This window comes from Rhodococcus sp. 27YEA6, assembly GCF_044908235.1.
Lineage (GTDB): Bacteria > Actinomycetota > Actinomycetes > Mycobacteriales > Mycobacteriaceae > Rhodococcus_F > Rhodococcus_F qingshengii.
Genome location: NZ_JBIYCY010000001.1, coordinates 224,960 through 282,630, shown reverse-complemented (window position 1 = coordinate 282,630; position 57,671 = coordinate 224,960). Strand labels below are relative to the sequence as shown.

The 57,671-nt window shown below is 62.1% G+C and carries 51 protein-coding genes and 1 pseudogene (2 of these 52 running past the window's edge); 25 read left to right on the top strand and 27 right to left on the bottom strand.

The genetic code is table 11. The annotated features are described in order from the left end of the window. Positions 1-366 carry the 3' portion of a methionine ABC transporter permease gene (locus ABH939_RS01415; RefSeq protein WP_042448389.1) on the top strand. The gene continues 303 nt to the left of window position 1, outside the view, so the window shows 366 of its 669 coding nt (coding positions 304-669); its start codon lies beyond the left edge, outside the window; the stop codon is at positions 364-366. Between the two features lie 4 nt (positions 367-370). Here the strand turns inward: ABH939_RS01415 and ABH939_RS01410 are convergent, their stop codons facing one another. Beyond that, positions 371-1,591, bottom strand: a complete 1,221-nt coding sequence (locus ABH939_RS01410; RefSeq protein WP_404649216.1) for a fatty acid desaturase family protein — start codon at positions 1,589-1,591, stop codon at positions 371-373. Positions 1,592-1,724: 133 nt separating this feature from the next. Between ABH939_RS01410 and ABH939_RS01405 the strand changes: the two genes are divergently transcribed. From ABH939_RS01405 to ABH939_RS01395, 3 genes are all read left to right on the top strand, one after another. Continuing rightward, entirely contained in the window at positions 1,725-2,930 is a 1,206-nt protein-coding gene (locus ABH939_RS01405) for an enhanced intracellular survival protein Eis (RefSeq protein WP_064687715.1), read from the top strand. A 65-nt stretch (positions 2,931-2,995) separates the two neighbouring features. Beyond that, positions 2,996-3,559, top strand: coding sequence for a GtrA family protein (locus ABH939_RS01400; RefSeq protein ID WP_003939753.1), 564 nt, complete (start codon positions 2,996-2,998; stop codon positions 3,557-3,559). 250 nt (positions 3,560-3,809) lie between these two features. Further along, complete coding sequence (locus ABH939_RS01395; protein ID WP_082845730.1) at positions 3,810-4,931, top strand: tyrosine-protein phosphatase; 1,122 nt, start codon at positions 3,810-3,812, stop codon at positions 4,929-4,931. A gap of 65 nt (positions 4,932-4,996) precedes the next feature. On the opposite strand, the gene ABH939_RS01390 is transcribed toward ABH939_RS01395, so the two are convergent. Genes ABH939_RS01390 through ABH939_RS01380 form a run of 3 tightly spaced genes read right to left on the bottom strand, consistent with a single transcriptional unit; the run spans position 4,997 to position 8,333 of the window. Continuing rightward, positions 4,997-5,878, bottom strand: coding sequence for an LLM class F420-dependent oxidoreductase (locus tag ABH939_RS01390; protein WP_151098227.1), 882 nt, complete (start codon positions 5,876-5,878; stop codon positions 4,997-4,999). Further along, the gene (locus tag ABH939_RS01385) at positions 5,875-6,705 is read right to left on the bottom strand and encodes an SDR family NAD(P)-dependent oxidoreductase (RefSeq protein WP_030536994.1); all 831 of its coding nucleotides are present in this window, start codon (positions 6,703-6,705) and stop codon (positions 5,875-5,877) included. Before ABH939_RS01385 ends, ABH939_RS01390 begins: the two co-directional genes overlap by 4 nt. Continuing rightward, positions 6,702-8,333: an AMP-binding protein gene (locus tag ABH939_RS01380; RefSeq protein WP_037128859.1), complete on the bottom strand. Its 1,632-nt coding sequence runs from the start codon at positions 8,331-8,333 to the stop codon at positions 6,702-6,704. Before ABH939_RS01380 ends, ABH939_RS01385 begins: the two co-directional genes overlap by 4 nt. 254 nt (positions 8,334-8,587) lie before the next feature. Between ABH939_RS01380 and ABH939_RS01375 the strand changes: the two genes are divergently transcribed. Genes ABH939_RS01375 through ABH939_RS01360 form a run of 4 tightly spaced genes read left to right on the top strand, consistent with a single transcriptional unit; the run spans position 8,588 to position 12,137 of the window. After that, positions 8,588-10,249 carry a class I adenylate-forming enzyme family protein gene (locus tag ABH939_RS01375; protein ID WP_404649215.1) on the top strand — a complete coding sequence of 554 codons (1,662 nt, stop codon included), beginning with the start codon at positions 8,588-8,590 and terminating at the stop codon, positions 10,247-10,249. Next, positions 10,246-10,716: a nuclear transport factor 2 family protein gene (locus tag ABH939_RS01370; RefSeq protein WP_214926599.1), complete on the top strand. Its 471-nt coding sequence runs from the start codon at positions 10,246-10,248 to the stop codon at positions 10,714-10,716. The genes ABH939_RS01375 and ABH939_RS01370 overlap by 4 nt, the downstream gene beginning before the upstream one ends. A gap of 13 nt (positions 10,717-10,729) precedes the next feature. Beyond that, entirely contained in the window at positions 10,730-11,626 is an 897-nt protein-coding gene (locus tag ABH939_RS01365; protein WP_404649213.1) for a TIGR03619 family F420-dependent LLM class oxidoreductase, read from the top strand. 1 nt (position 11,627) lies between these two features. Continuing rightward, positions 11,628-12,137: a nuclear transport factor 2 family protein gene (locus ABH939_RS01360; RefSeq protein WP_042924821.1), complete on the top strand. Its 510-nt coding sequence runs from the start codon at positions 11,628-11,630 to the stop codon at positions 12,135-12,137. Positions 12,138-12,145: 8 nt separating this feature from the next. Here the strand turns inward: ABH939_RS01360 and ABH939_RS01355 are convergent, their stop codons facing one another. After that, a complete protein-coding gene (locus tag ABH939_RS01355) occupies positions 12,146-12,661 on the bottom strand; it encodes a hypothetical protein (RefSeq protein ID WP_232329918.1) in 516 nt (171 codons plus the stop codon). Between the two features lie 832 nt (positions 12,662-13,493). On the opposite strand from ABH939_RS01355, the gene ABH939_RS01350 reads away from it, so the two are divergent. Beyond that, positions 13,494-14,990 (top strand): DUF222 domain-containing protein, encoded by a 1,497-nt coding sequence (locus ABH939_RS01350; protein WP_270008622.1) that lies wholly within the window; start codon positions 13,494-13,496, stop codon positions 14,988-14,990. Positions 14,991-15,030: 40 nt separating this feature from the next. On the opposite strand, the gene ABH939_RS01345 is transcribed toward ABH939_RS01350, so the two are convergent. Then, the gene (locus ABH939_RS01345) at positions 15,031-15,186 is read right to left on the bottom strand and encodes a hypothetical protein (protein WP_003940615.1); all 156 of its coding nucleotides are present in this window, start codon (positions 15,184-15,186) and stop codon (positions 15,031-15,033) included. A 135-nt stretch (positions 15,187-15,321) separates the two neighbouring features. Between ABH939_RS01345 and ABH939_RS01340 the strand changes: the two genes are divergently transcribed. After that, complete coding sequence (locus ABH939_RS01340; RefSeq protein WP_003940537.1) at positions 15,322-16,146, top strand: mycofactocin-coupled SDR family oxidoreductase; 825 nt, start codon at positions 15,322-15,324, stop codon at positions 16,144-16,146. A gap of 31 nt (positions 16,147-16,177) precedes the next feature. Here the strand turns inward: ABH939_RS01340 and ABH939_RS01335 are convergent, their stop codons facing one another. From ABH939_RS01335 to ABH939_RS01305, 7 genes are all read right to left on the bottom strand, one after another. Beyond that, positions 16,178-16,966: an SDR family NAD(P)-dependent oxidoreductase gene (locus ABH939_RS01335; RefSeq protein WP_003940182.1), complete on the bottom strand. Its 789-nt coding sequence runs from the start codon at positions 16,964-16,966 to the stop codon at positions 16,178-16,180. A 78-nt stretch (positions 16,967-17,044) separates the two neighbouring features. Continuing rightward, the gene (locus tag ABH939_RS01330; RefSeq protein WP_003940283.1) at positions 17,045-17,695 is read right to left on the bottom strand and encodes a PaaI family thioesterase; all 651 of its coding nucleotides are present in this window, start codon (positions 17,693-17,695) and stop codon (positions 17,045-17,047) included. Then, positions 17,695-18,564 carry a MaoC/PaaZ C-terminal domain-containing protein gene (locus ABH939_RS01325; protein ID WP_042448411.1) on the bottom strand — a complete coding sequence of 290 codons (870 nt, stop codon included), beginning with the start codon at positions 18,562-18,564 and terminating at the stop codon, positions 17,695-17,697. Before ABH939_RS01325 ends, ABH939_RS01330 begins: the two co-directional genes overlap by 1 nt. Then, complete coding sequence (locus tag ABH939_RS01320; RefSeq protein ID WP_003940027.1) at positions 18,564-19,766, bottom strand: lipid-transfer protein; 1,203 nt, start codon at positions 19,764-19,766, stop codon at positions 18,564-18,566. Before ABH939_RS01320 ends, ABH939_RS01325 begins: the two co-directional genes overlap by 1 nt. Before the next feature lie 7 nt (positions 19,767-19,773). Next, positions 19,774-21,954 (bottom strand): acyl-CoA dehydrogenase, encoded by a 2,181-nt coding sequence (locus ABH939_RS01315; protein WP_042448414.1) that lies wholly within the window; start codon positions 21,952-21,954, stop codon positions 19,774-19,776. A gap of 34 nt (positions 21,955-21,988) precedes the next feature. Then, positions 21,989-23,152, bottom strand: coding sequence for a steroid 3-ketoacyl-CoA thiolase (locus ABH939_RS01310; protein WP_083057065.1), 1,164 nt, complete (start codon positions 23,150-23,152; stop codon positions 21,989-21,991). A 192-nt stretch (positions 23,153-23,344) separates the two neighbouring features. Next, entirely contained in the window at positions 23,345-23,971 is a 627-nt protein-coding gene (locus ABH939_RS01305; RefSeq protein WP_030536987.1) for a TetR family transcriptional regulator, read from the bottom strand. Positions 23,972-24,124: 153 nt separating this feature from the next. Here ABH939_RS01305 and ABH939_RS01300 point away from each other — a divergent pair, with 153 nt between their 5' ends. Next, positions 24,125-25,657 carry an FAD-dependent oxidoreductase gene (locus ABH939_RS01300; RefSeq protein WP_404649468.1) on the top strand — a complete coding sequence of 511 codons (1,533 nt, stop codon included), beginning with the start codon at positions 24,125-24,127 and terminating at the stop codon, positions 25,655-25,657. A gap of 79 nt (positions 25,658-25,736) precedes the next feature. Here ABH939_RS01300 and ABH939_RS01295 read toward each other — a convergent pair whose 3' ends face one another. From ABH939_RS01295 to hsaA, 7 genes and pseudogenes are all read right to left on the bottom strand, one after another. Continuing rightward, positions 25,737-26,288: a pyridoxamine 5'-phosphate oxidase family protein gene (locus tag ABH939_RS01295; protein WP_404649211.1), complete on the bottom strand. Its 552-nt coding sequence runs from the start codon at positions 26,286-26,288 to the stop codon at positions 25,737-25,739. Positions 26,289-26,318: 30 nt separating this feature from the next. Further along, positions 26,319-27,335 (bottom strand): TIGR03617 family F420-dependent LLM class oxidoreductase, encoded by a 1,017-nt coding sequence (locus ABH939_RS01290; RefSeq protein ID WP_404649209.1) that lies wholly within the window; start codon positions 27,333-27,335, stop codon positions 26,319-26,321. A gap of 1 nt (position 27,336) precedes the next feature. Beyond that, positions 27,337-28,218: an SMP-30/gluconolactonase/LRE family protein gene (locus ABH939_RS01285; protein ID WP_054831431.1), complete on the bottom strand. Its 882-nt coding sequence runs from the start codon at positions 28,216-28,218 to the stop codon at positions 27,337-27,339. 81 nt (positions 28,219-28,299) lie between these two features. Then, a complete protein-coding gene (locus ABH939_RS01280) occupies positions 28,300-28,761 on the bottom strand; it encodes an SRPBCC domain-containing protein (protein WP_050656857.1) in 462 nt (153 codons plus the stop codon). Further along, entirely contained in the window at positions 28,754-29,113 is a 360-nt protein-coding gene (locus tag ABH939_RS01275) for a helix-turn-helix transcriptional regulator (RefSeq protein ID WP_003940373.1), read from the bottom strand. Before ABH939_RS01275 ends, ABH939_RS01280 begins: the two co-directional genes overlap by 8 nt. A gap of 65 nt (positions 29,114-29,178) precedes the next feature. After that, a pseudogene (locus ABH939_RS01270) lies at positions 29,179-30,473 on the bottom strand (glutamine synthetase family protein). 38 nt (positions 30,474-30,511) lie between these two features. Then, positions 30,512-31,678 carry a 3-hydroxy-9,10-secoandrosta-1,3,5(10)-triene-9,17-dione monooxygenase oxygenase subunit gene (gene hsaA / locus ABH939_RS01265; RefSeq protein WP_003940567.1) on the bottom strand — a complete coding sequence of 389 codons (1,167 nt, stop codon included), beginning with the start codon at positions 31,676-31,678 and terminating at the stop codon, positions 30,512-30,514. A 237-nt stretch (positions 31,679-31,915) separates the two neighbouring features. On the opposite strand from hsaA, the gene ABH939_RS01260 reads away from it, so the two are divergent. Genes ABH939_RS01260 through ABH939_RS01245 form a run of 4 tightly spaced genes read left to right on the top strand, consistent with a single transcriptional unit; the run spans position 31,916 to position 34,682 of the window. Continuing rightward, entirely contained in the window at positions 31,916-33,079 is a 1,164-nt protein-coding gene (locus ABH939_RS01260; RefSeq protein WP_058037661.1) for a Rieske 2Fe-2S domain-containing protein, read from the top strand. Beyond that, complete coding sequence (locus tag ABH939_RS01255) at positions 33,057-33,353, top strand: hypothetical protein (RefSeq protein WP_003940353.1); 297 nt, start codon at positions 33,057-33,059, stop codon at positions 33,351-33,353. Before ABH939_RS01260 ends, ABH939_RS01255 begins: the two co-directional genes overlap by 23 nt. A gap of 30 nt (positions 33,354-33,383) precedes the next feature. Further along, a complete protein-coding gene (locus ABH939_RS01250) occupies positions 33,384-34,172 on the top strand; it encodes an SDR family oxidoreductase (RefSeq protein WP_020909164.1) in 789 nt (262 codons plus the stop codon). Positions 34,173-34,223: 51 nt separating this feature from the next. Beyond that, on the top strand, positions 34,224-34,682 hold the full coding sequence (locus tag ABH939_RS01245; protein WP_256519921.1) for a nuclear transport factor 2 family protein: 459 nt from the start codon (positions 34,224-34,226) through the stop codon (positions 34,680-34,682). A gap of 1 nt (position 34,683) precedes the next feature. Here the strand turns inward: ABH939_RS01245 and ABH939_RS01240 are convergent, their stop codons facing one another. Beyond that, positions 34,684-35,478, bottom strand: a complete 795-nt coding sequence (locus ABH939_RS01240; protein WP_081558443.1) for an SDR family NAD(P)-dependent oxidoreductase — start codon at positions 35,476-35,478, stop codon at positions 34,684-34,686. A 214-nt stretch (positions 35,479-35,692) separates the two neighbouring features. Here ABH939_RS01240 and ABH939_RS01235 point away from each other — a divergent pair, with 214 nt between their 5' ends. After that, positions 35,693-36,271 carry a GNAT family N-acetyltransferase gene (locus ABH939_RS01235; protein WP_081558444.1) on the top strand — a complete coding sequence of 193 codons (579 nt, stop codon included), beginning with the start codon at positions 35,693-35,695 and terminating at the stop codon, positions 36,269-36,271. Here ABH939_RS01235 and ABH939_RS01230 read toward each other — a convergent pair. The 6 genes from ABH939_RS01230 to ABH939_RS01205 form a co-directional block, all read right to left on the bottom strand. After that, entirely contained in the window at positions 36,262-36,768 is a 507-nt protein-coding gene (locus ABH939_RS01230) for a ClbS/DfsB family four-helix bundle protein (RefSeq protein WP_064687730.1), read from the bottom strand. The two genes, ABH939_RS01235 and ABH939_RS01230, sit on opposite strands and share 10 nt — an antisense overlap. Positions 36,769-36,855: 87 nt before the next feature. Next, complete coding sequence (locus ABH939_RS01225) at positions 36,856-37,791, bottom strand: alpha/beta fold hydrolase (RefSeq protein ID WP_042448442.1); 936 nt, start codon at positions 37,789-37,791, stop codon at positions 36,856-36,858. A gap of 32 nt (positions 37,792-37,823) precedes the next feature. Next, positions 37,824-38,903 carry a dipeptidase gene (locus tag ABH939_RS01220; RefSeq protein ID WP_007732718.1) on the bottom strand — a complete coding sequence of 360 codons (1,080 nt, stop codon included), beginning with the start codon at positions 38,901-38,903 and terminating at the stop codon, positions 37,824-37,826. Between the two features lie 97 nt (positions 38,904-39,000). Next, complete coding sequence (locus ABH939_RS01215) at positions 39,001-40,395, bottom strand: serine hydrolase (RefSeq protein ID WP_230587599.1); 1,395 nt, start codon at positions 40,393-40,395, stop codon at positions 39,001-39,003. Between the two features lie 217 nt (positions 40,396-40,612). Then, positions 40,613-41,368 carry a histidine utilization repressor gene (gene hutC / locus ABH939_RS01210; protein ID WP_024487384.1) on the bottom strand — a complete coding sequence of 252 codons (756 nt, stop codon included), beginning with the start codon at positions 41,366-41,368 and terminating at the stop codon, positions 40,613-40,615. A gap of 109 nt (positions 41,369-41,477) precedes the next feature. After that, positions 41,478-46,124: an NAD-glutamate dehydrogenase gene (locus tag ABH939_RS01205; RefSeq protein WP_404649207.1), complete on the bottom strand. Its 4,647-nt coding sequence runs from the start codon at positions 46,122-46,124 to the stop codon at positions 41,478-41,480. A 234-nt stretch (positions 46,125-46,358) separates the two neighbouring features. Here ABH939_RS01205 and ABH939_RS01200 point away from each other — a divergent pair, with 234 nt between their 5' ends. The 9 genes from ABH939_RS01200 to hutU form a co-directional block, all read left to right on the top strand. Continuing rightward, entirely contained in the window at positions 46,359-47,528 is a 1,170-nt protein-coding gene (locus ABH939_RS01200) for an acyl-CoA dehydrogenase family protein (protein WP_007732726.1), read from the top strand. A gap of 11 nt (positions 47,529-47,539) precedes the next feature. After that, a complete protein-coding gene (locus ABH939_RS01195; RefSeq protein WP_404649206.1) occupies positions 47,540-48,682 on the top strand; it encodes a CaiB/BaiF CoA transferase family protein in 1,143 nt (380 codons plus the stop codon). 37 nt (positions 48,683-48,719) lie between these two features. Beyond that, entirely contained in the window at positions 48,720-49,382 is a 663-nt protein-coding gene (locus ABH939_RS01190) for an IclR family transcriptional regulator (protein WP_030536970.1), read from the top strand. 119 nt (positions 49,383-49,501) lie between these two features. Further along, positions 49,502-50,293, top strand: coding sequence for an IclR family transcriptional regulator (locus tag ABH939_RS01185; protein WP_007732728.1), 792 nt, complete (start codon positions 49,502-49,504; stop codon positions 50,291-50,293). A 108-nt stretch (positions 50,294-50,401) separates the two neighbouring features. After that, positions 50,402-51,970, top strand: a complete 1,569-nt coding sequence (gene hutH, locus ABH939_RS01180) for a histidine ammonia-lyase (RefSeq protein ID WP_007732730.1) — start codon at positions 50,402-50,404, stop codon at positions 51,968-51,970. Further along, positions 51,967-53,040, top strand: a complete 1,074-nt coding sequence (locus ABH939_RS01175) for a histidinol-phosphate transaminase (RefSeq protein ID WP_404649205.1) — start codon at positions 51,967-51,969, stop codon at positions 53,038-53,040. Before hutH ends, ABH939_RS01175 begins: the two co-directional genes overlap by 4 nt. 16 nt (positions 53,041-53,056) lie before the next feature. Continuing rightward, positions 53,057-54,421, top strand: a complete 1,365-nt coding sequence (locus tag ABH939_RS01170) for an FAD-binding oxidoreductase (RefSeq protein ID WP_054187470.1) — start codon at positions 53,057-53,059, stop codon at positions 54,419-54,421. A gap of 203 nt (positions 54,422-54,624) precedes the next feature. Continuing rightward, complete coding sequence (locus ABH939_RS01165) at positions 54,625-56,061, top strand: cytosine permease (protein WP_003940251.1); 1,437 nt, start codon at positions 54,625-54,627, stop codon at positions 56,059-56,061. A 42-nt stretch (positions 56,062-56,103) separates the two neighbouring features. Continuing rightward, a protein-coding gene (gene hutU, locus ABH939_RS01160) for a urocanate hydratase (protein WP_007732742.1) crosses the window boundary here: on the top strand, positions 56,104-57,671 show its 5' portion. 106 nt of this gene lie beyond the right edge of the window; 1,568 of the gene's 1,674 nt are visible here — the first part of the coding sequence; it begins with the start codon at positions 56,104-56,106; its stop codon lies beyond the right edge, outside the window.

Here is a 57,671-nt window from a genome sequence, read left to right as displayed (position 1 = left end):
ATCGGTTCGGTGCCCTTCTTTGCGCGCGTCGTCGAGAACGCCTTGCGTGAAGTCGATTCCGGACGCGTCGAAGCAGCGCGGTCCATGGGCGCCACCGACAAAGACATCATCACCAAGGTGCTACTGCCCGAATCCGTTCCGGGATTGGTAGCAGGAGCAACCCTGACGGCGGTGATGCTGATCGGCTTCTCGGCCATGGCAGGTGCCATCGGCGCCGGTGGACTCGGCGACTTCGCAATCAAGTACGGCTACCAACGATTCAACACACCGGTGCTGTTCGTCGCAGTCGTGATCTTGATCGTGCTGGTGCAGGCAATCCAGTCGACCGGCGATCTCGTGGTTCGTTCAATGGCGCACAAGCGGTAACTGATCAGCTCGAGACCATCGCGATCGCTGTTCGCAGTCCGCGCCGCTTACCCGTCTGCGGATCGACGCCGAACACTTCCTTGATTCCGCCTCGGATGCGGAACTTCAACTCCGAGTGCGTCTCCGGAGCGTCGTCCGGGGAAGCCGAGAGAAACCTGTTGGGCAGCGACAACTTCCAGATGGTGCGCAGAGTCAATCCGTACTGCTTCCACAGCGGCCCGGTCGTGTACGGGAGGTCGTACTTGTCACACAGGTCGCGCAACGGCACCGCGATTTCCGAGTACCGATTGCTCGGCAGATCCGGGAAGCAGTGATGCTCGATCTGGTAGCAGAGGTTGCCGCTCATGAAGGCCATGACGGGACCGGCATGAAAGTTGGCAGAGCCCAGCATCTGTCGTAGGTACCACTGAGCGCGCGATTCGTTCTCGAATTCCTCGAGCGTGAACTTCTCGGCGCCGTCGGGAAAGTGCCCGCAGAAGATGACGGCGTAACTCCAGTAGTTTCGGATGAGGTTCGCAACGACGTTCGCCGTCAACGTGGTCTTCCACGCGGGGCCGGTCAGGGCGGGGAACAGGATGTAATCCTTCGCCACCTGACGCGCGATCTTCTTACCGACGTCCTTGGCCATCTCCGATTTCTCGGACCACTTCACCTCACCCTTGCGGAGTTTGTCCGTTTCGAGGTGATGCAGTGCCACTCCCCACTCGAAGAGGGTCGCGAGCACAAAATTCGTGATCGGTTGAAAGAGGTAGTCGGCGTGCCACTTTTGATCGCGCGTGACGCGCATGATTCCGTAGCCCACGTCGTTGTCCAGTCCGACGATGTTGGTGAACTTGTGATGGGTGAAGTTGTGCGAGTGCTTCCATCCCGAGGACGGGCAGGTGTTGTCCCACTCCCAGTTGCTCGAGTGAATCTCGGGATCGTTCATCCAGTCCCACTGGCCGTGGATGATGTTGTGGCCGAGTTCCATGTTCTCGATGATCTTGCCGACCCCCAGGAGCGCAGTCCCCAGAATCCAGGCAGGCTTCTTCTTGCTGGCGAACAAGACGATGCGGCCGGCCACCATCAGAGAGCGCTGAAACGCGATCGTCCGCTGGATGTATCGAGCGTCGTGCGCGCCGCGCTTCTCCTCGATGTCGAGCCGAATGGCATCCAGCTCGCGCCCGAGTGCCTCGACGTCTTCCTCGGTCAGATGGGCATATTCCTTGATGTCGGTGATCGCCACAGTGTTTCTCCGTATCGGTTTTCTCCGTGCCGCAGGACTGGTCCGTCGGGCGGTACCCCTGGGAGCCGGTGAGGAAACGTCAGCCCCGATATTCATGTGCGTCTTCACGCAATCTATGCCAGAGTCGATACACGTGAGCCCCGAAAACAAGATCACCATCCGCACCGCTACCGAGAGTGACTGGCCGGCTCTCCAACTACTCGACTCGGTGGGGTTCGGTTTTCACCCGTCTCCCGCGGTCAGCGAACTGACGAAGGCGCTCTACAAGCCCGAGGACATCATCCTCGCCGTCGACGGTGACCTACCCGTCGGCGTGGCCATCGAAATCGACATGGAATTCACCGTGCCCGGCGGACGCCAACTCCCCACGCGCGGAATCACCTGGGTATCCGTCGCCCCGACTCACCGTCGTCGTGGCGTCCTACGCTCGATGTTCACAGCGCTTCATGCCCACATCGAGTCGACCGGAGCACCGCTTGCCGCCCTGACGGCAAGCGAGGCCGGCATCTACAACCGCTTCGGATACGGCCCGGCCACCTTCAGCGAAGGCATCACCCTCGATCGCCGCTTCGCACGATTCCGCCCCGAGGTGCCCGACAACGGTGGCGTGTCCATCGTCGACATCAAAGCTGCCTCGACGCTTCTTCCCGAGATCTACGACCGCTGGCGACTGCAGACTCCCGGCGCGCAGGTCCGTCCGCAACCACTCTGGGACCACATGTTCGCCGACCCGTCGGAGGATCGTGACGGCGCCTCCGGACTGTTCTTTCTGACACACGCGGACGGATACATCGCTTACCGGCACACGAGCGAGGGCCGCGACAGCATCGCCCGGATCGACGAGTTCGTGACGATCACCGAAGATGCGCACGCGGCGCTGTGGCGCACGATCTGCGGCCTCGACCTCGTCACCCGGATCGAGACACGCCAGCATCCTGCCGATCCACTCCGGCTGATGCTCACGGACTACCGCCTTGCCCGGACGACGACGCGCTCCGATCGACTGTGGCTGCGCATCATGGACGTTCCCGCGGCTCTCGAGGCTCGTGAATATGCTGCTGACCTGGACACAGTCATCAAGGTCGAAGATCCGTTCCTGAAGGCCGGCGGAACCTTCGCACTTCAGGTCAAGGGCGGCAAGGCCACCTGTACGGCCACTGACGCGGTGCCTGCGATCACGATGCCCTCTGATGTCCTGAGCAGCTTGTACCTGGGCGAGCACCAGGCCAAGACCTTCGCGGCGGCGCACCGACTCCACGCGTCCGATCCGCAGGAGATCCTGAATTTCGACTTCGCTTTCAACGCGCAGAAGCCCGCAATTCTCGGGTACGGATTCTGATGATCTTGCCGACACGGGCATCGACGATTTGTGCCCTCGGTCGTATTCAGGGTTAGCCTCGAACAATGGCGTTTGTCGAAAAGATGGTCAATAGGCTTCCTGAGCGGGTTCTCGTGCGCGTCCTGCCGCACGCAGAAATGCTCAAGTTCCTGGTGGTCGGCGGCATCGCCTTCATCGTCACCACGGTGCTGTTCTTCGGCATCAAGTGGACGGTTCTGCCTCAGCACCCGGTGACGGCCAACATCCTTGCGGTCCTGATCGCGACGGTTCTGTCCTACGTCCTCAACCGCGAATGGTCGTTTGCGCAGCGCGGTGGTCGACAGCGCCATCACGAGGCCGCTCTGTTCTTCATCGTCGCGGGTATCGGTTTGGCCATCAACCAGGTACCACTCTGGACCTCCCGGTACGTGTTCCATCTGCGTCAACCCGAGGTGTCGGTGTTGATGGAAAACTTCGCGGACTTCATCAGCGGATCGATCATCGGGACCCTGCTGGCGACGGCCTTCCGCTGGTGGGCCATGCGTCGGTACGTCTTCCCCGAAGAAGCCACCGACAGCCAGGTCGTTCTCGACATCGAAGCGACTCCCGGCACCAAGACGCCGACAACCGACGCCACCGCCCTCGACTGACTCCCGGATCGACGCACCCGATCGCTCGCGCTTCGATCAGAGTTCGTCGATTGCGATCAACCCGTCCTGCAGCGCCCGCGCAAGCAGTGCCATCTTTGTCGGCGCGATGCTCCTGAACGGGCTGGCCCATCCCTGATCATCATCGGCGACAAGCACTCCAGCCTGCAGTTTTCCCGCTCTGCACGACACGGTCACGACACAGTGATCACTGGTGCGTAGCCTCCGATTTCCAATTGGATTCGGAGGACCCATGGCTACTTGCAAAACTCGAGTTCTTGCGCTGTCGGCGGCAGGACTCATGCTCGTACTCGGCGCATGCAGCAAGGCCGAGTCGGCGAAAACGCCGACCGACCTCGACGTGACATCAGCGTCCGCCGGACACTACTCACTGGTCTGGGAACACGGCGGCTCGGAAAAGGTGCGTGTATTCGCCGCCACCGACCCGAAAAACCCAGCCGCAGAAGGAAAGGAAATTGGCACGGTCGACGGCTTCTCCACTGAGGTCGACGGCCTCGACCCACTGTCACGCTGGTACTTCGAGGTCATAGACGAGGACGGCACTTCCACCATCGCGTCAACCCGCCACGTGACGCTGCAGGGCGCAGCCAACGTGCGTGATGTCGGCGGATACGAGACAGCCGACGGCCGATCAGTCAAGTGGGGCCTGGTTTTTCGTGGCGACCGCTTGAGCGATCTGACTGCTGACGATCAACAAACGATCGAGAACGCAGGCATCCGGACCGTTGTCGATTTCCGAGGTGACAGCGAGATCGCAAAGGACGGAGCAGACAAGGTTCCCGCGAACGTGAAAGTGGTCAACACGGCAGTCCTGGATGCCGGCACTCAGGCTCTTGCCACAGCGATTACGAGTGCCCTGAAATCTGGTGACCCTGCAATCGTGGAGCAGGTGCTCGGGGGCGGTGAAGCCGTCCGGATCAGCGACACCGGCGCCGTCGACCAACTGTCCAAGCCTGACGGAATGACTGGGTATTCCCAAGCCCTACGGACCATCGCCGATTCCGAGTCCGCAGTCGCTTACCACTGCACGGCAGGCAAAGACCGCACTGGACTGATGACAGCTCTACTTCTCGGCATTCTGGGTGTTCCTGACAAGACCATCGTCGACGACTTCGTCCTGTCGAACACCTACAACAAAGCCAAGAACGAACAGACCTACACGTTTCTGTCTTCGAAAGGAATCGATGTCGATCTGTTGAAACCGTTGATGGAGCAGCGTCCCAGCCAGATTCAGCCAGTACTCGACAAGATTCGCGACCAGTTCGGTGGGTGGGAGAAGTTTTCGCAGGACGTGCTGAAACTTGACGCCGACACGATCGCAAAGCTCCGGAGCAAATTGCTGACCAAGCAATAACTGATCGACGTTCCGACAGCAATGACCGGCAGCCGCTCCGATGGCTGCCGGTCACGCCCGCACTCCTAGTTACTCAGCCCCAGCCGCTTCGAGCATTCGGCCATTTCGTCGATGATCAGTTCCAGCGACGTGCCACGACGACTCGCGGACAGCACGATTCGATCGGCTCCCAACCCGCGTGCCCACTCGAGTTTCGCTTCGTCGAGCCTGGGCAGTGTCGCACCGAGTACCAGCGAGACGTCGGCAGGATCTCGATCTGCCTTCACCGCAGCAGCTTTCATCGCTGCTACGGCCTTGTCGAGATCTTCACCGGCCAGTCCCAGCGGCTGGAAACCGTCACCCAACCGGCCTGCTCGCCGAGCAGCAGCGAGACTATGTCCACCGATGTAGAGCGGAACTCCGGATTCGCGGTGCGGCTTCGGCCAGCTGTACGCACCCTTGAACGAGAAGTAATCGCCGTCGAAATCGACTGCTTCCTTGCCCGCCCAGAGTGAACGCATCACCGCGATGGCCTCATCGGCTACCTTGCCGCGGCGCTCGAAGTCACCGCCGCACGCCTCGATCTCTTCCTTCATCCACCCCAGGCCGAGGCAGATGCGCAATCGCCCACTGGAAAGGCGATCGAGCGTCGCCAATCTTTTGGCGAGCACTACCGGATTGTGATTGGGCAGCACCAGAACTCCAGTGGACAAGCCCAAGGTGGTTGTGGCACCCGCCACGAACGAAAGCAGTTCGAGCGGATCCGGGATGTCGCAGTCATCGGGAAGATGCGATTTGCCGGTCGGAGAATAGGGGTACTCGCTCGCGGTGTCGGCGATGACCACCGAGTGCTCCACTGCCGAGATCTCGTCGAAACCCAGCGACTCGGCCGCACGGGCGAATTGCAGAATCCAATCAGGGTCTCCGCTTCGACCCAGTTCGACCGGAACGACCACGCCGAGCTTCATACCGTTTCCTCCAGTGTCGCCATCAATTTCGGACCATCCACGACGCGACCGAGGTACCGGTCCGCATCGGGATCTGTTGCAAGCCACACCGCCGCTGCAGCGGGTACGGATGCCGGTGTGGCCGCAAATCCGGCGTCCACGATTGCGTCCGCGCCACCACGGGCTTTCCCTGATTCCGTGATGACAAATCCCGGACTCAGGTTGAACGCTTTGATTCCGGCGTCTCGGTACTCGGAGTTGATCGCTCCGGCAATACGTCCGAACGACGCCTTCGACGCGGCGTACGACAGACCCCAACCACCCTCGCCGGGAGGCGCAGGCGGATCCATGGTCGCCGAACCCGATGCCAGATTGACCACTACGCCGTTGCCGCTCTTGATCATCGACGGGAGTATCACCTGGACCAGAGCGAGTTGGTGCAGATAATTCCCGATCGCCATCGCCTGAGCGTCGTCGATCTCGATGTCGAGCACCCGGTCCATGTTTCCGACAGTCTGCGCATAGGCGTTGTTCACCAGCACGTCGACACGTCCCCACTCGGCCAGCACCCGTTCACCGGCGCCGCGGACGGATGCCAGATCGAGCAGGTTCATCGGAACGGCCAATGCGCGCACACCGAAGGACTCGATCTCGGCAACCGTCGTCTCCAGGCTGCCGGGCACCGGAATCACTTGCTCGCCTTGCCTCGTTCGCGGGGCTGCCCGCCCCTCTCCTTCACGAACGGTGCGAGCAGTGATTGCAACGTCGAATCCGGCGCGCGCGAATGCCAGCGCGCACTCTCGGCCGATCCCCCGGGAAGCGCCGGTCACCAGCGCAACTTCACTCACAGGAACCGCGTGCGGCCGTGCGTCTCGAACTCCTTCTCCAGGTTCACCACGTCAGCTTCGGTCATCAACGTGTATTCGGGAGTGCCTCGGCCCACCCAGTGGAACACTGGTTCGTCGGTCCGCCAGCGATCGGCTTGAAGTTCACGTTTGAGTACCTTGTTGGAGCCCGTGACGGGCAGGTCGGTCGAAACGCGAACAAATCGTGGCGCTGCCTTGGTACCCAGATCCGCCTGCGCGGCAAGGTAGTCGGCGAACTCGACCGGATCGAAATCGGCGAGATCGGCGACCTCGATCGCAGCCATGACCTGATCACCCGAACGCGGATCCGGTACCGCGAAGACACCCGTGGCAATCACTTTGGGGTGCCGACGCAGGATGTGCTCGATCATCAAAGCCGAGGTGTTCTCACCGTCGACCCGGATCCAGTCGCCCTTGCGTCCCGCGAAGTAGATGAAGCCGGCCTCGTCGACGTAGCCGAGATCGCCTGTCCAGTACCAACCGTGGCGAATCTTCTCGGCGATCGCGTCTTCGTTCTTGTAGTACCCCTCGAACTTCTTCGATCCGGCCTTGTCGACCATCTCGCCGATGGATTCGTCAGGGTTCAGCACGTGACCGTGCTCGTCGAGAATTGCGCGGGGTCGCTCTTCGCGCGTATCGGGATCGACGATGACGATGTTCTCGCTCGCGGGACGGCCCAGTGCTCCGGCAGGTTGGTTCGGATCGAGCACTACTGAACCGGCACCTTCACTCGAACCGTATCCCTCGAAAAGTTGTGCACCGAAACGACGGATGAACTCTGCCTTGTCCCCCGGCGACGCCTCGGTCCCGAAGCCATGGGTGAGGGTGTTCTCGATGTCGTCGGGCAGTTCCGGCGTCGCCATGAGATACCCCAAGGCCTTACCGACGTAGGTGAAATATGTTGCGCCGTAGAACCGAACGTCCGGCATGAATCCCGAGGCCGTGAACTTACGAACGAGGCAGACTGTAGCTCCCTGCGAAAGGGCCGGCGCCCACAGAGCCATCAACGCGTTGCCGTGGAAGAGCGGCATGCAGCAGTAGCAGACGTCGTCGCGGTCGATGTCGTACTTGGCGCAGTTCGCGTAGGCCAACCGCGTCAGGCGCCCCTGGCTGCACCGTACTGCCTTGGACATTCCGGTGGTGCCCGAGGTGAAGAGAAGCAAGAACAGCGTCGACGCGTCGACACCGAGGTCGATCTGAGGCGACTCGACGTGATGTGCTGCAATCCTGTCCGGGTACGACGCGTCGTCGACCAGGACGAAACGATCTTCGGTCAGCCCGAGGTCCAGGCCGGCAAGCTTCTCGTAGCCTGCTTTGTCGGTGACGATCAGCTGGCAGTCGACGTACCGGACCTCAGCCTCGAGTTCAGCTCCACGCCTGGTCGGATTGATACCGACGATCGTGGCCCCGGTCAGGGCCGCGCCGCCGAGCCAGAACAGGAACTCCGGATCGTTCTCGAGAAGTACTCCGATGTGAAACGGTCCGGGCGCGCGAAGCGACTTCGCCAGCGAGCCGCGCGCTGCGCTCTCGCGCACCACCTCGTCCCAGCTCCAGTCCTGCGTCCGCGTCCGCAGGCCCAGGTGCTGATCACCGAGACGGTCGATCAACATCTGCGCGACGTCCTCGCGCTGAGGAGCTGCAAGAGCTGCATTCGAAGATGCTTCGGTGGCGGTGTTCGTCATCGTGTCCTGTGTCCTAGTCGATATCGGAATGTCGATTACTCCAACTGCGATACGACTCGAACGTATCGACGCCTCAGAGCCGGAACCGTCCCAGTCTCGCTCAGTGGTAACCGCCGCCACAGATATGATTTTCTCGTGAGATTTTGTGACGTGAAAAGCGCCACAATACGAAAGGCCATTCCATGACTGCCCCCGCAGATCCGCAGTTGCTTCTGGACCAGGCGGTCTCACGCCTCACTGGTCCAGGTGGGCCATTCGAGATCGTCGAAGAAGAGGTTCTCGGCACCGTCATGCCTGTGATGAAGAACCGCGGTCACGCCATCGGTGAACTCATCTCGGCATCTCGCGCCTGGGGCGACGGCGACTATCTCGTCACCAGCGATCGTCGAATCTCGTTCACCGAGCATGCCGATTCCGTTGCCGCGCTGGCAACTGCTCTGCGGGACAAGTACGGAGTCCGCAAGGGCGACCGTGTGGGCATCCTCGCTGCCAACACTCCCGAATGGGTCATGACGTTCTTCGCGACGCAGGCGCTCGGCGCGATCGCAGTCGGTCTCAACGGTTGGTGGGTTCCGCGCGAGGTCACTCACGGGATCGAGCTCTCACGTCCGAAGGTTCTGGTCGTGGATGCCAAGCGCGGCGCCGCCCTCCCCGAACTGCCGGCAGACATCACGGTCCTCACCATGGAAGAGGATGTGCCCGCGCTCATCGCGGAGTATGCAGGCTCCGACGTGCCGAGCACCGACATCGACGAGGACGACCCTGCCGTCATCTTGTTCACCAGTGGTACCAGCGGCCGCCCCAAGGGCGCACTCCATTCGCACCGCAACGTGATGGCCGTCGTCGACTACCACAAGTACAGCGACGCGATCGGCGCCGCATTCACCGGCCGTGAGTACGACGCTTCCAAGCCGAGCCCACTGCGTTATCTACTCACCTCCCCGCTCTTCCACATCGCCAGCCTGCACAATCTGGTGGTTCCCCGTCTCGCGACGGGCAGTGCCGTCATCCTGACCGAGGGCGGCTTCGACGTCGACAAGGTGCTCGGGTTGGTCGAACGCGAGCGTGTCACCAACTGGGGTGCTGTCCCCACGATGGCATCGCGGCTACTCGAGCACGGCAACATCGCCAAGTACGACGTCTCTTCGTTGACTGCATTCTCGCTGGCATCCGCGCCGTCGTCGCCCGCGTTCAAAGAACGCCTCAAGGAGCAGGTGCCGTTCGCACGCAATGCTCTGGTCGACAGCTACGGCCTCACCGAATGCAGCACCGCCATTGCGGTCGCCGTCGGCGCCGAACTCGAAGAATTCCCAGGCACTCTCGGGCGTCCGATCATCACCGTCTCGATGGAGATTCGCGATCCCTTCGGCGAATGGCTGCCGGACGGCATCGAAGGTGAAGTGTGCGTACGCAGCCCCTTCGTCATGCTCGGATACTGGGAGAACGACGAGGCGACCGAGTCGGCAATTGCCCCCGGACGCTGGCTTCGCACCGGCGATTTCGGGGTAATCGAGAACGGGCGTCTCCGTCTCACCGGTCGTCGTTCCGACCTGATCCTGCGTGGCGGCGAGAACGTCTACCCCACCGAGATCGAGCAGACGCTCGACGAACACCCAGACGTGATCGAGTGCGCTGTCATCGGCATGCCGCACCCCGACCTCGGCCAGGAAGTGTCCGCCGTGGTTGTCCTGCGTCCCGGAGCCGCCACAACGGAGGCGGAGCTGCGTGATTACGCCGCCGAGCGACTGTCCTACTTCAAGGTGCCGTCGAAGTGGCGCATCACCAGCGATCTGTTGCCTCGCAATGCAACCGGCAAGATGGTTCGGCGCGAGATCACCGTATGACCACGGAGCTGTCACGGATCGTCGCCGAGTCGGCGATCCGTGACCTGCTCTGCGAGTACACGCATCTGATCGATCAGGGCCGATTGCGTGAAGTCGCTGCATTGTTCGCCTCGTCCGACTACGGGCAGTGCGGGCCGGACGGGGTTGCCACCACGCTCATTTCGTCCGACGCCGACGCAGTGTTCGCAGCCTGCAGCGGCTTCATTCGAATGTACGGTGATCCGCCGGTTCCACGAACCAAACATCTGCTGACCAACACGCGAATCGCGGTCGACGGTGAATCAGCGACGGCACTCTCGTACGTCACGGTCATCCAAGGTACCGAAAATCTTGCCCTGCAACCTATTCTGGCGGGGCGCTACTTCGATCGCTTCACCTGCGTCGACGGGTCGTGGCAGTTCAGCTCGAGACTCTTCTGTCTGGACAACATGGGCGAGATGTCCGCGCATGCCAAGCGGGCACTGTAGAGGAACGACGACTGTGGAAATCGGCGTCAACATCTTGGGCCTCGAGGCCTTGTTCGACGGCAAGATTCGCCCGGTTCTGGACTTCGCCGCGCGTGCTGACCGTGCCGGGATCGATCTGATCTGCACCGGCGATCATCTCGGGTTCAATGCCGAAGCACACGCTCAGCGGGTAGCCGAACACAACTTCTTGTTCCCGTTGGATCACCCTTGGTACGAACCGATTTCACTTCTTTCCTCGATCGCCGCAGTGACCGAACGCGCTCGCCTCGGAGTATCGGTTCTGATCGCCACTGTTCGCCCAGCCGCCCTGCTTGCCAAACAGGTTGCAACTCTCGACTCATTGTCCGAAGGTCGAGCCGTCATGGGTTTCGGCGCCGGTTGGCAAGAAGCCGAATACACCGCTACCAACATGCCTTTCGACGCGCGATTCGGGCGCATGGAGGAGGCTGTCGCAGCGTGTCGCGAACTGTGGACCAATGCTCCGGCCACCTTCAAGGGACGCGACTTCGCCTTCGAGAACTACCACAGCCTCCCGCTGCCGATCCAAAATCGCGTACCGGTGCTCTTCGGTTTCGGACCAAGCCGGCGGAACTTCGACCGCATAGCACGCGTCGCCGACGGTTGGACCGTGAACCCGACCGACCTGGGAACGTTCACCGACAGTGTCACATTGCTGCGCAACACATTCGAAGCCCACGACCGCGAGCCGGATACCGCACGTGTGCAAGTGTCTGCGGCGCCGGTTCGGCGCGACAATCGGTCCGTCGACCTCTCGGCAACCGCTGACAAGGTCCTGGACTGGTCCGACCGCGGCGCGTCTGCCGTGGTGCTTCGGCCTGCCGTATTCGATTGCGCTGCCGAAGAACTACCGGAATTACTCGACTGGATGACCAGCATCAAGGAGGCGTGACATGGACCAGGCACTGCAGGATCTCATCGACAAGCAGGCAATTCGTGAGGTGGTTCTGACGTACTGCCGCGGCATCGATCGCCTCGACTTCGATCTCGTCCGCAGCGCCTACCACCCGGACGCGATCGACCATCACACCGGATTCGACGGCACCATCGACGAGTACATCGCCTGGGCCACAACAAAACTCTCCGCGATCGGCGGCACGATGCACCACATCGGCAACCACCTGGTCGAACTGCACGGCGACCACGCGATCAGCGAGGCATATTCGATGTCCACACACTGGGGCGGGCCCGAAGACATCGGAATGATCAACTTCACCAGTGGTGCGCGGTTCATCGACCACATGGAGCGGCGCGACGGCCGTTGGGCGATCAAGGAGAGATGGGCCGTACGCGAGTGGACTCGCTCGGACGAGGGCCGCTTCGTCAACCCCGAAGGGCCTGGTCCGCGTGGGCGTCGAGATGCCTCGGATCCGCTCACCGCACTACGAAGGTCCCTTGAATAATTTGGGGTTCAGTCTGCGAGGTCGAATTCAACTCGCGCTCTCGCGAACAACATGCGGATATCCTTCCCGAACGTGACTGCTGCCGTTCCCAATGCATTGACCGCTGCGGTCAACGGGTCCGATTCGATCGCGTCGAAAATCGCATTGAGAGCGTAGGACGGGACATGAATATTCCCGTGATCGAACGGATTGGACTCCGGTTGCGACGAATGGTCCACTATCTCGATCTTGACTTCCAACTCCACATTGTCGGTCCCCGCACCGAATTCCTCCTCGTGTAGGTGCTCGAATGCCGTTGTGCGATTTCCGAAGGGTTCCGGAAGTTGTTGTCCCACATGCATAGCGTTGAGGGCCGGACGAACCCAATCCCTGTCGGCTAATCCCGCATGCTCATACGCCTGCACAGCGGCCCAAAACGCGAGTCGACGAAGAGTCGCGACGTTCATGCGGACGACCGCTTCGGCAAGTGGTCGGTCCATACGAGCTAGTTCTTTGCCGGACTGGAATCGTTCGAGTTCAGGCATCGGATCTCCTCCCCACTCCTGCCGCTCTCGTTCAGCAGCTTCGGCGCGGAGGTCACTGATTTGCACAACCCTGGACGGCTCGCCGTTCTCGCCGTAAATCGTTATCCATTTCGACTCGATGTCCCGTTGTGGACGAGGAATCGGTTCAGGTATCGGTTCGTCCACAGGAACGCCATATCCCGGCATGTCCCACTGCAGCGATGGCCGCACCTCGTCACCACCTGCAGGCCACATACGCACCCGCCAAACATCTCCGGGTTCCGTCGATCCGGGCCAGCCGTAGTTTACAAAACCGCGGCCGGCAATCTCGACCAGATATGACCCCTCGGGTACATCACAGACAATGAACTCCCCACCCGGAGGTGAATCAAAGCTGATTGACCCCTGCGGACCAACCGTCAGAAACGACTCACTGACCTGCTGCCATTTCTCGCGATCGGATGTGGGTCGGGAGGACCAGACTTCGACCGTTGTATGCATGTTGAAGTTGTTCTGGTGCGGGCTCAGGACAATCACAACTGTGCCGTCACTGTAAGCAGGGCGCGAAGCCATCGCGAGTTCGAGCAGGTCCGTTTCCCTCCCGAAACCGTCATCGTCGCCGTATATGTAAAACTGTCCATAGTCCATGAAGAGCACAAGCGACTGTTCACTGAGTTTCACCGCGTTGTCTGCCACAAGCCGATACTTACACAGTGGCACGACAATCACGTTCGAGTTTCGAATGAACAGGATCCAAAACGCAAGCACAATAAGCATTTCGGCCGATTCGGACTATTCCGACTGATTTGAGAATTCAGTTCGCATCGAACACACATTCGAATAGAATGGATGCATGTTCAACCCGACAACAGAGCTCTTCGGTATCTCAGCACAGCTGACCGGTACCGAAACTGATTGTGCGCTGGTTGATCTCATGACCGATCTGCATGCATGCGAGGCGATGCTGGTCGAACGCAAGCTCGCTGTGATTGCCGAGTTCTTTTCGCGGCGAAGCTCGGAGCATGTCGCCAGTGGTGCGTGGTCGTCGACCGCACACGAGTTGGCGGAGTCGGAAGTCGGTGCGTCACTGACGATGGGTCGCGCGGCTGCCGGCAAGCTGATCGGGTTGGGGTTCTCGTTAAAGACTCGTCTGCATCGCACTCGAGCGGCGATGGCCCGTGGCGAGTTGGATCTGTACCGAGTTGGTTTGATCGATTCCGCGACCGCGAACGTGAAAGACGAATTGATCGACGAGGTGGAACGACTACTGCTCGAGCAGGTTCTCGCCCCACCAGTAGCAGGCGGAACGGGCTTGACGGGAAGGCGACTGACAGCGGCGATCGATCGGATCGTGGCGATGGTGGACCCGGAAGGTATGCGAGAACGCCGACGCCGTGCTCTCACCGATCGGTTCGTCGGAGTCAGCGCTGCCGAGGACGGGATGGCAAAGATCTTGGGAAGCGTTCCGGCAGAACAGGCTCGGGCATTCGACGGCCGACTACGCGAGTTGGCAATGTCGGTATGCCGAAACGACTCTCGAACGTACGAGCAGCGACGAGCCGACGCGCTCTTCGAGTTGACCAACGGATCACAATTCTTGCCGTGCAACTGTGGCCGAGCTGATTGCCCGCAGGATCGTAGCGGTGGTGTTGTCGTTCGTCGGCCCGTGGTTCACGTCGTGATGACTGATTCCACTCTGCACGGTGGCGGCGAGCCCGCCCACCTCGACGGGTACGGGGTGATCAGCGCTGAGCATGCTCGCGATATCGCCCGTGACGCCGTAATTCGAAACGTCCGAGCACCTGCTGATGACGTCGCAGAGCCGGTGCCTGCTTCGGCGCGCGTCTACCGACCGGGCGCCGTTCTCGATACCTGGTTACGGATCATCGCGGGCAGCTGCCAATGGCTGCATTGTGATGTCCCGGCCTGGAATTCCGATCTGGACCACAATGAACCGTTCCATCACGGCGACCCCGAATGCGGCGGTAAAACGGTCGCGTCGAATTTGAGTGCGTTCTGCCGCAACCATCATCGCCTCAAGCATTCCGACCGGTGGCGGTTCACGTCGAACGTGGATCGGACCATGTCGCTGACGTCGCCGACCGGGCATTGTTACCGAACGCGACCCGCAGGATTGATGGCTGGATCGCACGAACCGACACCGCCCCAGGGCGGTCGAAATCGGCGGACCCAGGCGGAGAACAAAGCTGCCCGTATCCAGAGTGAACGCAATCGCCAGCGCCGACGGATACAGAAACGAGCAGAGGAGCACGTTCAATACAAGCGGCGGAAATCACCGCGAGCCCGCCGAGAACCCAACGACTACGGGGACGACCCGCCACCGTTCTGAGATACCGAGCGGTGTCGAGGCGCGCCGACGGGTCGCAGGGTCAGTCTGACGTCGGCTTGGTGCCGTCTTCTGGTGCCGGATCGTCGTCGGCAAGCGGATCTATGGTGTCGACACCTTCGAGGACGGTCAGCTCTTCTTCCGCCTCGGCGAGGAGCCCTTTGGCTTCAGCTTCGACCTTCTTCACCCAATCGGACATCCCGAGCCTCTTCTCTTCCGAAGCGAGTTCCCGCTGTAACTGAACTCAGACTACGTCGCCGGCGACGAATTTCGCCGTCCCCTCGGGTCAGTACTCATGACCGAGTAATCATGATTCACGACGGACGGAGCACGCATGCCCGGACAGTTGGAAGGCAAAACCGCACTGATCACCGGGGCCGCCCGAGGTCAGGGCAGGAGCCACGCCGTGCGATTGGCGCAGGAGGGCGCGAACATCATTGCGCTCGACATCTGCCGTCAGATCGAATCGGTGGCCTACCCGATGGGAACCGCCGACGATTTGCGGCAGACAACAGCAGCGGTCGAGAACCTGGGACGAAGTATCGTCGCGCGAGAAGTGGATGTTCGCGATCTGTCCGCACTGCGAACTGCGGTATCCGAAGGAATTGCGGAGCTGGGCAGCGTCGACATCGTCCTGGCCAACGCCGGTATCGGCATGATGTCCCCGGATATCGACGATGCTCGCGCCTTCCGCGACCAGATGGAGGTCAACCTATTCGGCGTCTGGAATACCGTCCAGGCCGCAGCGCCCGCGATGATCGAACAAGGTACAGGTGGCGCAATAGTCCTTACCGGATCAACTCTGGGACTTGTCGGTCGTGGAGGTGACGGCACCGGCGGATCCGACGGCTACTGCGCGAGTAAACACGCCATCGTGGGGCTTGGGCGCACGTGGTCGCACTGGCTTGCTCCCCACAATATTCGTGTCAACTCCGTGCACCCGACTGGCGCGAATACACCGATGGTCGTCAACGACGCGGTCGCGAAGCTGTTTGCGGACTCCCCGACATCGAGCGGAGCCGACGTGGGCAACCTCTTGAACGTCGAGTTGATCGAAGCTGCCGACGTCAGCAACGCGATAGCCTGGCTGGTTTCGGATCAGGCTCGATACGTCACAGGTATCGCGTTGCCGGTCGACGCCGGGTTCACGGCCAAATAGACGCCGGATACACCGGCTGCGTCGCCGTCGATCAGTCGACGGTCGGCGCCCACTGCACGCCGTTGATGTGCCCACCACCGTCGACGAAGAGGGTGTTGCCGGTGACGTAACGGCTGTCGTCACTTGCCAGGAAGGCCGCAACGGGGCCGATGTCGTCGAGGGGATCGCCGATCCGCCCCATCGGGTTCTGTGCGGCCATCACTGCCACGTTCTCCGGATTGGCTTCGGCGACACGCTTGTACGCCGCACTCTGCGCACCGGGACAGATGACGTTGCAGTTCACCTGCTTGGGAGCCCACTCGCGGGCAGCAGTGCGAGTCAGGGTTCGCAATGCTTCCTTCGCCGCGTTGTACTGCACCGAGTACATGTGAGCATTCACGCCGTTGAGACTGCACATGTTGATCACGCGGCCCGTGCCGTGACGCTCCAGTTCCGGCAGGGCAGCCTGCATCGCCCAGAATGCCGCCATCACTGCCATGTCGAAACCGCCGCGCAATTGCTCGTCGGACATCTTCTCGAGCCGAGCGAAACCGAAAGTCCGCCAAGCATTGTTGACCAGGATGTCGAGGCGTCCGAACCGCTCGACGGACTTGTCGACCATGGCAACAACCTGAGCTTTGTCAGTGACGTCGGTCCGGACGAATTCCGCCTCCGCGCCCCATTCGTCCCGCAACCACTGGGTGGTTTCGAGGCCCGCTGCCTCGTCGATCTCGGCAACCAACACCGACGCGCCTTCACGCGCGAACGCGCCCGCCACTCCGCGCCCGATGCCCATACCGGCACCGGTGACCACTGCTACACGTCCGTCGAGCTTGCCCACTGGGCCCTCCTTCGTCAGAACCCCTGTGCGCCTTTTTGGTAGTTCCCACTACCAAAAAGGCGCACGGGGGCGAAGCCCCTACCTGGGGCGCGGCACGGTCTTGTCGATGAACAGTCCCTCTACCGACACACACAATTCGCCGTCCGCAGTTTTGATCTCACCGACGGTGTGAATCTTGCGGCCGTCCTTGGACAGGAATTTGCCGCTGATCGTGAGGGGCTCGAACAGCGGAGTCGGGCGATGGTACCGAGTGCTCAATTGTGCTGTCATGCCGGAAGTTCCACCCCAGGCGTTCGCGACGCCGAGAACGTGATCGAGCAGCAGCGCCGAAACACCGCCGTGCACATGGCCGGGAGGGCCCTGGTACGGCAGCGTCAACGTGACCACTCCCTGCACCGACCCGTCAGCGAGCCCTTCCAGAACGAGCGGCGGCGCAATGGCGTTCTCGGGGCCGGTCACGGGGTCGTGACGAGTCACGCCCTCACCGTTCCACATGTCGATCAACCGCTCGGCCACCTCGGGTGAGTGCTGTTCGAGATGCTCTGCAATGCTGTTGAGCTCCTCCGCAACCCGGTCCAGATTGGCGTTTCCGCGGTCGGTGCGCAGCATCGCGTCGACAACGCGACGCGCTGCTGCCGTGGCCCGGTCGACCGGGGCGTCCTGCGGCGGCGACGTCAGAATCGTGCCGCCCGGATGTGTCGCTGCTGTGGGGTGCGAACCGAGGTCCATCAGTTGATCTCCATTGTTGCGTGCGTGAGAACCGGGGAGTTCTCGCGTTCGGGGCACGTCGCCGCCAACGTCAGTGTGTTGCCGTCCTGCCATACCGAGGTGGTGATGGATTCGCCGGGGAAGAGCGAACCGGCAAACCGCACCGAGTAGTTCTTCACCCGCGTCGGATCTCCGTCGAGAATCCCGTCTACCACGGCCTTGCAGACGATGCCGTACGACGCGAGGCCGTGCAGAATCGGTGCATCGAAGCCCGCCATCTTCGCGAAGGAGGGATCAGCGTGCAGCGGGTTCATGTCTCCACTGAGTCGGTACACCAGCGCCTGTGAGGGACTCGTGCTCGACGTCAGTACCTTGTCGGGCGCTCGATCAGGCACCCCGGCAACAACTTCGGGTCCGGCGTTGCCGCCGAATCCACCTTCGCCGCGCGCCCAGATCTGCATTCCGGTGGTCCATAACGGATTCCCGTCCAGGTCCTCGGCCGCCGTCTCGAGAACGATCACAGCTGCCTTTCCCTTGTCCCAGACATCGGCGACCCGAGAGGAAATACGGGCAGCACCCGTCGACGGGATGGGCGCGTGAAGTGCCAGCGACTGCCCACCGTGCAGGATCTTTCGCAGATCGATGTCGATTCCCGGCATACTCATCGACGGTGCGGGCAGTACACCCGCCGAAACTCCCTGGCCTGCAACCATTGCAAACGTCGGGAGTACCTTCAGCCCCTTTTCGTACACCCAGGTCAGTTCAGCGGGATCGAGAGCATTCACCCCTGCCCCGAGTCCCAATTGGTAGAGCATGACGTCGCGATCGGTCCACGACGCCTCGCGCACAGTCGGTTCGGCGGCCAACGCCACCTCGAGATCGATAGCCATCAGTTCTCCAAAGTTCCGGCTCGGTAGACCGTCACGACGCACGCGCCGCCCAGTCCGAGGTTGTGTTGCAAGCCAATACGAGCGCCTTCGACCTGCCGCGCATCCGCGGTCCCGCGGAGCTGCCACGTGAGTTCGGCGCACTGCGCCAAGCCCGTCGCGCCCAGCGGGTGTCCCTTCGAGATCAAACCACCCGACGGGTTGACGACCCACTGGCCGCCGTACGTGGTCGCGCCGGATTCGACGAGCTTTCCGCCTTCTCCGACCGCGCACATCCCCAGGCCCTCGTAGGTGATGATCTCGTTGATCGCGAAGCAGTCGTGCAGTTCGATGACGTCGACGTCATCGATGGTGATCCCGGCCTGCGCAAAGACCTGCTCTGCCGCAGCTGCCGTCATCGGCGCGCCGACCACGTCGATCATCGACTTCTCGGCGAACGCTGCCTCGGTGTCAGTGGTCAACGCCTGTGCGACGATTTCGATCGCCCGGTCTTCGAGGCCGTGCTCACGCACGAACTTCTCGCTCACGACGATCGCGGCTCCGGCGCCGTCCGAGGTCGGCGAGCACTGCGAGCGTGTCAGCGGCTCGTGAATCATCTTGTCGCCGAGTACCTGTTCGAGGGTGTACTCGTCACGGAACTGTGCGTACGGATTGTTCACCGAATGCTTGTGATTCTTGACCGCCACCGCTGCGATCTGCTCGACCGTGGTGCCGTACTTCTTCATGTGCTCGACGGCAGCGTTACCGAACAGCTGAGCTGTCATCGGCGATCGGGCGAACCCGTAATCCTCGACCATGATCTTCAGCTGAGAGTCCAAGGTCGTGACCTTGGGCATCTCACCGTTACCGGTCAACGCCGTTTTGGTCATCTTCTCGAAGCCGACGGCCAAGGCGCACTCGGCTTGTCCGGCCTGGACCCACTCGCGCGCCATCATCAGCGCCGTCGAGCCGGTCGCGCAGTTGTTGTTGACGTTGAAGATCGGAATGCCGGTCAGACCGGTCTCGTAGAGAGCTCGCTGTCCTGCTGTCGACGCGTTGAACACGTAACCGACCGCAGCACGCTGAATCTGGCCGTAGCCGATCCCGGCATCGGTCAGGGCATTCGAGACGGCTTCGGTCACCATGTCCGGGTATTCCCAGTCGCGGGTCTCGATCTTCTCGAACTTGGTCATGCCGACGCCGATGACGAAGGTGCGATTGCTCATGTGCAGGTCACTTTCCCGGTTCAGGGTCGCGAGGCAGACCCAGGATTCGCTCACCGATGATGTTGAGCTGAACATTGGTTGTACCACCCGCGATGGACATGCACTGCGAGTTCAAGAACATCTGGGTTGCAGACATCCGATGCTGTTCGCCCAGAAGTGAACTCGGTCCGGCCCACTCCATTGCCACGTCCCAGACCTGCTGGATGTGCTCGACACCGATCAGCTTCGCCACCGAGGATTCGGCACCCGGCTGCGCGCCGGTGAGCGAGCGCAGCGTGGTGCGCAGACCGAGCAGACCACCGGATTGCGCGTCGCACAGCACCTTTCCGAGCACGGTCAGCTGCTCGTCGTCGATGCCACCGGGCAGTCCGTCGACCAGGCTCAGAAGAGCCTCGCCACCCGATCCGAGCGACGAGTCGTTGGACAGCGAGACACGCTCGTTGGCCAGCGTGGTGCGAGCGAGCTTCCAGCCGTCGCCTGGCTCGCCGACCAGGCACTCGTCGGGAACGAAGACATCGTCGAAGAAGACTTCGTTGAACAGTGCTTCACCGGTGATCTCGCGCAGCGGACGAATGTCGAGGCCACTGTTCTTGATGTCGATGAGGAAGTAGGACAGGCCCTTGTGCTTGGGTGCGTCGGCGTCGGTGCGCGCGAGGCAGATTCCCCAGTGCGCGTCGCGTGCCATCGACGTCCACACCTTCTGGCCCTGCAACTTCCAGCCACCATCAACCTTGGTGGCCTTGGTGCTCAGCGCCGCGAGGTCGGAACCTGCGCCGGGCTCGGAGAAGAGCTGGCACCAGACGATGTCGCCGCGCAGTGACGGCGGGACGAACTTGGCAAGTTGCTCTTCGTTGCCGTGCGCGATGAGCGTCGGGATGACCCAGTTGCCGATGATCATGTCGTGCGGCTTGATCTTCGCAGCGCGTAGCTCTTCGGCGATGACCAGCTGGCTGACGGCATCGGCGGACTTGCCCCACGGAGCCGTGAAGTGCGGTGCGGTGTAGCCCTTTTCCGCGAGATACGTTTTCTGGGCGGCGCCTTCGAGTTCGAGTGCAGGAGCGAGCTCGGCTCGGACGTCGGCTCGGATCGCCTCGGCCTCGGGCGGCAGCTCGACGCTGAGCACGCGACGGGTTCCGGCAATGGTCAGCTCGGCAACGCGACGACGCCAGGATGCCGTGGAACCCAGCAGAATTCGCAGGGACTGCGCGCGGCGCAGGTACAGGTGCGCGTCGTGCTCCCACGTGTAGCCGATTCCGCCGAGCACCTGGATGCAGTCACGCGTGACGGAGAAGCCAGCCTCGAGGGCCGTGGCTCCGGCGACGGCTGCTGCGAGAGAAGCCTCTTCGGCACCGACGCCGTTGGCGGGAGTCAGCGCACGCGCAGCGTCCCAAGCGCAGACGCGTGCCTGCTCGGAAAGCGCGAGCATACGTGCAGCCTTGTGCTTGACACCCTGGAACTGGCCGATCGGGCGACCGAACTGCTGACGTACCTTCGCGTAGTCGGCCGACGTCGTAACTGCCCAGTCGGCCAAGCCTGATGCCTCGGCCGCGAACAGTGTTGCGGCAATGTCGAGTACACGCTGGGTATCGATGGTGAGGATCTCGGAATCGGTGAGCACCAAACCGTCGACGGTGACCTCGGAGTTACGACGCACGACGTCGTAGCTGGCCAAGTCCGTGACCTCGAGGCGGTCACGTCCGAGCAGAACGAATCCGCTGTCCGTCGCGAGGAGGAACAGGTCAGCGACATGGCCGCCGAGAATAAGGCTGGACGTTCCGCTGAGGGTGGTGTTGTCGCCGTCGCGGGTGATCTTCAGCGAACCCGGCTGCAGTGCAACAGCTCCGAGCGTGCTGCCATCCACGAGCGTCGGCAGTCTGTCCGTTTCTCCGGCATCGCTGAGAACAGCGCTGACCACTACCGTCGGCAGGAATGGTCCGGGAACCATCGAGCGTCCAAGTTCCTCGACGACGATGGCGAGTTCGACCAATCCGTATCCTGCGCCGCCGAATTCCTCGGCTACGTGTAGTCCGAGAAGCCCCTGCTCGGCAAGCCCGTTCCAGAGTTGGGGGCGAGTTTCGACCTTCGCCTCGACGGCTTCACGGACGACGGTGGGTGTTGCGTGACGCGCCGCCCAGCCCCGTACGGAGTCGCGGAGGTCACGATCTTCTTCACTCAATCCAATAGTCATGTCTACCTCGTCAATTCGACAGTGTCAGTACGGGTCAGATGCGTTCGATAATGGTGGCGGTCGAGAGAGCGCCACCGGCGCACATCGTGACCAGAGCCGTCGACTTGTTCGAGCGCTCGAGTTCGTGCAGCGCAGTGGTGATCAGACGAGCGCCCGTGGAACCGACGGGATGCCCGAGCGCGATCGCACCACCGTTGACGTTGACCTTGGACAAGTCTGCGCCGTGAACCTGCGCCCAGGAGAGCACGACCGAGGCAAAGGCTTCGTTGATTTCGACGAGATCGATGTCGTCCAAGGTCATTTTGGCCTTGTCGAGCACCATCTGGGTGGACTCGATCGGCCCGTCCAGGTGATAGAAGGGATCGGATCCGACCATGCCGGACGCGACGATCCGCGCGCGGGGCTTCAATCCCAGTTCCTGTGCGCGCTCTTCGCTCATCAGCAGTACCGCAGCCGCGCCATCACTGATCTGCGACGAGTTGCCGGCGGTGTGGATATGGCCTTCGATGACCGGCTTGAGCCCAGCCAGCGCTTCTGCCGTCGTCTCACGCAGTCCCCCGTCGCGAGTGACAGTGGCGATCTCACCGGTAGGCACGCCTTCCTTGTCCACCACGGGAGCCTTGACGGGCACGATCTCGCGGTCGAAGCGTCCTTCTGCCCAAGCCTGAGCTGCGCGGCGCTGCGATTCCAGACCGAACGCGTCGACGTCGGCGCGCGTGATCCCACGCTTCTCGGCAATTCGCTGCGCGGAGGTGAACTGGTCACCCATGTCGATGGTCCAGTCGTCCGGGTACGGGTTTCCCGTTCCCGGTGCGTTTGCCTGACCCAGGAACACACGGCTCATAGCCTCGACGCCGCAGCCGATACCGGCCGAGATCTGACCAGACGAAATCAGGCCGGAAATCAAATGCACTGCCTGCTGGGCGGATCCACAGGCGCAGTCGATAGTGGTTGCCGCGGTGCTGTACGGCAATCCGGCGTGCAGCCACGCCTGCCGCGTGACGTTGTTGGACTGCTCACCTGCCTGGGTGACACAGCCGCCGACGATCTGTCCGATGTCTTCCGGTGCGACGCCTGCCCGTTCGAGAACGCCGAGCTGCGCTGCTCCCAGAATCTCGGCGGGGTGCAGTCCCGCCAGGGCGCCGCGACGACGGCCGATCGGTGTCCGAGCGGCCTCGACGATGACTGCATGACCCATGATGTTCGCTCCTTCGTGGAGTTTTCGGTCGGTGAGCTGGCTCACCGTCTAATTTTCTGTAATTTATTCTATTAACGATGTCAGGGCAATGTCCGGATTGACATCAACTCTCAACTGATGCGGATTCAAAAATAGAATTGATTTCAATTTTGCGAACATGACGAACCCTCCCCAGAGAGGGGCGAAGTCACGTCAGTGCCGTGAGAGATTCACCAGAAGCAGGTCGCATCCCTTGCGGATGTCGTACTCCGCATCGGGGATGGAGATTCGACCGTTGAGGCACGATTGGATGACCCCGAACCACAGCTGCATCAGCAGACGCAACCCGGTGTTGTCTTCCTCGGTGGGGTTCTCGATCCCGGCCGCATCGAGAATGATCTGCCGGAAGCCGCGATCGATCTTTCCCACGTCCGGCACCGTCGCGACGTTGGCGGTACTGGACGACTGCAGCATCGCAGTCGAGAGAGCCGGCCGACGCAGTAACCCGCGAGTCGCGCGAACCAATACCTCGTACACCGCATCCTGCGGATTGTCCGACTGAACCTGATGCCTGACAAAGCTGGCACCGATCTGGTCGATCTGCTCGACCATCACAGCGACGAAGAGGTGCGTCTTCGAGGGGAAATAGCGATAAAGAGTGCCGATGGCCACGCCCGCCCGCTTGGCGACCTCGTGCATCTGTACCCGTGAGAGTTCCTTCTCGGTCCCCAATTCGGCCGCCGCTTCCAGCATCCGCACATGGCGCGCCCGCTGCTCGTCCGAACTGGGCTCTGCAGCGTCCCTGACCTCGGCAATTCTCGGCAACGTCGCCCCCATCATCGATTCTGTGTCCCGGTCGCGAACGACCTCGCCAATTCTCTCATCTCGACCACCCATCTCGGCATATTGCCCGCTCAGTGGGACCTGGCATGGCCTTCTCTCCCCGTGCGGTATTCCGTGGACACCCCACCCTCTTGGAGTAAGGACGCAATGATGCAGGACTGGACCACCGAGTGCGACGTGTTGGTAGTCGGCTCCGGCGGCGGCGCGCTGACCGGCGCATACACCGCGGCAGCTCGAGGATTGACGACGATCGTCCTCGAGAAAACCGATCGCTTCGGCGGAACTTCCGCGTACTCGGGCGCATCCATCTGGCTGCCGGGAACCCAAGTACAGGAACGTGCGGGACTCCCCGACTCGACGGAGAACGCACGCACCTATCTGCGCGCATTGCTCGGCGACGCCGAGTCCGAGCGCCAGGATGCCTATGTCGAGACCGCTCCCGATGTCGTCGCACTACTCGAGCAGAACCCGCACATCGAATTCGAGTTCCGTGCGTTCCCCGACTACTACAAGGCCGAAGGCCGGATGGACACGGGACGCTCCATCAACCCTCTCGATCTCGATCCCGCCGACATCGGTGACCTCGCCGGCAAGGTGCGTCCGGAACTCGACCAAGACCGCACCGGTCAGGATCATGCTCCCGGCCCGATGATCGGTGGGCGCGCACTGATCGGCCGACTGCTGGCCGCAGTCCAGAGCACCGGTAACGCAGAACTTCGTACCGAATCCATCCTCACCTCCCTGATCGTGGAAGACGGTCGGGTTGTCGGCGCCGAGGTCGAATCCGGCGGCGAAACCCAGCGAATCAAGGCGAACCGCGGTGTGCTAATGGCAGCGGGCGGCATCGAAGGCAACGCCGAGATGCGTGAGCAGGCCGGCACCCCCGGCAAAGCGATCTGGAGTATGGGTCCCTTCGGCGCCAACACCGGTGACGCGATCTCCGCCGGAATTGCTGTCGGTGGCGCAACCGCTTTGCTCGATCAGGCGTGGTTCTGCCCCGGCGTCGAGCAGCCGGACGGCAGCGCCGCATTCATGGTCGGCGTTCGCGGCGGACTCGTCGTCGACAACGCGGGCGAGCGTTACCTCAACGAGTCTCTCCCGTACGACCAGTTCGGCCGGGCCATGGATGCGCACGACGACAACGGTTCTGCAGTGCCGTCGTTCATGATCTTCGACTCGCGCGAGGGTGGCGGACTACCTGCCATCTGCATCCCGAACACGGCGCCCGCCAAGCACCTCGAGGCCGGAACCTGGGTCGCCGCCGACACTCTCGAAGAACTCGCCGCCAAGACCGGACTGCCGGCCGACGCATTGCGCAGCACTGTCGAAAAGTTCAACGACGCCGCAAAGCTGGGAGTCGACGAAGAGTTCCATCGCGGCGAAGACCCGTACGACGCATTCTTCTGCCCACCCAACGGCGGCGCGAATGCGGCACTGACGGCGATCGAGAACCGTCCGTTCTACGCGGCCCGCATCGTCCTCAGTGACCTCGGCACCAAGGGCGGATTGGCCACCGACGTCAACGGTCGAGTCCTGCGTGCCGACGGCAGCGCCATCGACGGCCTGTACGCCGCCGGCAACACGAGCGCGTCACTGAGCGGCCGCTTCTACCCCGGTCCTGGCGTTCCGCTCGGCACGGCCATGGTCTTCTCGTACCGAGCAGCCCAGGACATGGCGAAGTAACCAGCACAACGAGGACGTGGGGCAGGCAATGTCAGAATCACCTGCCCCACACTCTTTCGCACGGCGACGCGATTTTGTATCACTCCAGGTCGATACCGGGCAACCCGTCCACACTCTTCGCGTTCTTCTCGGCGCGATAGGCGATGAGCCGCTCCGGCCCCCTCTTCTCCGCTACGCGGTCGAGCACGTCACGATCGGATTGGTAGTCCATCAGCGGTACTGCGTATCCGCACGAATCCGAAATGCGCGTCAGATCGACCACGACGATCGACCGCAGCCCCGGGTGCTCAGGGAACCTACCGACAAGCTCGTTGAACGGTTCCGACCCTGCAAGCAGAACGTGTCCGTGACCGTGCAGTCGTACGATCTTCGGCGGGCCTTCAAACGCCATGAACATCAGTGTTATTCGGGAGTTCTCGCGCACGTGCGCGATGGTTTCCACGCCGCTGCCGGTGAGGTCGAGGTACGCCACCCGGGTGGATGTCAGCACCACAAACGATCCGACTCCCCCTTTGGGTGAGCAATTGACCAACCCGTCAGCAGACAACGGTGCGGTGGCAACGACGAACAGCGGTTGAGCCTGCAACCACGTGGTGAGCTTTTCATCGATGCCTTCGTAGACGCGCCCCATGTCGAGAGTGTAGTTCGCGCCGACTGGACGTCACGGGGCAGACGCTGCGGCGGCTCGAATCTCCTCACACATCGCTGCGAAGACGCGGTCGTCGGCGGGATTCGCCGGCACCGCCAGTGCAATGCCGTCGCAGAGACTCGCGTATTTCGAACTCAGCACCTCGGGGAGTTCGGCGTAGGTGCATTGCGTGACCAGCCTGTCGAGAACATCGTCGGTGAGGACGGCAGGTAGTCGAGCCCAATCACCTGCCCGCGCCATCACTGTCAGTTCTTCCCCGACCTCGGATAATCCGAGGACCTCCAGCGCGACTCGGTACGTCGGAGTGGAGTAGAGAAAGGCAAGTTCACTGCGCACCGCTTCTCGTTGAGCAAGTATCGCGGCAGGATCTTTGCCGGTGATCATCTTCGGAACGGCAATCAGTCGCGGCTTCCTTCCTCCTGCCGTCAACGATGGAATGATCCTCTCCGCGAGCACCTTCGGATGGGAGCTGGTGGGGTGAGAAACAAAACCGTCGGCGACGGCTCCCGCCAGTGAGCACATGCGAGAGTTCACTCCCCCGGTCCAGATCTCCGGAGCCGGAACATCGAGCGGCCCCGGATTGAAGTAGGGCTGCAACCGGTCGAAGGTGTAGTGCGTTCCGGCATGGTCGAGTTCACCGCCCTCCTGAAAAACTCGGAAGATCTCGCGTACAGCGCTGACGTAATCACGCAGTTGCGCAACAGGATCCGTCCACGGCATCGAGTACCGCCCGACGATGTTCCCACGCACCTGCGTCGCAAGCCCCAGTTGAAATCGCCCACCCGAGAAACCCGCAAGATCCCAGGCAGCCAAAGCCGTCACCATGGGACTGCGCGCAAACGCGACAACCATCGACGTCCGGACAGTGAGAGTACTGCTGTGCTCGACGGCCAGGGCCGCCACCGCAAACGGATCACGAATGGTTTCGGAGATGTGCACCGTGTCGAAACCAAGGTTCTCGATGCGTCGGACGTGCTGAGCTACCTGCCGCAGCGGAGTGTCGGCAGGTAGCGAGGTCACCAATTCCATATCAGCTCAAAGGCTCCAGGCGAATCGACAGCAGCTTTCCTTCGGTAGCCACCTTGCGAGCGTGTTCGTTGAAATCCGGGGCGGCACAAACGAACAGGGTACGACCGTCGGAACCGCCGAGTCCGCAAGCGAAGACACCGCTGTCGAAGGCAATTTCGTCGACTATCTCCCCGCTGGCGCCCACATGAAGAACACGGCTTCCGAGGGCATCGGCCACCCACATCGAATCGTCTCCGTCGATACAACACCCGTCCGCCGCAACGACGATCTGAGCGAGCGTGGTCTCCATCTCGGCTCCACCAGGCACCGGCCCGAACGACGCCCAGTCGCGGCGTTCACCCAGAGAGCCGTCGGCCTGGACGGCAAACGCACTGATTCGATTTCCCAGCGTTTCGTCCACGAGCAGATCTCCGGTCGATGTCAGAGCCATTCCGTTGGGGAAGTGGAGATCTCGCGCGACGACGTGCACCGATCCGTCGGGGTCGACGCGGAGGAGATCTGCCGTCTCGACGGGGGCCAGGTTCATCAGATCGAACCCGAAGTTGCCCACGTACGCTCGTCCTTGTGCGTCGACCAGCATGTCGTTGACGTTGGCACTGACGTACCCGGACAAGTCTGCGTGCACCACCAACTCGCCATCGGATTCTCGCCGCAGAATCTTCTGGTCCCGCATGGAGACGACCAGTAATCTGCCGTCCGGAAGCCACCCCAGCCCGGACGGCTGCCCTGGAACCTCCGCCTCGACGCGTATGTCTGTCCCGTCCTCGCAGGCCGAAATCACCTGGTAGGTGTAGAAGTCCGATACCCAGATCCGGTTCTCGTGCCAGCGCGGGCATTCGAAGTAGGTGTATCCCTCGAGAACTACCGCAACTTCTGGTGCCATCGGGCTCTCCTGCGTCGGTGAAGAATGGACTATCAGCCCCATTCAATCACCGGCACCGCTGTCGCGGTGTCCGATTCCCGACTAGTCGCCGGCGCGAACTTCGTCCAACACGTCGAAAGCGGATTCCCATCCGTCGTACACATTCCCGTCACCCTTGAATCCCGGAATTCCTACCAGGTGGAAGGTCATTTCGGTTTTGTCACCCCGTTCTGCGAGCGTGACCGTTATCCGAGGTGCGGCATCCACCGGATCACTCGGATTTCCCCAGGTGAAGACCAGCCTCTTCGGCTCGTCGACCTCGAGATAGGTTCCGCCGGTGGGGTACTCGGCTCCGTTCTCGTCGTTGATCATCAGGTAGCGGTACGTTCCGCCAACCCGGGGGTCGATCGTGACGTACTCCCGAGGACTGCTGACACCCTTCGGATGCCACCAGCGCGCCGCCTCGTCGGGGTCGGTCCACGCCTGCCAGACAAGGTCGCGCGGCGCATCGAAGATCCGGGTGATGGTGAATTCTGCAGTGGCATCGACGTTCTGGTCACTCATTGTCCTTCTCCTTCTTCGGTCGACGTTGCTTCAGCTCACGTAGACGCTCGTCGAGGAGGTCGAAGCGTTCGTTCCAGCCTCGCCGGTGTTCGTCGACCCAGGCGCTGGCGTCGTCGAGACCCTCTGCGCGAAGGGTGCACGTGCGCCATTGCGCGGTGGCGGTTCGTTCGATGAGACCGGCTCGCTCGAGCACCTTCAGATGCTGAGAGATGGCGGGTCGACTCATTTCGAACGGCTCGGCCAACTCACCGACGGTCATCGAACCATCAGTGAGGCGAGAGAGCATTTCACGCCTCGTCGGGTCGGCCAATGCGCTGAACACTGCATCGAGTCGGCCACTTCGCTCGTCCATGTAAGCAACTCCTTAATTAAGGAATAGCTTAAACATAGGACTCGACATCTTGCGCGTCAACCCTTTCAGCTCCAGGTATATCGAAGCCGCTCGACGGTTGTCGCCTCGTCCATCTGGGAGAAAGTCTCGCGCTCAACTCCCTTCACTGACACCATCGCTTCGATGATCGACTCCCCGAAGATTTCCTTCGCCACCGAGGAGGAGTTGAACTTCTGCACTATCTCGCGCAGATCGGTGGGGACTCGGGTCACCCCGCGCTCATCACGTTCCGCCTCCGTGAGAGTCGACGGGTTCACCACAATTTCCGGCGGCAATGGCGAGGCATTGCCGATACCGATATGCGAAAGGCCAAGTATCGCAGCGGTCGCCAGATACGGGTTGGCCGATGGATCGACGATTTTCACTTCGGCGTTGGCGCCGTGTGGATTCGACGGTGACTCGGCGCAGAACCTCAGTGCCGCTTCCCGGTTCTCGAGCCCCCAACAGACGTAGGCCCCCGACCAATTGTCCGGTCGCAGCCTGACCCCGGAGAGCGGTGAGGACGCAAAGATGGCCGTGAATTCCGCGAGGTGAGAGAGGATTCCACCCAAAGCTGACGATCCTTTGTCGGTCATCCCGTACTCCTGCCCGCCACCGGAGAAGACGGGCCGCCCACCTGAGTTCAACGAAAAGTGCTGGTGTGCACCGTTCCCTGCACCTCCGACCGTAGGTATCGGTGAAAACGAGGCCGCCAATCCGTGGGCTCTGGCAGTGCGGCTGATCAAGATCCGGGCCAGTATCACCAGGTCGGCAGCCTGAACAGGAGTTGCCGGAGCGATGGAGATCTCGAATTGATCCGGTCCGTACTCTGCATGCACTTGCTCGATATGAAGTTGTGCGCGTTCGGCATTGCGCAGAAGGTCCTTGAGGAAGTCCTCGCGGAGCAGGACTGCACCTAACCCGTACGCCGACCACGCTCCGTTGCACGCATCACCGAAAAGAGTGAACTCGATCTCGTGACCCACCCGAGCTTCCAGTCCGTCGGCGGCAAGCCGCGCCACGACGGCAGTGAGTGCGGACCGAGTACACACGGCAGCCGTCGCACCGTCTTGCTCGTGCAACGTCGCCGGCGCCCACGACACGCCCCCGCCGAGATCACGGAGGTCGGAGCGGTCGATACGCAACCGGAGATCACCCACGACGGAAAAGGAATCGGTGAAGGCAATCCGATCGTCGCTACAGAAGACGTTCCAGCTCGGTGAGACTCCCGCACCGGCTTTCTCGAAGACACCGGTTCGGCCGGCCGGCATCACCTTCGCGCGCGCGCGACACCCGCCATGTCGACGATCGAGCCGATGGTCAGAGCCGGTACTTCCCTCATCCAAAGGCAAATACCCCACCCGGTGACGCGCCAACCCGTCAGATCAGGTTGTCCTCCACCGGCAGTCCGAACGCCGCCCGGCCGTAGAGCGCCAACGCGCGCTCGGGTTCGTTGGCAACGTGAACGCTGCCCGCATGAACGTCACGCCACGCACGCTCGATCGGGTTTCCGCGAGAGAGGGAGTTCCCGCCTGCCGTCTTGAAAAGCATGTCGATCGCTTCCACCGAGCGTTCCGTCGCACGAACCTGATCACGACGCGCACGCAGCCTCATCGAGAGTGGGAGCTCCTGACCGGCCACAGCAAGTTCGTACATCTCCCGGATATTGCGATCCATCTGCAAAATCGCAGCATCGATCTCCGACGACGCACGTGCGACGGCGACCTGAGCGAACTGATCCTCGCTGAACCGTCCACCACCCAAACTCAGACGGACGCGCTCACGCATCACGTCCAGGTACCCCTCGTAACAACCGGCGACGATGCCCACACACGGCGCGGCAACCGTCGAGGTGAAGATGCTCCCGAACGGAAGTTTGTACAGCGGGCCAGGATTGACCGCTTGGCCAGGCCCACGCAGTTGTGCGGTCTCGTAGTTGCGCTTCAATCGGTGCTCGGGAACAAAGGCCTTCTCGACCACGATCTCGTTGCTCGCGGTGCCGCGCATCCCCACGACATCCCACACGTCACGGATCTCGTAATCGGTGCGCGGCACCAACACCGTCATGAAATCGACGGGACGACCATCCATGCCGACCACCATCGCTCCCAGCAACGCCCAACTCGCGTGGTCGCAACCGGAGGAGAAACCCCACTGGCCCGACAGTTCGTAGCCTCCGTCCACCGCCGTCAGTCGACCGACCGGCGCATAGGCGGACGAAATGAGCGTCGTCTGATCCTCTCCCCACACGTCGGCCTGCGCTCGGTCGTCGAAAAGTGCAAGGTGCCACGGGTGCACCCCCACCACCGACGCGACCCAACCGGTCGAGCCGCAGGCAGCCGAGATGGCCCTGACCACTTCGTAGAACTGAACCGGGTCGCTCTCGGCACCTCCGTATCTTTTCGGCGCCAGCATGGAGAAGACGCCGGCTTCGGACAGCTCCCGGATGGTCCGTTCGGAGATCTTGCGCGAATCGTCGACCTTCTGAGCGCGGGCCGCGATCTTCGGGAGCAGATCACGGACTGAACTCAGAACCTTGTTGACCATGGGAGACACTCCTCGCACCGAACCGTGAGGGAGCGGATCGGCAGATAGACATAACGGCTGCCCCGTCACGATATGTCGGTCACGCGTTCCGGTGATCGGAAGTCCCGGAGGCCGGGATCAGCCGCCGGATCCTCGCGCTCGCCGATGGTCCCGGCCAGTGAGACGAGACCCCAGAGGCAATTCACGCTCCCCTAGCGTCGGGCGTCGACACTGCCCCTGGAAAGGACGGGACTCATCGTGACGATCACTCAGTCCGACAACGACGAGGTTCGCGAGATCCAAGCTGGAACCGCGCCTACACGCTTTGCGCGTGGATGGCACTGCATTGGACTCACGGAGTCCTTCAAGGACGGCCAGCCGCACTCCATCGAGGCGTTCGGCACCAAACTGGTCGTCTTCGCCGACAGTGAAGGCAACGTCAAGATCCTCGACGCGTACTGCCGTCACATGGGTGGCGACTTGAGCCAGGGCACCATCAAGGGCGACGCCATTGCCTGTCCGTTCCACGATTGGCGCTGGGGCGGCAACGGCAAGTGCCAGAAGATTCCGTACGCACGCCGCGTCCCCCCGCTGGCCAAGACGCGCGCCTGGCAAACCCTCGACCAGGACGGCATGCTCTTCGTCTGGCACGACCCCGAGGGCAACCCGCCGACCGACGACGTGGCTATCCCCCGCATCGAAGGCGCGCTCAGCGACGAGTGGAGCGACTGGGTCTGGTACACCACGACCGTCGACACCAACTGTCGTGAAATCGTCGACAACATCGTCGACATGGCGCACTTCTTCTACGTGCACTACTCCTTCCCGACGTACTTCAAGAACGTCTTCGAAGGCCACGCCGCAACGCAGTACATGCGCGGCGTCGCTCGCTCGGACATGCGTCCCCACGCAGCAGGCACCCCGAAGATGGTCGGCAGCAACTCGGTTGCCACGTACTTCGGCCCCTCCTTCATGGTCGACGACCTGACCTACGAGTACGAGGACTACAACGTCGACTCTGTGCTCATCAACTGCCACTACCCGGTCAGCGCTGACAAGTTCGTGCTCCAGTACGGCATCATCGTCAAGAAGTCGGATCGCTTCCAGGGTGAAGCCGCCGACGCGATGGCCGCGAACTTCGGCACGTTCATCGCCAAGGGCTTCGAGCAGGACGTCGAGATCTGGAAGAACAAGACTCGCATCGAGAACCCGCTCCTGTGCGAAGAAGACGGCCCGGTCTACCAGCTCCGTCGCTGGTACGAACAGTTCTACGTCGATGTCGCGGACATCGCTCCCGAGATGACCGAGCGCTTCGAATTCGAACTCGACACCGCGCGACCCGTCGCAGCCTGGCAGAAGGAAGTCGAAGACAACCTCGCTGCAAAGAGGGCAGACGAAGATGCAGCCTCTTCAGTGCGCTGAGTGCAAGGCTCAGGTCCTGGTCCAGAAGAACAGTTGGGAACACACCACCGTTCAGTGGAGTGACCAGGCCCGCGCCCAGTGCCTCGAAATCGCCGACGACCGTGAATTCGGGCAGCGAGAGGGACGACCCGGTGCCCCTCGCAAGCAGTGCGGCGCCTTGATCGCGTCCATCGTGAACGCTGCAACAGCGGGCGAACTCGAGATCCTCAACGACGAGCCGGTGCCTCAGCCGATCGTCGACGACAGCGAACCCGTACCGACTCCGTTTCACTAGTCAAGCCAACATCTTTCGAAGAAGGTAGTAATGATCGATCCTCAGTACTACGGCCCGTGGGCAGTCATCGCCGGCGGTTCAGAAGGTGTCGGCGCAGGGTTCGCCGACGAGCTCAGCAAGATCGGCATCAACCTCGTTCTCATCGCCCGCAAGCCGGGCCCGCTCGAGGAGACCGCGGCCAAGGCACGCGCCAACGGCGTCGAAGTACGCACTCTCGCATTGGATCTGCTCGTTCCGGACGCGCTCGATCAGATCAAGGCTGTCACCGACGACGTCGAGGTTGGTCTCCTCATTTTCAACGCCGGCGCCAACAGCTACGGCCACGAGTTCGTCACCGGAGATCTGACGGGATTTGCCGGAGTCATCGAGCTGAACATCAACAAGCAGCTCGAACTCTCGCACCACTTCGGCGGATTGATGAAGGATCGCGGACGCGGCGGCATCATGCTGCTCGGTTCGCTGGCCGGATTCATGGGCTCCGAGCACCAGAGCATCTACGCGGCGTCCAAGGCATTCGGGCGCATCTTCGCCGAAAGCCTGTGGCTCGAACTCCAGCCGTACGGCGTTCACGTCGTCGAGTTCATTCTCGGTGTCACTCGCACACCCGCTATGATTCGCGCGGGACTGAACTTCGACATCCCGGGCATGAACGTCGCAGAGCCCGAAGATGTTGCACGTGAAGGTCTCGAACACCTTGCCGACGGCCCGATCTGGGTGGCTGCAGGAAACTACGAAGGCGCCAAGAAGCGCAGTGGCTTCCCCCGAGACAAGATGGTCAAGGGCGCTGCCGAAGCGATGCGCAAGCTGCTCAACCGCTGACATCTGCTGTGCGCCTTTATTAACCCCCCGACGTTAAGAAAGGCGCACAGCATGAGCATCGACATCACCACTCTTCTCGACGAACGCGAGATCACCCGCTCCATCTTCGAGTTCGCCCGAGCTATGGATGCGCGAGAGTGGGATGAACTCCACCGGATCATGATGCCGGACGCTACGGCAGAATTGGGCACCGGAACTCTGCGCGGACCCGCCGAGGTAGTGGCGTCCATCCGCTCGTTCCTCGACGAGTGCGGTCCCACCCAACATCTGATCGGTAACGTGCTGGTCGAGGTGGTCGGCGATCTCGCCACCAGCCGCTCCTATGTCAGCGACATGCATGTGGGCACCGGGAGCAAGGCTCACCTGAACTTCTTCACCCTCGGCGACTACCACGACTCATGGGCGCGGATCGACGGAAAGTGGCGAATGACGCACCGCACCAAGCATTCACACGCCAGTCAGGGATCCATCGAGGTTCTGGGCGCCGGCCCCAGCGGTTGGCGGAGCTGATTCAGCTCAACATCGACGAACGGCCGGTCGCGAGCGGACTCTTGCTGGTGAGTCCGCCGTCGACCACCAGGGTCTGCCCCGTCATGTAGCGAGATTCGTCCGAAGCCAGGTAGACCATGGCATGCGCGATGTCTTCGGGTTCGCCGAGGTAAGGCAGGGCGTTTGCCTGCTTCATGCCGTCGATGACATCAGCGGGGATGTTGTCCACGAGAGCGGGTGTCATGATCGCGCCCGGCGCTACGGCATTGCACCGAACGCCGTTTGCTCCGTACTGGACTGCGATGTACTGCGTCAGACGAATGACTGCCGCTTTGGCGGATCCGTAGGCAGACTGCAGGGAATCCCCGATCAATCCACCTACCGAGGCCGTGTTGACGATCGATCCTCCACCGGCACTGTTCATGTGCGGAATGGCAAGTCGTGAAGCGACGACAGTGCTGCGGACGTTGAGCGACATCACGCGATCCCACTCGTCCAAGTCCATCCGGAGCAGGTCGAGATCCTTGCGCGGGTTACTACCGCCCACGTGATTACACAGGACGTTGATGCCGCCGAATTCGGCGACCGCCTTTTCGATCATCGCTGCCAGAGAGTCCTCGTTCATGACATCGACGCCGAAACCCAGCGCAGTGCCGCCGGTCTCGCGTATCGCCGCCGCCGCTTCCTCCGCTCGAGCTGGATCGAGGTCGGCGACCAACACCTTGGCGCCCTCTGCCGCCATGAGTTGTGCTGCTGCACGACCGATTCCACTGGCGGCGCCTGTGATCACTACATTTTTGCCTTCGAGCCTGTTCATATTCATTCCCTTCGCGGGGAATCGCCGTACCCGGATCTCACGTGCCCGAAGTTGACAGCTCGGCGATTACCCGATCACTACCAGTCAACGCAGGATCGACAGCCGCGTCCAACTTTCTTGAATGAACTCACAAGTACGTGACCACGGCCCGCGCACCTGCTACACCGCCGAAATCGAGTGGCGACAGAAGACCTCACTGTGCTGAAGTGGCACTATGCAGAATTCTGTTCGACCGCTGTCCATCGACGACCTCGACCGTGCCGCCGAGGTTCTCGGCGAGGCGTTTGCCGACTACCCCTGGACGAACTGGTGCGTCGCCGAGGACGCCCACGTGGAACGCGTCGCGACTCTGCAACGGATCTATCTCGAACACCTGGCACTACCGTTCGGGCGTTCCTACATCGACGATTCCGTCAACGGCGTCATCGCAGTCCTGCCGCCGGACGCTCCAGAGCCTGATGAAGCGACCGTCGAGAAGATCGTCGAACTGCACGGAGATCGGTTCGAGCGCGTTCTTCAGGCTGACGAACAACTGTCTGCGCTTCCCGTCCCCGACAACGCGTGGTCGTTGGCAACGATCGGTACGACGCCGCGCTCACGCGGAACCGGATTGGGTTCTGCGCTACTGAAACATGCTTTGGCGGAACTGGATCGAACCGAACAGAATTGCTGGCTCGATACGTCGACCGAACGAAATCTACCGCTGTACCAACGGTTCGGTTTCACGATCGTCGGCCAGACCTCGCTCCCCGACGGACCGGACGTATGGCGGATGCATCGACTTCAGGGCTGATTGTTCGACTTCAGCACTCGCCGAATCATTTTCGACAACGACGCGTATTGGGTGATCGTGTTGACGGCGATCCACCTCGAGACCGGCCACGTCCGGGTCCACGAGAAAACCCCGACCGACAGCAGTTGATCATCGTCAAGGGTCTCGATGTAGTTGCGCAACATCGCAACAGCAGCTCCCAAGCGGTCACGAAGCTCCTGAGCCGGAATGTCGATGCTCGCGTCGACAACCGACTGGTTCAGTGCGGGTGTTTGCGTCCACTTGTAACCCGCCGCCGGCGTCTGCGGAGCCTCGTCTCGCAGCCCGGCACCTATCCACTCTGCGACGGCCTCTGCCCACCAGACACGCACAGCGAGTGCGTCGTGCACCGTCCACGCGTCGACGGCAACGGCGTCGAACGCATCGGCCTCGGCGACGCCGTCGAGTAACGCTTCGAGTTTCGAATACGCCGAGTCCAGCTCGCTCACCAGTTCTTCGCGTGACCAGGTCTGCGCCACAATGCCTCCGAACGATCAGTGGAGAAGAAAGAAGCGGGACCATCTCGACTCGATGGCCCCGCCTCCAACTTTAACGTCCTCCCGGATTCAGTTCAGCTCACCCAAGAACCTTCCGAGGTTCTCGGCGATTTCCTTCGACCTGGTGTGGTGCAGGTAGTGGTCTCCGTCCAGCAAGATCACCTCTCCGTGATCGACGGAGGCTGCCTGCCCCTCGTGCAGCTCTGTCCAGCCCTGAACTTCTGAATTGTTCACGGCGAACAACAGAATCGGAAGATCGGCTGGGAACGTCTTGCCGATTGCTTCAGCAAAGTTACTCGAAAGATGATCCATCTCGTTGAGATAGGTATCGCTGAAGTTGTTCTTCGCAGTCAACTGTCGCATCTCGTCCTTTGCGGCGGGATCGAGGTACTCGTCCGAGGCTTCACCACCGACGACCTTGGACAGCAATTCCGCCAAGCCCAATTGCCTTCCAACTCGGAGTGCGTCGATCGGGAATTTGGTATCCATGTTCGGCTGCCCTGGAACACTGCTGTCGATACCCACGAATGCGGTGACCTCGTCACGGTACTTCGCGGTGTAGTCCAGCGCATAGAGACCAGTGATCGAGTGCCCCATGAGGATGTATTCGTCAATTCCCAGCGACTGTACTGCCGTATGAATCTCTTCGACGATGTTCGCAGTCGTGCGGTCCTTGTCCGTTCCATCACTGTAGCCGTAACCGAAGGGCTCGATCGTGACGACGCGGTAGTCAGGTGCGAGCTCGTTGACAAGCGGTGTGAAGTCGAGAATCGGTGCGGACGTTCCGAACCCGGGTAACAGCACTATGGTCTGATCGCCATTGCCGCGGATCGAGTAGCTCATGTTCTTTCCGTCGACGGACACGAACTGGTTGCCCGTCTCCCCGGCCGGAACGCTCGCTTTGCTGGAGCCGACATTGAATACGAGCGCTATCGATACCAGCACAACCAGAACTACGGACACCGAAGCAACCACCTTCAGTGCAACGGTACGAATCTTCTTCATTCTCATCCTCATCTTCTCGGGCGTCGATACGGCTAGGAAAGGCTCGACATCGAGGCCGCACTGGTCTCGTCGAGCACACGCAACACGTTGTTGCCCATCAGCTTTGCCAAGTCCTCCGCGGACCAACCGCGTTCCGCCAGACGGTCTATCAACACCGCGAAACCGGATACGTCCTGCATACCGTCCGGAAAGTCGTCGAACCCATCGTAGTCACTGCCCAAACCGATGTGGTCGATGCCCGCGACGTCTCGGGCATGCTCGACGTGGTCGGCGAGATGGTCCACTGTCATCGCCGGTCGTGGGCCGACTCGCCCGCCTTTGAACCACTCGTTGTACTCGGCAGAAAGGAACATGGGTACAAAGGCGATCATGATGACCCCGCCGTTGTCCGCGAGCAGTCGCATGACGTCGTCGGGAACATTACGGGGGTGACCGCATAGCTGAGAGCACGACGAATGGCTGAAAATCACCGGCGCCGACGACGTCTCGATGGCATCTCTCATCGTTTCCACCGAGACGTGCGACAGGTCGACGAGTACGCCGAGCCGATTCATTTCGCGCACGATCTCGCGACCGAAGTCGGTCAGCCCGCCGTGTACTCGAGTGTCCGTCGCGGAGTCCGCCCACCCGGTGTTGTCGTTGTGCGTCAGCGTCATGTACCGAAGACCAAGGCGCGCCATCATTCTCAGGACACCGAGCGAGCTGCCGATGCTGTGACCGCCCTCCGCGCCCAACAAGGACGCGACCTTGCCCTCGCTCCAGATGCGACGCACGTCGTCACCTGTACGCGCGAATTCGAAAGTATCCGGATATCGCTCGATCATCCGGTACACGTAGTCGATCTGTTCGAGTGTGTACTGAACCGCCTCTGGCTCCGTCCTGTCACACGGGGTGTAAACCGACCAGAACTGCGCACCGACGCCGCCGCGACCGAGTTTGTCGATGTCGGTTTGGAAGATGGAATCCTTCTCGAGATTCTCCACCGAGTATGCGGCAGTTTCGCGAGCCGTCCAGGCCAGATCGTTGTGACCGTCGATGACCGGCGCAAGGCCGTAAGCATCCAGTGCCGCGGGGTGATTCACGTCCGGAAAAGGAGCGAGAGGTTTCATCATGAGTTTTCCTCGAAAAGTAGTGCGGGCAGGTCGAGGGCCCTCATCGCCTTCGACCTGCCCGAGATTTCATTCAGCGGAGAGAATCATCTCGCCGCGACTAGTCGGAAATCTTCTTGAAAAGCCTTGTCATGTAGAGATATTGCTCGCCATCGATCGTGAGATGAGCCATCTCACCCGAAGCGCTCTCGTTACTGATCGAGAACCGGGAGGCGGACAGAGGCACGACCTTGGTGGGCGGAGCCGGCGGCTCGCCGTCGATCTCGACCTTGGCGAAGTTCTGCACCTGGAATCCGCCGTCCTCGCCGCGCGTGAGTTCGATTCGCACGGTTGTCGATTCATAGGTTCCGAGAATGTGCGACAGGTCGATGTCTTCCGCATTCGGCTCGGACTTCGGCTCCGGCAGAACGAGATCGAGCTCCTGGGCGATCTCCTTCTCGATGTCGTGGGCCAGGGCGCCGCCGCCACGCGAGTTGGTCACCACGGCCATGGCGAGACCGAGCTCGGGGAAGGTGTGAAAACGAGTGATCTGGCCGATCGTCGCACCACCGTGCTGCGCGGACGTCACGCCACCCCAGTCGGACAGGATCCAGCCGAGACCCCAGGCCTGATCGACGCTCGAGACCGCGGTCAGGTCGAATTGCGGAGTGCGCATCAGGCGCGCGGATTCTTCGGACAGAATGCGTTCACCCGTCAATGCGAGTCCGTCACGCATGTGTGCAGCACCGAAGGTCAGGAGCGAGCTGACCGATCCGGTGATGATCCCGGCCGGACCGATACCGCGCGGAAGCAGCCACTGCTTGGTCGGAATCACCTTGTCCGGCGACGTCCGATCCGGGTTGGCCACGTGGCCGACGGCCGTGCGGAACAGCGGCGCGTCCTTGGCCTTGGTGATGATGTGCGTCAATCCGAGTGGCTTCCAGAGATATTCGACCAACGCCTCGTCCCACGTCATCTCACGAAGGACCTCGACGATGCGGCCGGCAACGGCAAAACCCGCGTTGCTGTAACTCAGATGCCCGCCGGGCTCGGTGACGCTGATCGCGGTCGCGAGTTCGTCTACGTACTTCTCGACGCAGTCGTCACCGTCACCGGTGTCGTTGAACAGGTCTCCGTCGATACCGCTTGTGTGCGTGAGCAACTGGCGGATCGTGATTTCCTTCGTGTTGGAAGGATCCGCGATCGTGAACTCCGGAAGCACCTCCACCACCAGGGTGTCCAGCGTCAGCTTGCCCTCGTCGACGAGCTGCATGATCAGCGTCGTCGTCCAGATCTTGCTCGCGGATCCGTACTGGAACAGGGTGTCTGCGTCGACGTCGACGCGCGTGTTCAGGCTCGTCACTCCGGTGGTGATGACACGGATGTCCGCCGCGCCGTCTTCGCCCAGCGCGATCACACCGACCTGCGCGCCCGGTACCGAATGCTTGGCTGCCAGTTCGTCGAGGCGTTCCTGCCACTTCGGGGCGACAAGTAGGTCCTTGGGCAAGTCGGTCACAGGTCGAACTCCTTCGATCATGGAAGCGAGCGGCGTAGACGGCGTTGCTGGGATCCGCTCAGGTCTCACTCGTCGGGAAGTGAGGTTGCGGAAGCAATAACCGTCCACCCATGATCTCAGTGTGCTCGCAGTCACGTCCTGGTCGATTGCACCGAAGTCGGCCCCGAAAATGGTGCAATCGGACGAGCGAGTGTTCAGGATTCGCCATTCGAAACGATCAGCGCTCGAAGGTTCCTTCCAAGCGATTGCGTGAACCCGGATGGATCAAGCGCGCCGCGCTGACCAATCCGTTAGCCGACCAGGTGCGGCGGCGAATCAGCAGGCACGGTTCCCCGCGATCGATGCGTAACAGCTCGCATTCGTCCGGGCTACCCAACACCGCTTCCACGACATGCTCGCCGCGAACCAGAGGCGCAACGTCACTCAAGTAGTTGTTGGGGGTGATCGCGGTGAAGTCCTGGCGCAGATAGTCGGGCGCCTCGTTCGGATTCACGAATCGGTCTTCCACCTGAATCGGAGTTTCGTCCTCGAAGTGCACCATCAGCGAATGGAACACCCGTTTGCCCACCGATTCACGAAGGAACGTCTGCCCGTGGTCGGTTTCTTCCTCACGAACGAAGACGACCTCGGTTCGATGACGGTGGCCGCGGCGCTGAATCTCGTCGGCGATGTTCTTGACTTCGAACAGCGGGGACGCGGTCTTCGTGGCGGCGACAAAAGTACCGACCCCCATCATCCGCACGATCAGACCGTCGCTGGTGAGTTCGCGAAGCGCTCGATTAATCGTCATTCGTGACAACCCCAGCGCACTGACCAGTTGATTCTCCGAAGGCAGCTGATCGCCTTCGGTCCACCGACCCGAGTTGATCTGCGAGACCACGAGGTTCTTGACCCGTTCGTAGGCAGGGGCGGACTCGCCGCCTGCCTCGTTGAACAGCACGGCGAGTTCTGCGTCCACTTCGGCAATCGCCATCGCCACCACCCGTTCGTCGAAAACCACCGAGTCGGTTCTCCCGTTCGGCCTCCGAAGTCTATCCGCCTCGTGCACCTTTCCGATCCATCCGCGAGCGTCCGCGCCGGACCTAACCCACCATGCGCCGCAATTGGCTCGTCGCAACCGAAAGCGCAGCAAGATCGTGTTGCCCGGACGCCTCGATCTCTGCGAGCGCGAGAGTGGACCTCTCGATTCTCGACGCATTCCTTTCTTCCCACCTCGAGAGTTTTTCCGCTGTCGTGTCACCCGCTTCCGCGTCGGCCAAGACGTCGAGGGTCAGGGCCCGCACCGTCGAGTACAACTCGTCCCGCAACGACAACCTCGCCAACGCGTTCCATTTTCCGTCCTTGCTCAATGCCGACACTCGATTGAGCATCGGGACGAGCCCAACATGCTCACCGAGCCGGAAATAGAGTTCGCCGGTCTCCGAGATCGTCCGATCGGCAAGGTCCGCGATCTCCACCACGTCGAGCAGTCCGAACTGATCGAGCAATATCTCCACTCGCCTGACCAGGTTCTCCGGCGCGCCCTTGTCCGTGATGAGGACCGTTCGCGCAGCCAGGTTCCGCTGATCTGCGCCTACCAGCCAGCCATCGAGCTCTGCCGACGCCTCCGCGAGGCGATCACCGAATCTGCTGATCTCGGCCCCGACGGCCAGCGGTTGCGGACGACGTGTCAGCATCCACCGTGACGCCCGGTCGAGCAGTCGCCTGGTGAGCAGGATCAACTCGTCGGATACGGCGGTCGAGATCAAGGCTTCGCTGATGTCGTGCCACAACTTCCACAGTCCGAACACCTCGGAAACCACGGTGAAGGCACGTACCGCGTCTTCCGGATCAGCGCCGACCTCTTCACCGAGCCGATATGCATAGGTGATGCCGCCCCGATCGATGACGTTGTTCGTCAGCACGGTCGCGACGATCTCGCGCCGCAGTGGGTGCCGGTCGAGGGCGTCGCCCCCTGCAACTCGAACGCCCTCCGGAAAGTAGTTCACCAGCGCCTTGCGGTAGATCTGGTTGTCGATCGAGCTTCCCGCCAACAGCGTGGATTTCAGATCGAGCTTGACGTGGGCCATCAGTGTGGCGAGTTCCGGCGACGTCAGCCCCGTTCCCGACTTCTCGGCCGCGGCGAACTGCTTCTTGGTCGGAAACCCTTCGATGACACGGTCGACGATCCCGCGCGATTCGAGGTTGGAAATCACTCTGCCGTGCACACCGATCATCGCCCCCGCATCCGCCCGCGTGGTACCCATCAGTTCGTTCTGCGAACGGTTGTCTGCGAGAACGAGTTCTGCGACCTGGTCGGTCAGCGATTCGAGTAGTGCGTCACGACGTGAGTCCGTGACGACGCCTGAGCTGATCAGGGAGTCGAGAAGGATTTTGATGTTCACCTCGTGGTCGGAACAATCGACTCCGGCCGAATTGTCGAGGGCGTCTGTGTTGATCCGTCCACCGCCGCGTGCGTATTCGATCCGTCCGGCCTGGGTGAGGCCGAGATTGCCTCCTTCACCGATCACTCGGGCACGCACTTCGTTGCCGTTCACCCGAACGGCGTCGTTGCTCTTGTCGCCGACTTCGAGGTCGGACTCACCGGAGGCCTTGACGTACGTTCCGATGCCGCCGTTCCACAACAGATCTGCCGGGGACCGCAAAATCGCCCGAACCAGTTGCGGTGGAGTCAGTTCGGTGACGTCGTCCTCGAGGCCCAGCGCCTCTCGTATCTCGTCACTGATCGGAACGCGCTTCGCCGAGCGTTCCCACACTCCGCCGCCGGCACTGATCAAGGTCGGGTCGTAGTCGGCCCACGAGGATCGGGGGAGCGCAAAGAGACGTGATCGCTCGTCGTACGAGCGCTCAGGCGACGGGTTCGGATCGACGAACACGTGCCGATGATCGAACGCCGCGATCAGGCGAATGTGCTTGCTGCACAACATACCGTTGCCGAAGACGTCGCCACTCATGTCTCCGATCCCCACCGCGGTGAAGTCATCGTGCTGGGTATCGACGCCGAGCTCACGGAAGTGCCGCTTGACACTTTCCCAGGCGCCCTTCGCCGTGATACCCATGGCTTTGTGGTCGTAGCCGACCGACCCGCCGGACGCGAAGGCGTCGCCGAGCCAGAATCCGTACTCCGCGGCAACCTCGTTCGCGATGTCGGAGAACTTCGCAGTTCCCTTGTCCGCGGCGACAACAAGATACGTGTCGTCTCCGTCGTGGCGAACGACCCGCCGCGCCGCGACAACGGCCCCGCTCTGCTTGTCGACGTTGTCGGTCAGATCGAGTAGTCCGCGAATGAAGGATCGGTAGCAATCGATCCCGGCCGCCAACGCAGCTTCTCGGTCTGCGTCTGCGCCCAGCCCTGGAACCGGTGGGCGTTTGACGACAAATCCGCCCTTCGCTCCGACAGGCACGATGACTGCGTTCTTGACTGCCTGCGCCTTCACCAATCCCAGTACCTCGGTGCGAAAGTCCTCTTTCCGATCCGACCAGCGCAAGCCGCCGCGAGCCACCGTACCGAAACGAAGGTGCACACCTGCTACATCGGGTGAGTACACGAATATCTCGAACTTCGGTCGAGGGTAAGGCAATACGGACAGCTTCTCCGAATCGAACTTCAACGAGAGCGCGCCGAGCGATTCAGTGGGATACACGAAATAGTTGGTACGCAACGTGTTACGGACCAGTTCGGACAACGCGCGCAGGATCCGATCGGCGTCGAGCCCTTGCACCTGCGCCACGGCCGTTTCCACGTCCGCTGCTGCACGTGCACCTCGATCTCCGTCGACGACGTCAGGATCGAAACGGCTCTCGAACAATTCGCACAATCTGCCGGCGATCTCGGGATGATCGGCAAGTACCTCGGCGACGCGACCGGTGCTGTAAGGAAATCCCGCTTGCTGCAAGAACTCCGCGTACGCCCGCAGCACCACTACCTGTTTCCAGCCGAGTCCCGCGATCGCGACCAATTCGTTGAACGAGTCCGGCTCGGCGTCACCGTTTCGAACCGCGGCAAACGTCGCCCCGAATCGCGCAGCAAAGTTGTCGAAGCCTTCGACCGGAGCACTCGGGTAGTAGAGCGTGAACTCGTAGATCCTGGACTGTTCGGTTCCCACCGGTGCGATCTCGTACGGACGTTCGTCGACCACTTCGACGCCCAGGCTCTGCAATACGGGCAGCACCTCGCCCAGAGAGAGCGGATCACCCGAGACGTACAGCCCGAGACGGTGAGTACCCGGTCCGTCGACAGATCGGGCCAACCGTGGACTTACTTCTCCGGGCGCGAGGCCCTCGAACACCGCCATGTCCTCGGCGGCTCGGACAGCGTCGAAATCCTGCTTGTATGCCGCCGGAACTCGCTCGGCGAACCGAGCACGCCTGCGCCGCTCGTCGTAGTGCGAAGCATCCAGAACGAATCGTTCGTCCCACGTCAGGCACGCGTCGACGACGAGGTCCCGAATCTCCCGTGCTTGTCGCGCCGACGCGAAGTTCGCGCCGCCGCCGACTGTGGCCGTGAAATGTACGACGGCCAAGGGGGATTCCGAGACTCGACTGGAGAACTCGATATTGTGGGCACCGAGTGCGTCGGCGAGTACCGACTCGGCCGTTGTTCTGATCGTCGTACTGAATTTCTCGCGCGGAACGAAGAGCAAAGCCGACAACTCTTGATCTCGCCCTGTCGCCGGGGAACTTCCCACCGGTTGCAAGAACAGATGGATCGATGTGCGGCCGTCCACGGAAGTGAGTTCGTCCAGCGCGTCCGCGATTCGGGCCGGCTCGGCCGCCAGGAGCACTGTGACCGGAATCGACTGAATCACTGCCAGCATCGATTGTCCGACAAACGAATCGACGGTGGATCCTGAGGCCTCGAAGATGTCTGCGACGCGTCCTCGCACGAGCGGGGTTAGCCTGACGTCGGCGACGATACCGGTCGCGGTGAAGAACCCGACGAATCGGTACGCACGGTCGCCGACGGACACGTCGATCTCGGTGGCGTATTCGGATCCACCGAACCCTTGCCGGAGGTACACCACTGCAATCGCGAGGGGCGCCGCTTTCGAATCCGAAGAGCCGGTTGGATCGGGGAGCACGCCGATGGCGTACGGCTCGTCACTGTCGACAGTTCGCGCACCACCGATGACACTGAAGTTTCCGGCGCTGCACCACCGGAGAAAGTCAGCTTCTTCGGCGTAGCCGTTCGAGTCCAGTTGCTCGCGCGCCTCGTCGACGAGGTCCCGCAGGGGCACGGAATCGCGGAAGGCACGCGCGATACGGTCGAGGATTCCGGCGACGTCGTCCGCGATCACCTGCGCCTGCGCGTCCGAACAGTGTGCGGGTAGTCCTATGTGGATCCATGATTCGGTGCGCTCCCCGGCCCGGGCGTCTTCGGTGCTGTGCGCCGGTTGTACGGCTGTGCGAAGCACGGGGTGCACCACGAATTCAGGTTCCACGCGGGCACGGGCAAGTGTCGCCAAGACCGCTTCGACGAGCTGCGGCATGTCGTCGCCGACGTATTGAATCGCGGGGCCATCCCCTAACTCCCCGGCCGGCGCGAGTCGCGAGATCGACGAGTTGTGTCCTCGTCGACGCGAAAGGTCCATGTGCGCGGCGACAATCGCCAGCTTGCGGTCTTCGGCGAGCGCAGCGTATCGATCCGCCGACAAGCCCTCGAAATACGTACTGGACACCCTCCTCACATTCTCGGAGTCCGGTGTCGTGTCGACTGAAACGAGGCTCATGTCAGCACCTTCCGTCGAAAGCCACGCTGCTTCCGACTTGTAGTGGGTTCGATCCGCAATCAACTTGTCTATACAGGCTTAGACAAGTTGATCATTGCAGAACGTGAGCCGCGACACAACAACTTCACCCCTGGACAAATTCGCCACCCTCGGCCATAGTCAGTCCATGCCAACTAGTGGCAATTAGATTTCATTAGATGAAATTCGTAACTATTCCGCCTCGAAGGAGCCCCCGTGACTACCCAGACCGCGCCCGACACCGACAGCGTCGATCTCGCAGAGTTCCGCAGCACTGTCCGAGCCTTCGCCAACGCCGAGATCCACCCAGGAGCAGCCGCACGCGACGAGTCCAAGGAGTTCCCGGCGCAGCTGGTCAAGCGCCTCGGGCAGCAGGACCTCATGGGCATTTCCGTGCCCGAGGAATTCGGCGGGCTGGGTCTGTCGACACGAACCCAACTGGTCGCCATCGAAGAAGTTGCACGCACCGACGCCGCGCTGGCATCGATCTACACCGCCCACTACCTGGGCCTCGAGCCGATTCTCGTCGGCGGCTCCGAAGAGCAGAAGCATCGCTGGTTGCCCCAGCTCGCGTCGGGCGAACTACTGGCCGGCTTTGCACTCACAGAACCCGATGCCGGCTCCGACATCGCCTCGATGCGTACCGTCGCCCGACGCGAGGACGACGGCTGGCATCTCTCCGGATCGAAGACGTACATCTCCAACGCCAAGGAAGCCGACCTGGTCGTGCTCTTCGCCAAGACGGACCCGAGCGCAGGATTCCGAGGCATCACCGCCTTCGTCGTCCCCAAGGGAACTCCGGGAATCAGCTACTCGGAGCCGCAGGACAAGATGGGAATTCGTTCGGCCCCGACGTACACCGTCTACCTCGACGACGTCGTTCTGCCGCTCGACTCCGTGATCGGCACCGAAGGTCGCGGCGGCAACATTGCCTTGACCGCCCTGAACCGAGCACGCATCGACGTAGCGGCAATGGCAAACGGCATCGCTCTGCGCGCTTGGGAACTGGGACGCGAGTACGCAACGGAGCGAAAGCAGTTCGGCACGCCGATCTTCGACTTCCAGGCAATCCAGCTACTCCTCGGTGGCTGCGACGCGCAACTTGTCGCATCACGCGTCACCGCAGACTGGGCCGCCGACGTCAAGGACGCCGGTCAGGACATCCGCCGCGCCGCATCGATTTCGAAGTACGTCGCCACCGAAGCCTGCTTCTCGATCGTCGATCAAACCGTACAGATCCACGGTGGCGCAGGTTTCATGCGCGAATCGGAAATCGAACGCCTGTACCGCGATTGCCGCATTCTCCGCATCTTCGAGGGCACCTCGCAGATCCAGTTGCTCACCATTGCCGGCAATGCTCCGTCGCCGCGTTCCACCGAGTTCTGAAAGGCGCGGACATGACTGCACTTCCCCCACTCGACGGCATCCGGGTCATCGACCTCTCGCGCGTCCTTGCCGGACCCTACTGCACCGCACTGCTTTCCGACGCCGGTGCGGACGTCGTCAAGATCGAATCCGAACACGGTGAAGACTCTCGGCACCTCGGCCCGTTCCGCGACGGCGAGAGCATCTACTTCAACGTGCTCAATCGTGGCAAGCGTTCGGTGGCACTCAACCTCAAGAACGACGAGGACCGTGAGGCGCTGCTGACGCTCATCGAGACCGCCGACGTCGTCGTCGAAAACTTTCGCCCCGGCGTCACCAAGCGCCTGGGAATCGACTACGAGGCTGCGCGGGCTCGCAATCCGCGGATCGTGTACGCGTCCATCTCCGGTTTCGGACAGGACGGGCCCATGTCCGGAGCCGCCGCCTACGACCTTGTAGTCCAGGCTCTTTCGGGCATCATGAGCATCACCGGTTCGGAGGAATCCGGGCCGACACGGTTGGGTGAGTCGTTCGGAGACCTGGTCGCCGGGCTGTTCGCCGCCTGGGGAATCAGTACCGCCCTGCTGAGTGCACGGGCGAGCGGACTCGGGCAGCACCTTGACGTCGCGATGTTCGACAGCATGCTCGCCATGCTGCCGACAGCACACAGCCAACTGCAATCCACCGGGCTCACGCCCCCACGCGTCGGCAACCGTCATCCGGTGTCAACACCGTTCGACACCTACAAGGCCGACGACGGACTCTTCGTCCTCGCGGTTGCGAGCCAGTCGGGTTTCGAGAAGCTGGCGCAGACGATGAATCGCGTCGACCTGATCGCAGATCCTCGATTTGCCGACGACACCACCCGGACCGAGAACGAACCGGCACTGCGCAAGGAGATCGAAAACTGGGCTGCCGGAAAGACCGTCGCCGACGTGGTCGATATTCTCGGCGACGCGGGCCTCGCCGGCTCGGAAATCTGGGACGTCCAGCAGGCACTCACCTCCGCGCAGGCCGAGTATCGCGGAGTCGTCGAATCGTTCGAGCACCCGGTAGCAGGAAAAATCTCCTACGTACGACAACCCGTCGTGTTCGGTGATAGCCGACGCCCCGGTGTCCGCCGCAGTCCCCTGCTGGACGAGCACCACGGTGAGGTACTGCCGGGCTCGCGATAGATTCAGCGCAGACATCCCTCGGCACTTGGAGTAGGACATGGCCCCCGGCGACGTGACCCGCAGCGCGAATCGCACGTTCGAACTTCTCGGTGCGATCGTCGAGCACGGCGGGTTGACGCTCGGCGACGCCGCCAAGGCAACCGATCTGGCAACCAGTACCGCGCTTCGCCTGATCAGAAGCCTCGAACAAACCGAGTTCGTCGTCCGCGGCGAGGACAACGTCTATCGCGTCGGCCCGCGGCTACTTCAGATCGGGGCTCGCGCACTCGGTGACAATCAACTGTTGCCGAGAGCGCGGCCCGCGATGAAGGCCATCGCCGAAACCACGAGAGAGTCGACCTACCTGTCGACGAAGGGACCGAAAGACACTGCGCTGTATCTCGATCAGATCGAGGGCACGCACGCGATCCGCCACATGGGGTGGGTGGGCCAGAGCGTTCCCCTGGACGGCACCGCCGTCGGCGCAGCGTTGAGCGGCAAGGTAGGCGAGAGCGGGTACGCCATTGCGCACGACACCATCGAGGATCACTCGACCGGAGTTGCCGCGCCGATCTACAACGCGGTCGGTCAGATAGCCGGAGCGCTCAGCGTCGTGGGCCCGACCTTCCGTCTGACGGACGAGGTCTGCGCCAGCCACGGCCGCGTCTTGGTGGAGCACTGCGCCCGGTTGTCCGCGGAACTCGGCAACCAGACTCCCTGACCACCCCGAGCACTTGGCGATTCAGTCTCGTATCCGAGCACTTGGCGATTCAGTCTCGTATCCGAGACAATGTGGGTCCCCGCTCCCACCTCAGCCCTACCCGTAAGGACACACCCCATATGACGACGAGCCGCGTGAAATCTGCTGAGCGCGTGCTCGACGTGCTCGATCTCCTGGCCCGCCGGGGTGTGCCGCTGGCGACGGCAGAAATCTCCAGCGCCCTCGAGCTGCCGAAGAGTACGACGCATCACCTCCTCAATGTCATGCGGGATCGACGGTTCGTCTCGTACTGGGCTGATCAACGCGCCTGGACCCTGGGTGTCTCGGCGTTCGAAGTCGGTGCGTCGTACATGCGGTCCGGCCCACTTCACCGTGAGGGCCAACGATTCATGCTGGCACTCACTCAGTCGACCGACGAGACCTCCCATCTGGCGGTACTTCAGGGTTCTGACGTCATCTACCTCGACAAACGTGAACCTCTGAAGCCCGGCGTTCGGTTGGTGACCGAGATCGGGACCCGCCTTCCGGCGCATCTCACCGCAGTCGGGCGGGCGATTCTGAGCCGTCTGGATGCGGAACAGATCAGCGCGCTCTACGAGGGGTACACCTGGCCGACGCGGACCGGAACGGGTCCGTCGACGCTCGCCGAACTGCGAGAACTGCTCGCCGCAGCACGTGAGAGCGGATATGCGGTCGAAGAGAATGCGACGACATCCGGGATCAACTGCATCGCCAGCCCCGTGATCACACGGGACGGTCGTCCGGTCGCAGCTCTCGGCGTCACCTTCCTCTCCGGCTCCAAATCGGCCGAGGAGAGTGCCCTGATCGCCGACCGAGTGCGCGCCGTCAGCGCCGAGTTCTCCGCCGATCTCGGAGATCGAATGGTGGAGACCCCGACCGCAGACATGTAGCCAACTTCTCCGTTCCGTACTTTGCGGGCCTTGTTTCGTCTCATATTCAAGACTAGCGTCTCGTATACAAGACTTTGTTAGATAGCCACGCATCATCATTGGAGTCCCATGAACGCCACCCCTGCCACCCAGACAGCCACCCGAACCATCGAGGTCGGAATCGGCGCTGTCACCATCGCCGACGTCGTCGACGTCGCGCGCAACGGATACGGCGTTGCATTGACCGCGGAATCACTGGCCGCGATCGCCGAAAGTCGTGCACGCATCGAAGCGCTGGCCGCAGACCCCACACCGGTCTACGGAGTTTCCACCGGATTCGGCGCACTTGCCACCCGGCACATTCCAGCGCATCTGCGGACACAGTTGCAGCGCAGCCTGATCCGCTCACATGCGGCAGGTTCGGGACCGGAAGTCGAACGCGAAGTGATCCGGGCCTTGATGCTTCTGCGTCTGTCGACGCTCGCCACCGGGCGGACCGGAGTGCGCCCTGTAGTCGCACAGGCGTACGCCGACCTACTCACCGCAGGCATCACCCCGGTGGTGCACGAATACGGCAGCCTCGGATGCTCGGGAGATCTGGCACCACTGGCGCATGTGGCGATGGCAATCATCGGTGAAGGTTCCGTCCGCACCGCCGACGGTGAACTCACCGATGCGGCAACGGCATTGGCTGCCCATGGTCTCGAACCGGTGGTTCTGGCCGAGAAGGAAGGCCTCGCACTGATCAACGGTACCGACGGGATGCTCGGTCAACTGGCCCTTGCGATCACCGATCTCGATCATCTGCTCAAGTTGGCCGACATCGCTGCCGCCATGAGCGTCGAGGGCTTGCTCGGCACCGATCAAGTGTTCGCCGCCGATCTTCAGGCGCTTCGCCCCCACCCTGGACAGGGCGCGGCCGCCTCGAACATGGTGCGCTTGCTTGCCGATTCCCCGATCGTCGCCAGCCATGCGGGCCCTGACTGCACCAGAGTTCAGGACGCGTACTCACTGCGGTGCGCACCGCAGGTTGCCGGCGGCGCACGCGACACCGTCGATCACGCCCGACTGGTTGCCGGGCGCGAATTGGCCAGTGCTGTCGACAATCCCGTTGTCACTCTCGACGGACGGGTTCGGTCGAACGGTAACTTCCACGGAGCTCCCGTGGCCTACGTCTTGGACTTTCTCGCCATCGTGACCGCGGATGTCGCGGGTATCAGCGAACGCCGAACCGACCGCTTCCTCGACGTAGCACGCAATCACGGTCTGACCCCCTTCCTCGCCGACGACCCCGGTGTCGACAGCGGACTGATGATCGCGCAGTACACACAAGCTGCCATCGTGTCCGAACTCAAGCGACTCGCGAGCCCGGCCAGTGTCGATTCGATTCCCTCCTCGGCCATGCAGGAAGATCACGTCTCCATGGGATGGTCGGGTGCACGCAAGCTCCGCCGGTCCATCGACGGTCTCACCCGAGTTCTCGCGATCGAGATACTGACTGCAGCACGAGGAATCGATTTGCGCTCCCCACTCGAGCCCTCCCCCGCCACCGGAGCCGTCCTTCGGACCCTGCGCGAGAAGGTGCAGGGGCCGGGTACCGATCGCTTCCTGTCCCCCGAGATCGAGGCCGCGGTGGACTTGGCGGCATCGGGTGCACTTGTTGCGGCCGCGGAGAACGCGATCGGCGCCCTGGCATGAGCGCGCCCGGTGCGCTGAGGCCTCGCCCCCGACCCGAAATCGAAGCGCTTCCTCGATACTCCAAAGCAGCCGGCCTCGAGCAGGTTCGGTGGCGGGCGTCGAGCAACGAGTCGACGGTTGCACCCTCGGCGGCCATTCTCGAGGCCGTCAATCTCGCGGCCTCACACTCGCACTTGTATCCGTCGCTGTTCGGCGACACGCTGATCGCTCGGTTGAGCGACCGTCTGGACGTGGGCGACGACCAGGTATTGGTCGGCGCCGGGTCGTTGGCACTGCTCCAGCAGGTATTGACTGCGTACACGGGTCCGGGCACCGAGGTCGTCTACCCGTGGCGCAGCTACGAGGCGTACCCGATACTGATCGGAATCGCCGGGGCGAGCGGTGTCCCCGTCGCACTCGATTCCGAACATCGGCATGATCTGAGTGCAATGGCGGCAGCCGTGACGCCGCAGACCCGCGCAGTACTCGTCTGCAACCCCAACAATCCGACCGGAAGCGAGTTCTCGACCGCGGAGTTCGTCTCGTTCGCCCGCTCGATCCCGAGCGACGTCCTCATCCTTCTGGACGAGGCTTACCGGGAGTTCGCGACCAGCGACGTCGACGGCGTCGACCTGCTTCGAGCCTTTCCCAACATCGTCGTCTTCCGAACCTTCTCCAAGGCTTACGGATTGGCCGGACTTCGTGCCGGCTATGCCGTCACCAACTCGGCGATCGCAGCGGATCTTCGCAGCGCTGCACCGCCCTTCGGGCTCAGCGCCGTTGCCGAGGCCGCGGCCTGCGCGGCCCTGACCGATCCGGCACACACCGATTCGATAGTCGAAACGGTGACCGCGGGTCGTTCTCACCTACGTGAGCAATTGGCTCTGCGCGGCGTCGAGACGGTCCCGAGCGGTGCCAACTTCGTGTGGATCCCTCTCGGCAAGAGAGCTTCTGCACTCGAAGCGGCCTGCGTCGCGCAGGGTGTCTCGGTCCGGATGTTCCCCGGCGAGGGTGTGCGGGTGACCGTAGGTGAGCGGGCAGCAGAAGACGCCGTGATCGCCGCTGTGGATGCACTCGCACACAACCTTTGACCGACTGGAGAAAAGAATGTCCGTCCACGAACTTGCTCGGTCGATCGGTTCGAGTCGCCTGATCACCGACCCTGCGGTAATGGACTCGTACCGCCGTGACGAGGCCCATCTCGCCGAACCCGGCCATCCGGCGGCCGTCATGCTCGCCGAAACTGCGGCCGACATTTCCGAGGCGCTGAAATGGGCTACTGCTCACCGTGTCCCGGTGGTAACCCGCGGTGCGGGAACCGGTTTGGCGGGCGGCGGGGCAGCCGTCGAGGGCTGCCTGGTCATCTCGACCACTCGCATGCGCTCGATTCTCGAGGTCAATCCGGACGATCAACTCGCTGTCGTGGAAGCCGGGGTGATCAACGCCGACATCAGTCGAGCAGCAGACGAGTACGGGCTGATGTACGCCCCTGATCCGAGCAGTTTCGAGATCTCCACGATCGGCGGAAACATCGCCACCAACGCCGGTGGACTGCGTTGCGTGAAGTACGGCGTCACCCGCGATTCAGTCCTGGGTCTCGAGGTTGTGCTCGCCGACGGTCGGATCGTGCGGACAGGCCGAAGGACCGTCAAAGGTGTTGCGGGATACGACTTGACCAGTCTTCTCGTCGGTTCGGAGGGAACACTCGGAGTCGTCACGAGTGCCACGCTCAAGTTGCAGCCCAAGCCCAAGAGAGCACCGGTCACCGTCGTCGGCAGTTTCGATTCTCTCCGCTCCGCAGCGGACGCAGTTACCGCGGTCGTTCGCGACGGGATCGGACCGAGCCTGCTGGAGCTGATCGATCGAGCAACGCTGCGCGCAGTCGACGACTGGAAACGAATCGGGTTGGAAGACAACACCGCCGCGATGCTGATCGCACAGGCCGACGGGGTCGATGCCGACGCAGCAGCCGCGGCGATGCAGAAACACTTCGAGAGGGCGGGCGCAGATTTTGTCGCCGTCTCGCAGGACGCGGCAGAAGCCGCACAGCTACTCGAGATTCGCCGACTCGCCTATCCGGCTTCCGAACGACTCGGGCAATGTCTCGTGGAAGACGTCGGGGTCCCGCGGTCGAAACTGCCCGACATGCTCGAGAGTATCGACCGAGCCGCCGCCGAGCACATGGTCAAGATCATGACCGTCGCGCATGCTGGTGACGGCAACGTCCATCCGACCTTCGTCTTCGACCGCACTGCCGACGGCTCGGTCCCCGAAGCCGTGTGGACCGCCGCGGACGAGGTCTTCCGGCGTGCTCTCGAACTCGGCGGAACTCTGACCGGAGAGCACGGCGTCGGCGTTCTGAAGCGTCGCTGGCTCTCTCTCGAGCTCGGCGAGGACAGCATGCAACTGCACCGATCGATCAAGGCTGCCTTCGACCCGCTCGGAATCCTCAACCCGGGTAAGGGTTTCTGATTTCTCGCGCGGTGTTACACAGCATTTACGCGAAAACGGGTCCCGGGTATTGACGCCTGTATATACAGGCATATACATTTATCCGCAGTGACAGTGACCCAGCGCACAAAGCACAAGGCGCAAAGCACCAAGCACGAAGAAGGTGGGCAATACCCCGACGTCGATTCCGTCGCTCGACGGGCTCGCAGCAGAAAGACAGGCCTATGACTCACGATGGACCGGCCGAGGTCATCCTCACTCCGGAACGACGCACTATCGACGTCGTCCCGGATGCAGAACGACACGGCACCCCGCGCAGCCAGTTCACTCTCTGGTTCGGCGCCAACATGCAGATCACTGCAATCGTCGACGGCGCTCTCGCCGTCGTATTCGGCGCGGACGCCATCTGGGCGATCGTCGGACTTCTGATCGGCAACATCTTCGGTGGCGCTGTCATGGCGCTTCACTCCGCACAGGGCCCGCGTATGGGTCTCCCCCAGATGATCTCGAGTCGCGCCCAGTTCGGCGTCAAGGGAGCAGTCGTACCGCTTGTTCTCGTCATCCTGATGTACCTCGGCTTCGCTGCCACCGGCACCGTGTTGGCCGGACAGGCCGTCAACAAGATCCTGCACATCGACAGCCCCACCGTCGGCATCGTCGTCTTCGGTCTCCTCACCGCATTCGTCGCGGTCACCGGCTACAAGCTGATCCACATCGTCGGCAGGATCGCCACCGTCGTGGGCATCGTCGGATTCTCCTACCTGGCCGTTCGACTGTTCCTCGAGTACGACGTCGCCTCGTACGTCGGCATCAAGGGCTTCGACATAGTCACCTTCCTGCTCGCGATCTCGCTGGGTGCCGGTTGGCAGCTCACCTTCGGCCCGTACGTCGCCGACTACTCGCGTTACCTGCCGCGCAGCACTTCCGAGAGCACCACGTTCTGGTCGACGTTCCTCGGTAGTGTCATCGGATCGCAGTGGTCCATGACCTTCGGCGCTCTCGTCGCGGCCTGCGCCGGCGACGCGTTCCTGGGTAACCAGGTCGGCTTCATGGGAGATCTGGCCGGACCCGCTGCCATCGCCTTCCTGATCTACTTCGTCATCCTGGTCGGCAAGTTGACGGTGAACGTGCTCAACGCCTACGGCGGATTCATGTCGATCCTGACCACCGTCACCGCCTTCAACGGACAGTCGCGAATCTCGAGCACCGCGCGCACCCTCTACATCCTCGGTTTCACTGCGGTCTCGGTCTTGATCGCCATCGCCGCCAGCGCCGACTTCCTGGACAACTTCAAGAACTTCGTCCTGGTGTTGCTGATGGTGTTCACGCCGTGGAGTGCGATCAATCTGATCGACTACTACCTGATCTCCAAGGAACGCATCGACATTCCGGCGCTGTACGACGTCAACGGTCGATACGGAGCATGGAACTTCACCGCATTGGCTTGCTACGCCGCCGGCGTTCTCGCCCAGATCCCGTTCCTCGCCCAGAAGATGTACACCGGCCCTGTCACGGACATGCTCGGCGGCGCCGACATCTCGTGGCTGGTCGGCATCGTGTTCACCGGGCTGATCTATTACCCACTCGCCAAGCGCACGAGCAATCCCCCTTCGTCGATGATCTACCCCGATCACACCGCGATGACCGACTCTCGCGTCTGATCCCCCAACGTCTTTCGAACTTCAGCAAGCTAGGAGAACACAATGGAAATCAGCACCCCCGGCCACGAGCCGCGCCCCGTCCGTGCTCCCCGCGGCCCCGAGCTCACGACGCTCGGTTGGCAGCAGGAGGGTGCCCTGCGCATGCTCATGAACAACCTCGACCCCGATGTTGCCGAGCACCCGGACAGCCTCGTCGTCTACGGCGGAACCGGTCGCGCAGCGCGTAGTTGGGCTGCCTTCGACGCCATGGTCGCCACGCTGAAGACGCTGAAGAACGACGAGACCATGCTGGTGCAGTCCGGCAAGCCGGTCGGTGTCTTCCGCACCAACGAGTGGGCACCGCGAGTGCTGATCGCCAACTCCAACCTGGTCGGTGACTGGGCGAACTGGGAAGAGTTCCGCCGTCTCGAAGACCTCGGCCTGACCATGTACGGCCAGATGACCGCAGGCTCCTGGATTTACATCGGCACCCAGGGAATCCTGCAGGGTACGTACGAGACCTTCGGCGCCATCGCGAAGAAGCGCTACAACGGCTCACTCGCCGGAACGATCACCCTCACTGCGGGTCTCGGCGGCATGGGCGGCGCTCAGCCTCTCGCCGTCACTATGAACGACGGCGTCGCGATCTGCGTCGACTGCGACATCACCCGCATCGACCGTCGTATCGCCCACAAGTACCTCGACACCAAGGCAGACAGCATCGAGCACGCGCTCGAACTGGCGACCGCGGCACGCGATGCCAAGAAGCCGCTCTCCATCGGCCTCGAAGGCAATGCGGCAGAGATCTTCCCGGCGCTGCTGGAGATGAAGGCCCCCATCGACATCGTGACCGACCAGACCTCGGCGCACGATCCCCTCGCCTACCTGCCGATCGGCATCGACTTCGGCGACATGAAGACCATGTCGGAGAAGGATCCGCAGAAGTTCACCGAAGATTCCCGCAATGCGATGGCCGCACACGTCAAGGCCATGGTCGGATTCATGGACGCCGGCGCCGAGGTATTCGACTACGGCAACTCCATCCGCGACGAGGCCCGCAAGGCCGGCTACGACCGTGCATTCGACTTCCCCGGATTCGTTCCCGCCTACATCCGTCCGCTCTTCGAAGAAGGCCTCGGCCCCTTCCGCTGGGCGGCGCTCTCGGGTGATCCCAAGGACATCGAGGCCACCGACAAGGCCATCCTCGAACTCTTCCCCGAGAACGAGCACCTGCGCCGCTGGATCACCATGGCCGGCGAAAAGGTTGCCTTCGAAGGCCTTCCGGCTCGCATCTGCTGGCTCGGATACGGTGAGCGCCACCTCGCCGGCCTCAAGTTCAACGAGATGGTGGCCTCGGGCGAGCTCTCCGCACCGATCGCCATCGGCCGCGATCACCTCGACTCCGGATCGGTCGCCTCGCCGTACCGCGAAACCGAATCGATGATCGACGGGTCCGACGCGATCGCCGACTGGCCGCTGCTCAACGCCCTGGTCAACACCGCGTCCGGCGCTTCGTGGGTTTCACTCCACCAAGGCGGCGGCGTCGGTATGGGACGCTCCATCCACGCGGGACAGGTGTGCATCGCCGACGGCACCGAACTCGCAGCCAAGAAGCTCGAAGCAGTTCTCAC

Excerpts from the sequence above, each read along its gene's own strand:
- ABH939_RS01345 (WP_003940615.1), bottom strand. The coding sequence starts at position 15,186 with ATGTCCGATTGGGTGAAGAAGGTCGAAGCTGAAGCCAAAGGGCTCCTC.
- ABH939_RS01255 (WP_003940353.1), top strand. The coding sequence starts at position 33,057 with ATGCAGCCTCTTCAGTGCGCTGAGTGCAAGGCTCAGGTCCTGGTCCAG.
- ABH939_RS01305 (WP_030536987.1), bottom strand. The coding sequence starts at position 23,971 with ATGATGGGGGCGACGTTGCCGAGAATTGCCGAGGTCAGGGACGCTGCA.
- ABH939_RS01240 (WP_081558443.1), bottom strand. The coding sequence starts at position 35,478 with ATGAACAGGCTCGAAGGCAAAAATGTAGTGATCACAGGCGCCGCCAGT.
- ABH939_RS01190 (WP_030536970.1), top strand. The coding sequence starts at position 48,720 with ATGGCCCCCGGCGACGTGACCCGCAGCGCGAATCGCACGTTCGAACTT.
- ABH939_RS01315 (WP_042448414.1), bottom strand. The coding sequence starts at position 21,954 with ATGACTATTGGATTGAGTGAAGAAGATCGTGACCTCCGCGACTCCGTA.
- ABH939_RS01275 (WP_003940373.1), bottom strand. The coding sequence starts at position 29,113 with ATGGACGAGCGAAGTGGCCGACTCGATGCAGTGTTCAGCGCATTGGCC.
- ABH939_RS01310 (WP_083057065.1), bottom strand. The coding sequence starts at position 23,152 with ATGGGTCATGCAGTCATCGTCGAGGCCGCTCGGACACCGATCGGCCGT.
- ABH939_RS01175 (WP_404649205.1), top strand. The coding sequence starts at position 51,967 with ATGAGCGCGCCCGGTGCGCTGAGGCCTCGCCCCCGACCCGAAATCGAA.
- ABH939_RS01245 (WP_256519921.1), top strand. The coding sequence starts at position 34,224 with ATGAGCATCGACATCACCACTCTTCTCGACGAACGCGAGATCACCCGC.
- ABH939_RS01400 (WP_003939753.1), top strand. The coding sequence starts at position 2,996 with ATGGCGTTTGTCGAAAAGATGGTCAATAGGCTTCCTGAGCGGGTTCTC.
- ABH939_RS01285 (WP_054831431.1), bottom strand. The coding sequence starts at position 28,218 with ATGGCACCAGAAGTTGCGGTAGTTCTCGAGGGATACACCTACTTCGAA.
- ABH939_RS01290 (WP_404649209.1), bottom strand. The coding sequence starts at position 27,335 with ATGGAATTGGTGACCTCGCTACCTGCCGACACTCCGCTGCGGCAGGTA.
- ABH939_RS01185 (WP_007732728.1), top strand. The coding sequence starts at position 49,502 with ATGACGACGAGCCGCGTGAAATCTGCTGAGCGCGTGCTCGACGTGCTC.
- ABH939_RS01320 (WP_003940027.1), bottom strand. The coding sequence starts at position 19,766 with ATGAGCAATCGCACCTTCGTCATCGGCGTCGGCATGACCAAGTTCGAG.
- ABH939_RS01220 (WP_007732718.1), bottom strand. The coding sequence starts at position 38,903 with ATGATGAAACCTCTCGCTCCTTTTCCGGACGTGAATCACCCCGCGGCA.
- hutH (WP_007732730.1), top strand. The coding sequence starts at position 50,402 with ATGAACGCCACCCCTGCCACCCAGACAGCCACCCGAACCATCGAGGTC.
- ABH939_RS01330 (WP_003940283.1), bottom strand. The coding sequence starts at position 17,695 with ATGGACCTCGGTTCGCACCCCACAGCAGCGACACATCCGGGCGGCACG.
- hutC (WP_024487384.1), bottom strand. The coding sequence starts at position 41,368 with ATGGCGATTGCCGAAGTGGACGCAGAACTCGCCGTGCTGTTCAACGAG.
- ABH939_RS01235 (WP_081558444.1), top strand. The coding sequence starts at position 35,693 with ATGCAGAATTCTGTTCGACCGCTGTCCATCGACGACCTCGACCGTGCC.
- ABH939_RS01380 (WP_037128859.1), bottom strand. The coding sequence starts at position 8,333 with ATGTTGATCGACCGTCTCGGTGATCAGCACCTGGGCCTGCGGACGCGG.
- ABH939_RS01375 (WP_404649215.1), top strand. The coding sequence starts at position 8,588 with ATGACTGCCCCCGCAGATCCGCAGTTGCTTCTGGACCAGGCGGTCTCA.
- ABH939_RS01350 (WP_270008622.1), top strand. The coding sequence starts at position 13,494 with ATGTTCAACCCGACAACAGAGCTCTTCGGTATCTCAGCACAGCTGACC.
- ABH939_RS01250 (WP_020909164.1), top strand. The coding sequence starts at position 33,384 with ATGATCGATCCTCAGTACTACGGCCCGTGGGCAGTCATCGCCGGCGGT.
- ABH939_RS01295 (WP_404649211.1), bottom strand. The coding sequence starts at position 26,288 with ATGGGGCGCGTCTACGAAGGCATCGATGAAAAGCTCACCACGTGGTTG.
- ABH939_RS01205 (WP_404649207.1), bottom strand. The coding sequence starts at position 46,124 with ATGAGCCTCGTTTCAGTCGACACGACACCGGACTCCGAGAATGTGAGG.
- ABH939_RS01300 (WP_404649468.1), top strand. The coding sequence starts at position 24,125 with ATGCAGGACTGGACCACCGAGTGCGACGTGTTGGTAGTCGGCTCCGGC.
- ABH939_RS01195 (WP_404649206.1), top strand. The coding sequence starts at position 47,540 with ATGACTGCACTTCCCCCACTCGACGGCATCCGGGTCATCGACCTCTCG.
- ABH939_RS01360 (WP_042924821.1), top strand. The coding sequence starts at position 11,628 with ATGGACCAGGCACTGCAGGATCTCATCGACAAGCAGGCAATTCGTGAG.
- ABH939_RS01165 (WP_003940251.1), top strand. The coding sequence starts at position 54,625 with ATGACTCACGATGGACCGGCCGAGGTCATCCTCACTCCGGAACGACGC.
- ABH939_RS01340 (WP_003940537.1), top strand. The coding sequence starts at position 15,322 with ATGCCCGGACAGTTGGAAGGCAAAACCGCACTGATCACCGGGGCCGCC.
- ABH939_RS01170 (WP_054187470.1), top strand. The coding sequence starts at position 53,057 with ATGTCCGTCCACGAACTTGCTCGGTCGATCGGTTCGAGTCGCCTGATC.
- ABH939_RS01325 (WP_042448411.1), bottom strand. The coding sequence starts at position 18,564 with ATGGCTATCGATCTCGAGGTGGCGTTGGCCGCCGAACCGACTGTGCGC.
- ABH939_RS01370 (WP_214926599.1), top strand. The coding sequence starts at position 10,246 with ATGACCACGGAGCTGTCACGGATCGTCGCCGAGTCGGCGATCCGTGAC.
- ABH939_RS01395 (WP_082845730.1), top strand. The coding sequence starts at position 3,810 with ATGGCTACTTGCAAAACTCGAGTTCTTGCGCTGTCGGCGGCAGGACTC.
- ABH939_RS01225 (WP_042448442.1), bottom strand. The coding sequence starts at position 37,791 with ATGAAGAAGATTCGTACCGTTGCACTGAAGGTGGTTGCTTCGGTGTCC.
- hsaA (WP_003940567.1), bottom strand. The coding sequence starts at position 31,678 with ATGGTCAACAAGGTTCTGAGTTCAGTCCGTGATCTGCTCCCGAAGATC.
- ABH939_RS01280 (WP_050656857.1), bottom strand. The coding sequence starts at position 28,761 with ATGAGTGACCAGAACGTCGATGCCACTGCAGAATTCACCATCACCCGG.
- ABH939_RS01390 (WP_151098227.1), bottom strand. The coding sequence starts at position 5,878 with ATGAAGCTCGGCGTGGTCGTTCCGGTCGAACTGGGTCGAAGCGGAGAC.
- ABH939_RS01355 (WP_232329918.1), bottom strand. The coding sequence starts at position 12,661 with ATGCCTGAACTCGAACGATTCCAGTCCGGCAAAGAACTAGCTCGTATG.